Origin of the sequence: Aeromonas salmonicida subsp. salmonicida, from assembly GCF_001643305.1 — a bacterium.
In the GTDB taxonomy this organism is placed as follows: domain Bacteria; phylum Pseudomonadota; class Gammaproteobacteria; order Enterobacterales; family Aeromonadaceae; genus Aeromonas; species Aeromonas salmonicida.
The window spans coordinates 1-56,313 of record NZ_LSGW01000100.1 but is presented as its reverse complement, the minus strand read 5'-3'; the positions used below and the strand labels follow the sequence as shown (position 1 = coordinate 56,313).

General features: G+C 59.3%; 44 protein-coding genes, 2 tRNA genes and 1 pseudogene. 20 read left to right on the top strand and 27 right to left on the bottom strand.

Annotation, left to right across the window (positions count from 1 at the left end):
- Window positions 1-172: 172 nt before the first annotated feature.
- Window positions 173-249: transfer RNA gene (locus AXW79_RS19005), tRNA-Met, on the top strand.
- Window positions 250-257: 8 nt separating this feature from the next.
- Window positions 258-342, top strand: a tRNA-Leu gene (locus AXW79_RS19000).
- Window positions 343-535: 193 nt separating this feature from the next.
- On the opposite strand, the gene AXW79_RS18995 is transcribed toward AXW79_RS19000, so the two are convergent.
- Window positions 536-2,368: an SLC13 family permease gene (locus tag AXW79_RS18995; protein ID WP_005317037.1), complete on the bottom strand. Its 1,833-nt coding sequence runs from the start codon at window positions 2,366-2,368 to the stop codon at window positions 536-538.
- Window positions 2,369-2,663: 295 nt separating this feature from the next.
- Here AXW79_RS18995 and pnuC point away from each other — a divergent pair, with 295 nt between their 5' ends.
- From pnuC to AXW79_RS18960, 7 genes are all read left to right on the top strand, one after another.
- Entirely contained in the window at window positions 2,664-3,386 is a 723-nt protein-coding gene (gene pnuC, locus AXW79_RS18990) for a nicotinamide riboside transporter PnuC (protein WP_005317039.1), read from the top strand.
- Window positions 3,383-4,108 (top strand): nucleoside phosphorylase, encoded by a 726-nt coding sequence (locus AXW79_RS18985; RefSeq protein WP_005317041.1) that lies wholly within the window; start codon window positions 3,383-3,385, stop codon window positions 4,106-4,108. Before pnuC ends, AXW79_RS18985 begins: the two co-directional genes overlap by 4 nt.
- A gap of 147 nt (window positions 4,109-4,255) precedes the next feature.
- Window positions 4,256-4,927: a Crp/Fnr family transcriptional regulator gene (locus AXW79_RS18980; protein WP_005317044.1), complete on the top strand. Its 672-nt coding sequence runs from the start codon at window positions 4,256-4,258 to the stop codon at window positions 4,925-4,927.
- Between the two features lie 34 nt (window positions 4,928-4,961).
- Window positions 4,962-5,288, top strand: coding sequence for a N(4)-acetylcytidine aminohydrolase (gene yqfB / locus AXW79_RS18975; protein ID WP_005317046.1), 327 nt, complete (start codon window positions 4,962-4,964; stop codon window positions 5,286-5,288).
- Window positions 5,289-5,375: 87 nt separating this feature from the next.
- Window positions 5,376-6,296 carry an alpha/beta hydrolase gene (locus AXW79_RS18970; RefSeq protein WP_005317048.1) on the top strand — a complete coding sequence of 307 codons (921 nt, stop codon included), beginning with the start codon at window positions 5,376-5,378 and terminating at the stop codon, window positions 6,294-6,296.
- A gap of 453 nt (window positions 6,297-6,749) precedes the next feature.
- Window positions 6,750-7,109 (top strand): DUF1266 domain-containing protein, encoded by a 360-nt coding sequence (locus tag AXW79_RS23885; RefSeq protein WP_005317060.1) that lies wholly within the window; start codon window positions 6,750-6,752, stop codon window positions 7,107-7,109.
- A gap of 2 nt (window positions 7,110-7,111) precedes the next feature.
- Window positions 7,112-9,871 carry a J domain-containing protein gene (locus tag AXW79_RS18960; RefSeq protein ID WP_005317062.1) on the top strand — a complete coding sequence of 920 codons (2,760 nt, stop codon included), beginning with the start codon at window positions 7,112-7,114 and terminating at the stop codon, window positions 9,869-9,871.
- On the opposite strand, the gene AXW79_RS18955 is transcribed toward AXW79_RS18960, so the two are convergent.
- Window positions 9,868-11,538, bottom strand: a complete 1,671-nt coding sequence (locus AXW79_RS18955; protein ID WP_005317064.1) for an Hsp70 family protein — start codon at window positions 11,536-11,538, stop codon at window positions 9,868-9,870. The two genes, AXW79_RS18960 and AXW79_RS18955, sit on opposite strands and share 4 nt — an antisense overlap.
- A gap of 236 nt (window positions 11,539-11,774) precedes the next feature.
- On the opposite strand from AXW79_RS18955, the gene AXW79_RS18950 reads away from it, so the two are divergent.
- From AXW79_RS18950 to nifJ, 6 genes are all read left to right on the top strand, one after another.
- The gene (locus AXW79_RS18950) at window positions 11,775-12,116 is read left to right on the top strand and encodes a DUF1622 domain-containing protein (protein ID WP_005317065.1); all 342 of its coding nucleotides are present in this window, start codon (window positions 11,775-11,777) and stop codon (window positions 12,114-12,116) included.
- A 193-nt stretch (window positions 12,117-12,309) separates the two neighbouring features.
- Window positions 12,310-13,917, top strand: coding sequence for a glycoside hydrolase family 13 protein (locus AXW79_RS18945; RefSeq protein ID WP_005317067.1), 1,608 nt, complete (start codon window positions 12,310-12,312; stop codon window positions 13,915-13,917).
- 483 nt (window positions 13,918-14,400) lie between these two features.
- The gene (locus AXW79_RS18940) at window positions 14,401-16,191 is read left to right on the top strand and encodes a hypothetical protein (protein ID WP_005317072.1); all 1,791 of its coding nucleotides are present in this window, start codon (window positions 14,401-14,403) and stop codon (window positions 16,189-16,191) included.
- Window positions 16,192-16,571: 380 nt separating this feature from the next.
- Entirely contained in the window at window positions 16,572-18,131 is a 1,560-nt protein-coding gene (locus AXW79_RS18930) for an ABC-F family ATP-binding cassette domain-containing protein (RefSeq protein ID WP_005317078.1), read from the top strand.
- 10 nt (window positions 18,132-18,141) lie between these two features.
- On the top strand, window positions 18,142-19,296 hold the full coding sequence (locus AXW79_RS18925) for an MFS transporter (protein ID WP_005317081.1): 1,155 nt from the start codon (window positions 18,142-18,144) through the stop codon (window positions 19,294-19,296).
- 383 nt (window positions 19,297-19,679) lie between these two features.
- A complete protein-coding gene (gene nifJ, locus AXW79_RS18920) occupies window positions 19,680-23,213 on the top strand; it encodes a pyruvate:ferredoxin (flavodoxin) oxidoreductase (protein ID WP_005317083.1) in 3,534 nt (1,177 codons plus the stop codon).
- Window positions 23,214-23,294: 81 nt separating this feature from the next.
- On the opposite strand, the gene AXW79_RS18915 is transcribed toward nifJ, so the two are convergent.
- Entirely contained in the window at window positions 23,295-24,659 is a 1,365-nt protein-coding gene (locus AXW79_RS18915; RefSeq protein ID WP_005317086.1) for an MDR family MFS transporter, read from the bottom strand.
- 186 nt (window positions 24,660-24,845) lie between these two features.
- On the opposite strand from AXW79_RS18915, the gene AXW79_RS18910 reads away from it, so the two are divergent.
- Entirely contained in the window at window positions 24,846-25,442 is a 597-nt protein-coding gene (locus tag AXW79_RS18910; protein WP_005317090.1) for an HAD family hydrolase, read from the top strand.
- Between the two features lie 177 nt (window positions 25,443-25,619).
- On the opposite strand, the gene AXW79_RS18905 is transcribed toward AXW79_RS18910, so the two are convergent.
- From AXW79_RS18905 to tapM, 18 genes are all read right to left on the bottom strand, one after another.
- Window positions 25,620-26,417, bottom strand: a complete 798-nt coding sequence (locus AXW79_RS18905) for a DUF1338 domain-containing protein (RefSeq protein WP_005317093.1) — start codon at window positions 26,415-26,417, stop codon at window positions 25,620-25,622.
- A 130-nt stretch (window positions 26,418-26,547) separates the two neighbouring features.
- Window positions 26,548-28,017: a succinylglutamate-semialdehyde dehydrogenase gene (gene astD / locus AXW79_RS18900; protein ID WP_005317097.1), complete on the bottom strand. Its 1,470-nt coding sequence runs from the start codon at window positions 28,015-28,017 to the stop codon at window positions 26,548-26,550.
- Window positions 28,018-28,101: 84 nt separating this feature from the next.
- Window positions 28,102-29,121 (bottom strand): arginine N-succinyltransferase, encoded by a 1,020-nt coding sequence (astA, locus tag AXW79_RS18895; RefSeq protein ID WP_005317100.1) that lies wholly within the window; start codon window positions 29,119-29,121, stop codon window positions 28,102-28,104.
- A gap of 75 nt (window positions 29,122-29,196) precedes the next feature.
- Window positions 29,197-30,414, bottom strand: a complete 1,218-nt coding sequence (locus AXW79_RS18890; protein ID WP_005317101.1) for an aspartate aminotransferase family protein — start codon at window positions 30,412-30,414, stop codon at window positions 29,197-29,199.
- Between the two features lie 277 nt (window positions 30,415-30,691).
- Entirely contained in the window at window positions 30,692-31,273 is a 582-nt protein-coding gene (locus AXW79_RS18885) for an aminodeoxychorismate synthase component II (protein WP_005317102.1), read from the bottom strand.
- Between the two features lie 21 nt (window positions 31,274-31,294).
- Window positions 31,295-31,510, bottom strand: coding sequence for a hypothetical protein (locus AXW79_RS18880; protein WP_005317103.1), 216 nt, complete (start codon window positions 31,508-31,510; stop codon window positions 31,295-31,297).
- A 123-nt stretch (window positions 31,511-31,633) separates the two neighbouring features.
- A complete protein-coding gene (trpS, locus tag AXW79_RS18875) occupies window positions 31,634-32,638 on the bottom strand; it encodes a tryptophan--tRNA ligase (RefSeq protein ID WP_005317104.1) in 1,005 nt (334 codons plus the stop codon).
- 38 nt (window positions 32,639-32,676) lie between these two features.
- Entirely contained in the window at window positions 32,677-33,345 is a 669-nt protein-coding gene (locus AXW79_RS18870; RefSeq protein ID WP_005317106.1) for a phosphoglycolate phosphatase, read from the bottom strand.
- Window positions 33,332-34,006: a ribulose-phosphate 3-epimerase gene (gene rpe, locus AXW79_RS18865; RefSeq protein ID WP_005317108.1), complete on the bottom strand. Its 675-nt coding sequence runs from the start codon at window positions 34,004-34,006 to the stop codon at window positions 33,332-33,334. The genes AXW79_RS18870 and rpe overlap by 14 nt, the downstream gene beginning before the upstream one ends.
- A gap of 316 nt (window positions 34,007-34,322) precedes the next feature.
- The gene (locus AXW79_RS18860) at window positions 34,323-35,195 is read right to left on the bottom strand and encodes a Dam family site-specific DNA-(adenine-N6)-methyltransferase (protein WP_005317110.1); all 873 of its coding nucleotides are present in this window, start codon (window positions 35,193-35,195) and stop codon (window positions 34,323-34,325) included.
- A 70-nt stretch (window positions 35,196-35,265) separates the two neighbouring features.
- On the bottom strand, window positions 35,266-36,861 hold the full coding sequence (locus AXW79_RS18855) for an SPOR domain-containing protein (RefSeq protein ID WP_005317112.1): 1,596 nt from the start codon (window positions 36,859-36,861) through the stop codon (window positions 35,266-35,268).
- Complete coding sequence (aroB, locus tag AXW79_RS18850; RefSeq protein ID WP_011898456.1) at window positions 36,854-37,933, bottom strand: 3-dehydroquinate synthase; 1,080 nt, start codon at window positions 37,931-37,933, stop codon at window positions 36,854-36,856. Before aroB ends, AXW79_RS18855 begins: the two co-directional genes overlap by 8 nt.
- 14 nt (window positions 37,934-37,947) lie before the next feature.
- A complete protein-coding gene (aroK, locus tag AXW79_RS18845; protein ID WP_005317117.1) occupies window positions 37,948-38,466 on the bottom strand; it encodes a shikimate kinase AroK in 519 nt (172 codons plus the stop codon).
- Window positions 38,467-38,657: 191 nt separating this feature from the next.
- A complete protein-coding gene (locus tag AXW79_RS18840) occupies window positions 38,658-40,850 on the bottom strand; it encodes a type IV pilus secretin PilQ (RefSeq protein ID WP_043144717.1) in 2,193 nt (730 codons plus the stop codon).
- A gap of 16 nt (window positions 40,851-40,866) precedes the next feature.
- The gene (locus AXW79_RS18835; RefSeq protein WP_011898454.1) at window positions 40,867-41,397 is read right to left on the bottom strand and encodes a pilus assembly protein PilP; all 531 of its coding nucleotides are present in this window, start codon (window positions 41,395-41,397) and stop codon (window positions 40,867-40,869) included.
- The gene (gene tapO / locus AXW79_RS18830; protein ID WP_005317126.1) at window positions 41,394-41,993 is read right to left on the bottom strand and encodes a PilO family type IV pilus biogenesis protein TapO; all 600 of its coding nucleotides are present in this window, start codon (window positions 41,991-41,993) and stop codon (window positions 41,394-41,396) included. Before tapO ends, AXW79_RS18835 begins: the two co-directional genes overlap by 4 nt.
- Entirely contained in the window at window positions 41,990-42,568 is a 579-nt protein-coding gene (gene tapN, locus AXW79_RS18825) for a PilN family type IV pilus biogenesis protein TapN (protein ID WP_005317129.1), read from the bottom strand. Before tapN ends, tapO begins: the two co-directional genes overlap by 4 nt.
- Entirely contained in the window at window positions 42,556-43,629 is a 1,074-nt protein-coding gene (gene tapM / locus AXW79_RS18820) for a PilM family type IVa pilus assembly protein TapM (protein ID WP_085941426.1), read from the bottom strand. Before tapM ends, tapN begins: the two co-directional genes overlap by 13 nt.
- 285 nt (window positions 43,630-43,914) lie before the next feature.
- Here tapM and AXW79_RS18815 point away from each other — a divergent pair, with 285 nt between their 5' ends.
- Window positions 43,915-46,401: a penicillin-binding protein 1A gene (locus AXW79_RS18815; protein ID WP_005317134.1), complete on the top strand. Its 2,487-nt coding sequence runs from the start codon at window positions 43,915-43,917 to the stop codon at window positions 46,399-46,401.
- A gap of 61 nt (window positions 46,402-46,462) precedes the next feature.
- On the opposite strand, the gene oxyR is transcribed toward AXW79_RS18815, so the two are convergent.
- The 4 genes and pseudogenes from oxyR to AXW79_RS18795 all read right to left on the bottom strand — a co-directional run bounded on the left by oxyR (window position 46,463) and on the right by AXW79_RS18795 (window position 50,966).
- Window positions 46,463-47,359 carry a DNA-binding transcriptional regulator OxyR gene (oxyR, locus tag AXW79_RS18810; protein ID WP_005317136.1) on the bottom strand — a complete coding sequence of 299 codons (897 nt, stop codon included), beginning with the start codon at window positions 47,357-47,359 and terminating at the stop codon, window positions 46,463-46,465.
- A 161-nt stretch (window positions 47,360-47,520) separates the two neighbouring features.
- A pseudogene (locus AXW79_RS18805) lies at window positions 47,521-49,162 on the bottom strand (methyl-accepting chemotaxis protein).
- 225 nt (window positions 49,163-49,387) lie between these two features.
- Window positions 49,388-50,023: a DsbA family protein gene (locus AXW79_RS18800; protein WP_005317138.1), complete on the bottom strand. Its 636-nt coding sequence runs from the start codon at window positions 50,021-50,023 to the stop codon at window positions 49,388-49,390.
- Window positions 50,024-50,105: 82 nt separating this feature from the next.
- Entirely contained in the window at window positions 50,106-50,966 is an 861-nt protein-coding gene (locus AXW79_RS18795; RefSeq protein ID WP_005317139.1) for a Vmh family MBL fold metallo-hydrolase, read from the bottom strand.
- 128 nt (window positions 50,967-51,094) lie between these two features.
- Here AXW79_RS18795 and AXW79_RS18790 point away from each other — a divergent pair, with 128 nt between their 5' ends.
- A complete protein-coding gene (locus AXW79_RS18790; RefSeq protein WP_005317141.1) occupies window positions 51,095-51,994 on the top strand; it encodes a LysR family transcriptional regulator in 900 nt (299 codons plus the stop codon).
- Between the two features lie 67 nt (window positions 51,995-52,061).
- Here AXW79_RS18790 and AXW79_RS18785 read toward each other — a convergent pair whose 3' ends face one another.
- Window positions 52,062-52,838, bottom strand: a complete 777-nt coding sequence (locus AXW79_RS18785; RefSeq protein ID WP_005317143.1) for a BPSS1780 family membrane protein — start codon at window positions 52,836-52,838, stop codon at window positions 52,062-52,064.
- Between the two features lie 176 nt (window positions 52,839-53,014).
- On the opposite strand from AXW79_RS18785, the gene AXW79_RS18780 reads away from it, so the two are divergent.
- Together AXW79_RS18780 and AXW79_RS18775 are read left to right on the top strand one after the other, a co-directional pair.
- Entirely contained in the window at window positions 53,015-53,869 is an 855-nt protein-coding gene (locus tag AXW79_RS18780) for a hypothetical protein (RefSeq protein ID WP_005317152.1), read from the top strand.
- 47 nt (window positions 53,870-53,916) lie between these two features.
- Window positions 53,917-54,741, top strand: coding sequence for a peptidoglycan DD-metalloendopeptidase family protein (locus AXW79_RS18775; protein WP_011898452.1), 825 nt, complete (start codon window positions 53,917-53,919; stop codon window positions 54,739-54,741).
- Window positions 54,742-54,837: 96 nt separating this feature from the next.
- Here the strand turns inward: AXW79_RS18775 and AXW79_RS18770 are convergent, their stop codons facing one another.
- Window positions 54,838-56,175: an MATE family efflux transporter gene (locus AXW79_RS18770; RefSeq protein ID WP_005317156.1), complete on the bottom strand. Its 1,338-nt coding sequence runs from the start codon at window positions 56,173-56,175 to the stop codon at window positions 54,838-54,840.
- Between the last annotated feature and the right edge of the window lie 138 nt (window positions 56,176-56,313).

The window sequence follows — 56,313 nt, the reverse complement described above, 5'->3', positions numbered from 1 at the left end:
TAGTACCCCAGCCATTTTTACCCGTCATCGACCTGTCGATGATGTGCTGTGGTAAGCGTGAGAGACTTTGATCTCGTCAACGTGCCTAGGTCCAAACCCTAGTACCCAGCCATTTTTACTTGTATTTGACTCGCGTCTTTTACTTGTATTTGACTCGCGTCGAGCACAAGACGGCTATGTAGCTCAGTTGGTTAGAGCATCGCACTCATAATGCGAGGGTCACAGGTTCGAATCCCGTCATAGCCACCATTAATACTGCGGAAGTGGCGAAATTGGTAGACGCACCAGATTTAGGTTCTGGCGCCGCAAGGTGTGAGAGTTCGAGTCTCTCCTTCCGCACCATTAATAGCAGTACCAAACAAACCAGCTCACGCTGGTTTTTTTGTACCTGTTTTTCACCAGACAGCCTCTTGTCATCCCTTGCCCAGCTCACACCGCAGCCCTGCTCGACCGCGGTTGCCCCTTCCTGTACTCGCGACAGCCCAATAAAAAGCGGCTCGCAAGCCGCTTGTCTCTTTGCCCTGATAACCACAGGTCAGAACGGGAAGAACCAGGGGATGGCGATGACGCTCACCACCATCACCAGCAGGGTGAAGGGCACGCCAATGCGCACGAAATCCATGAACTTGTAATTGCCAGGCCCGAGCACCAGGGTATTGACCGGCGACGAGACTGGCGTCATGAAGGCCGCCGAGGCCGCGATGGCAATAGTCATGGCAAATGGATAGGGTGACACGCCCATCTGCTGGGCCGTGCCGAGCGCTATGGGCGCCATCAGTACTGCCGTGGCAGTGTTGGAAATAAACAGCCCAATCAGGGCGCACAGGGCAAACAGGCTGGCCAGCATCACCCTTGGGCCCATCTCCCCCACTGCAGCTATCAGTCCGCCGACAATCAAGTCCACCCCGCCGGTCTTCTGCAGTGCCAGGGCAAAGGGCAGCATGCCAACGATGAGGATCAGGGTTGGCCAGTGGATGGCCTTGTAGGCGCTCTCCATGTCGATGCAGCGAAATTGTCCCATCAGCAGGCAGGCAATCAAGGCCGCTACGACGTTGGGAACAGGGTCGGTCACCATCAACACCACCATGAGCCCGAGGCAGATCAGTGCAGGGATGGCCTGACTGCGGGCTGGCGCCATCTCGTCCACCTCGGCGGGCAGCCCAAGCAGTAGGAAGTCACGGTTGTGGGTGTGCAGCAAGCGGATCAGGCTCCAGTTCCCCACCACCAGCAGACTGTCCCCCATCAGCAGGGGATCGTCCACCAGCTTGCCGGTCAGCGCCTCGCCGTTGCGGCGGATCCCGACCACGCTCAGGCCATAGTGGGAGCGAAACGCCACCTCACGAATGCTTTTGCCCAGCAGGCGGGAACCGGGAATGAGCGACACCTCGGCCATGCCGACCTCCCGCGCCTGATCGGAGAAATACTCACCGCGCAGTATCATGGGTTCGAGCCGAGCCTCGCTACAAAACTCGCGAATATCCACCTCGGGATCGGACATGTCGATCAGCAGCACATCCCTGGCCTGGAACTCGGTAACGCCGGAGACGGTGACCATTACCCGCCGGAACTTGCGCCAGCGCTCCACCCCTATGACGTTGGCACCGTAACGGGCGCGCAGTTGCAACTCGTCCAGCGTGTGGCCAATCAGGGGGGAATCCGGGCGCAATGCCAGGCGGCGAGCCCGCCCGGTCAGGCGGTAATCACGGATGAGCTCCCGCATGGTACTGCGTCCTGCCGGCTTGCCTTTGCCCTCCTCCCCTTCACACACCAGGGAGCCCCGCATCAGCAGCATGTAGAGGATCCCCATCGCCAGCACTATGACCCCCATGGGAGAGAAGTCGAAGAAGCCGAAACCGGGCATGTCGTGGCGCATCAGCTCACTGTTGACCACCATGTTGGGCGGGGTCGCCACCAGCGTCATCATGCCGCTTATGAGGCCGGCAAAGGCGAGTGGCATCATCAACCTGCCCGCCGGTATCCCCATGCGGTTCGCCACGCTCAGCACCACCGGGATGAAGATGGCCACCACCCCTGTGCTGCTCATCACGGCCCCCAGCAGGGAGACTGCCACCATCAGCAATACCAGCATGCGGATCTCGCTGCTGCCCGCCACCTTCACCAGCATATCCCCCACCTGGTAGGCAATGCCGGTACGGACCAGCCCCTCCCCCACCACGAACAGGGCGGCGATCAGAATGACGTTGGGATCGCTGAATCCCGCCAGCGCCTCCGGCAGGGTCAGGGTGCCGCTCAGCACAAACAGTATGATGATCAACAGGGCAACCACATCCATGCGTACCTTGTTGGTCATAAACAGATAGATGGCCCCCACCAGCATGCAGAGGACCCAGATCAGTTCGGCATTCACACTCGCTCCTTTCGTTCATCTCCGCCATTGCACCAGGGTGCAACCACGGACTCCATCAGACCACAGCTTATTCTGCCCCGATTTGTTACATATCAATAAAGGGGAGGAGCATCATCGCATATCCCGCCCCCCACGCGATTCGTAAAAGGGCGCGCCGTCGTCACACTTCTTTGACCCATTCTTTGATGTGGCTCAGGCCGGGGCGGACAAAAGTCCTGCGGCCGACCCTGCGCAGCCCCTAGAATAGGCCCGTTCCGATCACCTCCCTTTTTTCAAATTTTCAAAGGAAACGAAAATGAGCATATTCGAGTGGTTCAGCATCAATCACACCCTGGTGACCATACCGCTGGGCGGCGGTTACGCCATGTCGTGGATTGAAGCCATCGGCACCCTGTTTGGCCTGGCCTGCATCTGGTTTGCCAGTCAGGAGAAGACCATCAACTACCTGTTCGGCCTTATCAACGTCAGTCTGTTTGCCATCATCTTCTTCCAGATCCAGCTCTACGGCCTGCTGATGCTGCAGCTCTTTTTCTTCTGCGCCAACCTCTACGGCTGGTACGCCTGGACTCGCCCCGCCAACGATCAGGGGGACACACTGCAAGTCCGCTGGCTGAGCAAGTCCAAGCTGATGGTGACCGCTGCCCTGAGCGTGCTGGCCATTGCCCTGCTGACCCGCTATATCGACCCTGTGTTCGCCGCGCTGGCACGCACTTCTGTCTCCCTGCTCAACCTGCTGGGCGCGGGTCTCGCAACCCCTGAGCCCTCCCCCGATGCCTTCCCGTTCTGGGATGCCAGCATGACGGTGCTCTCCGTGGTCGCCCAGATCCTGATGACCCGAAAATACGTGGAGAACTGGATCCTCTGGGTGGTCATCAACATCATCAGCATCGGCGTCTATGCCGCCCAGGGCGTCTATGCCATGTCGCTGGAGTACCTGATCCTGCTGTTTATTGCCGCCAACGGTACCCGCCTCTGGATGCTTGCGGCTAAACGCCAACGGCAGGAAGTGATCGCATGAGCCTGCTGCCCCACCTGCAATGCCGCCCGGATCAGATTGCCGAGCGGGTGGTTTTGTGCGGCGACCCGGCCCGGGTCGATCGCATCGCAAACCAGCTGGCGTCGTGTGACGTACTGGGCCAGCACCGGGAGTTTCGCCTGATCAACGGCCGTTATCAGGGACTGCCCATCACAGTCTGCAGCACAGGCATAGGCGGCGCGTCGGCCATCATAGCGCTGGAGGAGCTGGTGCAAGCCGGCGCCCGAGCACTGGTCAGGGTCGGCTCGGCGGGTGCCTTGCAACATGAGATAGCACTGGGAGATCTCATCGTGGTGGAAGGGGCCGTACGCCACGATGGCGCCTCACAAGCCTATCTGCCCCCCGAGTACCCTGCCTGCGCCGACATTCGCCTGCAGGCAGCCCTGCTCGAGCACATCGCCGCCAGCGGCCTGCCCCATTGGCACGGTCTGGTGCGATCCCACGACAGCTTCTACCGGGATGACGAGCTGGCGGTGTGCCGCTACTGGCACGAGCGCGGCCTGCTGGGGGCCGACATGGAGACAGCCTCCCTGCTCACAGTGGGTCGCCTGCGCAAGGTGCGGGTCGCCGCCGTGCTCTGCAACGTGGTGGCATTCGAGCAGGACGTGCAGCAGGGCGTGGGTGACTACGCCAGCGCCGAGCAGGCTATGATGACCGGCGAGCGACTGGCCATCGCCGCCGCGCTCCATGCCCTGGTGCAGTAAGCCAGGCTCATTCTGACCCCTTCAGGGGCTGGTACCGCAGCGGCCCCTGACAAAACGTTAAGCCCGGCACATTCAATGGCACAGGCGCTGGTATCCGGCCCGCGCTCTTGCTAGCCTCATGGCCCTCGTTTCCCCCGCGGGCTTCTCATGCAGCAACAACCCTATCCTCTCGGCCGCTTTCACGCCGAACTCAGCCAGCAAGAACCCGAATTTGCCAAGGCGCTCGAGGAGTGCAGCCTGTTCCTGCGCCGCTACCTGCCGGGCGAACCCATCATGCGGCAGGGGGAGCAGAGCGAGTGCCTCTATCTGGTGGAGACGGGCCGAGTCTCCCTCAACAGCACTGTGCACTCGGGGCGCATCTTTCAGCTCGGCGAAATAGCCTGCCACAACCAGATCTTCGGCGAGATGGAGTTCTTCAGTGCCACCCCGGTGCAGTGGAGCGTGGTGGCCGAGACCGAGCTGGATGCCAGCGTCATCTGTGCGCACAAGCTGGCCCAGCGGCTGCTGGCAGAACCCGGCCTGGTACTCTTCTTCGCCGCGGCCCTGGCCAGTGATTATCTCGATACCCTGGACATCACCACCAGCCGCTTGCTGCATCCCATCGCCTACAACATTGCTTATGAGCTATGGCGCGAGCGCCAGCGCACTCCCATGCTGGGTTCACGCAAGCGGGCTCATGAAGCGGCGCGCTTTGGCACCACGGAGCGGGTCTATCGCCGAGCCCTCAAAGAGCTGGTCGAGCAGGGAATCGTGTGCGAAGGCGCTGATGGCCTCGCCATCGCCGATCTCGCCAAACTGCGCGCCTACCTCAACCTTTAATCTCGATTTACTCTTCACCCCTATCGGAGCATCCATGTCTACCCATACCTATCCCGAGTTCACCTTCTTCAGCCGCTTCGTGACCGATATTCAGGCGGGCCGCAAGACCATCACCATTCGCGACGAGAGCGAAGCCCCGTGGCAACCGGGCCAGCGACTGGCACTCTTTACCAACCCCGAGCACCAGCCGTTCGGCACCATTGAGGTACTGTCGGTCACGTCGGTCGCCTTCGATGCCCTCAACGACGAACACGCCCGCCAGGAGAACATGACCCTGGCGGAGCTAAAACAGGTGATCCGGGATATCTACCCTGAACTCCCGCCACTCTATGTCATTGAATTCCAGCTGATTGAAACCTGATTTTGTGAGCTGCCTCAGCTAACGCAACTTGCGCGCTCTGGCTAAAAGCACAAAATAACTGTTTTTATACACAGTCACTGGTGCGTTATGGATACACAACTTGAACCGGCCATTGCAGCCATGGTGGCGGATTTCATTGCAGCAGGCCGCCCCAAAGCGAGCAGCCTGAGCTGGCAGGTGCGACGCGAAGGCTATCTTGCTTCGGCCGTATTGGGCGGTGAACGGGAACAGGTTGGCGCAGTCGAAGAGTGGCAAAACAGCCATTATTCCGTTCACCTCTATCAACCAACACCAACCTCCAGTGCAAGCCGTCCGGTCGTGATCTACTGTCATGGCGACCGTTTTGTCAGCGGCGAGTTCGACACCCACGACAGCCAAATGCGGATGCTGTGCAATCGCGCCGAGACACTAGTGTTTGCGGTACATACCCGCCTTGCCCCTGAACACACCGATCCTGCAGCTCACGACGATGCACTGGCAGCCACGCTCGCCATCATGGCCGATGTGGAGAAATGGCATGGCGATCCGGCGCGTATTGTCCTTGCTGGCGACAGTGCCGGCGGCCACTTCGCCCTCATCACCACCTTGCGACTCAAGGAGCAAGGTGCGCCCTTGCCAGCCGCCCAGCTGCTCATCTATCCAATGCTCGATGCTGTGAGCGAAAGTGACAGCTATTGCCTGCTGGGGGATGACTACCTAATCACCCGCGACATGCTGCTAAGCGGATTTCACGCCTATATGGGCGAGCTCCCCGCCACTCACCCCGAAGCCAGCCCGCTCCACCATCCCGCCCTGTCAGGATTGCCGCCGACCCATATCGTAACGGCAGAATATGATCCGCTGCGAGATGAGGGGGAAGCCCTCTATCGCAAACTGCTGCAAGCCGGTGTCACGGCTATCTGTCAGCGGCAACAGGGGGTTATACACGGCTTCTTCCAACTGGCCGGAGTCAGCCAAACGGCACGTCAGCTCATTGACCAACTATCCGGCTGGTTGCGCAACCAGTAACAGAGGATCAATTGCATCCATTTTCGCACACCTTTATAGTTACCAGCTGACTCAAATGCCCCCCGGTGAAACCCATGTTAGATAGTACCAATCTTGCCCCATACGAACGATGGTGGCTGACCCTAACCTCGCCGCAAATCGCCTTCCAGACCGAGTGGCGCGAGTATCTCAAACCCACCTCACTGCGGGATGGCCTGGATGATAGGAGTACCCTCGCCGACGACTGGGGAATAGAGAACCGCGTCGATCTGCACATGCAGGTACGTGAGCTGGCCTTCGGCCAATGCCATGGCCACCTCATGCTTGAGGACTACGGCGCCTTTCACTGCCTGCCACCGAGCCAGTGGCAAGCCATGTGTGAGCGTGCAACCTCGCCGAGTCACCGCGCCTCTCTCGATTTTGTGGCTCGCACCGCCCCCTATATCGGCCCCCATGGTGTGCAGGCATGGGACTATGGGCGCCACCCGGGAGGGGCTGCGCTTTGGCTGGGTCAGCGAGGAGGAGTTCTGCTTCATCCACAACCATCTCGCCCACCAGGCTCGTCGGCGTTACCACTCTTGGGAACAGTACACCCAGGCCTGGTATGCCGGTCGCTGCCTCTGGAAGTTCAGCCATGAAGAGGGAGATCCGGAGCAGGCCGCTCATGCGTTGCTGCACGGCTGGATCGCTAAGCTGATGCGATCTATGTTGACGGACGCCCTCAAAGACCCCGACAACCCGATCCACGGGCAGAGCTGGTATGAGGTGCCACTGCCTGACGTCGCACAACCGCAAAGCCTCATCGACCTCTTCAACAGTGAGCAGCAGGAATAAACATGGATATCTGGCAACGACTCGGGATCCAAGAAACCGACGATCTGGTCGCCATCAAGCGCGCCTACCACCTCAAGCTGCGTGACTGCCACCCGGAGGATGACCCGGAGGGATTTCGCCTGTTGCGTGAGGCTTATGAGGCCGCCAGCCGGCCACGCCCCGCCATGCGTGATGCCGCAGAGCAAGCGGGTGGCTTGGCCCGCCCGGCCGAGGCCCCAGAACTGGCCGCACTGCTGGCACTGCTCGGGGACGCCAAACGGCGCTTTGTCGCCAGCGAGTGGGATCTCTGGCAAGCATCATTGCAACCGCTCTCGCTGGTGCAGCAGAGCCAACTCTCGGACGAAGTACTTAAGCGCATCTTCGCGTGGCACTGGCTGCCGGGGCCACTCATCGAGCGCCTGTGGCAGGCACTCGACTGGGCCGCGCTGCTGCGCCGTAGTGGCGATCTGCAACGGCAAGGGGAATATCTCGACAGTTGGCGCCAGGCGCCGCTGGCGTGGCTCGCGACCCTGGATCATGCGCGCCAGCGCGCCGTGCTCTCCTTCTATCAGCCCCTGCTCCTATCGCTCGAGGCCGGCGATCGCAACAACGTGTTGGGGCTGCTCTATCACTACCCCCAGCACATGGTCGGCGATCACCCTGATCTGCTGCGCCTGCAACTGCGAGCCCTGCGCGCCGCCGGTAACGACGGCAATACCAGTTATCGCCTCTCACTCGCGCTCACCCTGCTGGAGCAGGAGTCACTGAGTGAAGACGACTGGCACCTACTCTCCGACGCAGCCCTGCTCTGTGGCAAGGAGCAGTTGGTGATGCAGATCGCCGAGGCGCTGGCAGAGCGGGAATACGAGGCGCTGCTCGCCAACCACCTTATCCAGTGGCATCTGGGCAGCGATCAGACGCTGGCCCGCTGGTTACAGGCCTTTGCCATCGCCAGCGACTGGTCCACCGCACGCAGTGCCTTTTGGGAGCCCCAGTGGCTGATGCTGCCCTGGCAGCAGCCCGACCCCATGGAGGAGTGGTTGCATGATCTGATGCTGAAACTGGACCAGGCCCCCCAGACAATACTGGTACTCGAGTCTATTCCTGGGCTTAGGGGCGCACTGGCCCGACTCTGGTGGCACAGCGAATATGGCACCTGGCAGGCACTGGAGGCGGCTCTGACACAGCCCGAGCTGTCCGAGGCCGAGGGTGGCTGGCGGTATCTCACACGCCTGCTACAACACCACGCTCGCCGCAAACTGGCCGAACGGCCAGAACTACCCCAGCTTGACGCACTGCTTGACAGCTATGGCAGCGATGACTGGCTGAGTATCGCGCCTCCCAGTGCCGAGCAGATTGCCTGCGCCACGCCGCAACAGTGGCTCGAGTGCCTGCGCCGCTATCCGCTGATACCGGACGCCTGGTTCCAGGCCATCGCTCAGCGTGCCGACGAGGAAGAGTGGCAAGACGACATGGTTAAGGGAACACATCTGGGAGCTTATCTCTCACACCATCGTCTTTACAACGACACACGCCTTGGCGATGCCTGGCACGGCGAAAGCTGGCCCGGTTGTTTCCGCTGGGCACAGTTTTATTACGCCTACGCCTGGACACCGACACAGCATCTCGCTGCACTGCGCAACGCCATGGGCGTGCTCCCCCCCAGCCAGGATGACACCCCGCTCACCACCGTACTGCGTCTCTCGGCACAGCCCACTATCTATCAGGCGGCCATCACCACGGCATGCGCCCGCTGGCCAGAACAATACGTGCTGTCAGTGACCCTGAGCAATCAGACCGCTCTGCTGCGCAATTCGGAGGTGAGCGATCAGTCGCTGCTAGACAGAGCCAGAGCCCATGAATTGCCTGCGCTCGCAGCCCTGATTGGCCGGCGCCTCGATAACGAGCCGGATCTCGCCAGTAACATAGTGCTGTGGAACCTGCTGCTCTGCCACCCGGAGAGCAACGCGGCCTATAGCTACCTGCTGAGCCCGCTACGCAGAAGAATGGAGGCCATCAGAAAGGAGTGGAATCTGGATTTGACAAACTATCCGTATAACAAGGAGTCCCTCATATACGGATACCTGATTCAGGACACCGACACGATAACCGCGCCCACGATTCTGGAGCAGCATCTTCCTTGTGAGAATGCCGCCACCTTTGTCCATCCCAGTTGCTATTGCATCGGGCTATTGACCCATGATGTGAATCAAAGCGGTTTTAACAGCCGACTCATCCAGCCGCTGCTAAGGGATCAGGAATTGCTCACCCCCCACCAGCGAGAGGCGGCGAGCATCACGCTCGGTTACCTCGAAGACAAGCTCAATCAACAGCTTGCACATGACAGAGCTCATGACCGCTCACGCTTTAAACAGCTGGGTAAGGGCGCACTCTTGTTCACCATGCTCATCGGCTTGCTGCAACTCTTCATGGTCTTCCCGTTGAGCGACCACCCCTTCTCCATACTGGGTGATCCCTACATGGCCTGGAAGACGGAGCGTGGCAGTCTGCTCTCCCTCTGTAGCGTCTTATTCTTGAACGTCTATCTCATCTATCAGGTAACGCGAGGCACCAAACGGCGGCCCGTGTTACAGCTCTATTGGCTATGGAGCGCAATGTGGTTTTCGATTCTGTTTCTCTCCAATTCGGCGTTTTGGGGACTGCCCATCTGGTTGGGGCATCTACTTGCCATATCAGGCGTCAAAGCGGGAGAGCTGCGCCACGGGTGGCCCAAGGCATTCTATGCCAAGGGCCGCATGTCGCTTGAGGAGATTATTGGCTAGTGCCACTGCTTGAGCAGGGCGTTCATCTCTTCGCGAAATGAGCGGATCAGCTGCGGGTCCTGGCCAGCCAGGACCCGTTCAAATTGCAGCAGCCACTGCTCTATCTGACGCCGCTCATTTCCTGTACTCTCTTCATAAAGCTGCTCCAGTCGCTCGCTCAGGGTCAGATTGGGCAGCGCATCGCGCGGATGGTGCTTGAGACGGGCCAGACGCTCGCGGCTCTCGCGCTTTCTCTCTTCAGTCACACCTGCCGGGCTTCTATCGATCACCTTCTGAAACAGCTCGCCGGTGCTTACCAGCGTCACGTCCACCTCCAGCATGCCATTGATGTCGTAGCTAAAGCGCACATCTACCTCCTGAATGCCCTTGCCGGTCGGCAGCGGGATCTCGAGGTTATCAACATGCAAGTTGTCCCGTACCCAGAAGCGCTCTCCCTGATAGATGCTGATAGACACAGCCTTCTGCTGTTCGTGACCACTGCGGTAACGCTCTACGCGTGAAGCCGGCACCACGGTATTGCGCTCCAGGATGGGGCTGAAGATACCGTGCTGATCTCCTTGGCTGACCTCGATGCCCAGCGTAAAAGGACAGACGTCTGTCATGATAAGCTCTTCCACCGCGCTATCGCGTAGGCGGCAGGCGGCCTGGATGGCTGCCCCTATAGCCACCACCCTATCAGGATCCAGATCGTGACGGCCAAAACGGCCGAGCAAGCGCACTGCCGTTTGCTGAACCTCGCTCTGGCGGCTCGCCCCGCCGACGAAGATCAGCTCATCAACCTCCTCGGGGTGCAGGCGCGCATCGGAGAGCGCCTGGCTCAGCGGTTTGCGCAGCCGGTTGAGGGTCTCGCGCCAGATGCCAGCCAGCTCAATTTCGGAAAAACGCAGTGTGCGGTTCCACTCGCCACCAAGCTCGACCTCCAAGCAGCTACCACTGCGATGGCGCTTTGCCCGCTCGCTGGCCAAATAAACCAGCCCAAGCTGCGAGAGTGGCATATCGCTGCGATCTGTGCCGAGTTGATCGAGCACAGCGTCGACCAGATCCTGAGTGAAGTCCTCGCCGCCAAGCCGGTTGTCACCTGCCGAGGCTCGCACCTCCATGATACCGTCCTGGTACTCCACCACGGTCACATCGAAGGTGCCACCGCCCAGATCGAACACGAGAAAGCGGCGGCTATGCTGCTCGTGCAGACTGTAGGCCATAGCGGCTGCCGTCGGTTCGTTGATGAGACGCACCGCATCGAGCCCCGCCAAATCGGCCGCTAGGCGCACCTGCTTGCGCTGCTGATCGCCAAAGTAGGCAGGTACCGAGATCACCACCTCATACACCTCGTGGCCAAGCCACACCTCGGCATCAGCCTTCAGGCTACCCAACACCAGTGCGCAGAGTTCAGTCGGGGTATACTGCTCCTTGCCAAGCCTGTAACGCCGCTCACTGCCAAGAAAACGCTTGAAGTGGGAGGCGGTATTGGATGGATCCGTCAGCAGGCGGGTGGCAGCGGCCTGACCCACCAACAAGGTATTGTCATCACCAATGCAGACTATCGATGGTGTCAGATCCTGGCCATGCGCATTGGGAATGAGATAGGCCTTACCATCCTGCCATACGGCAATCGCACTGTTGGTGGTCCCCAGATCGATACCAATAGCTGGCCTAAGCGTCTCCATTATGAGAATGCCTCTTAACTGTTTAAGTCCATGAAAGAGCAAGAATTGTGCGTCCCATACAAAAAGTGGTCAAGTGGAACCAAGCATCCTCTTGCCCATCCATCCAGATAGTATGCGGCTATCACTATGGTTTGGCCTTTACGAATCAATATGTTAATAACATTTTTCTAATAATTACCGACTAAGGAGTACGCCTTGTGATGGCTTGGTTAGACATTTCAATATGGAGAGAAGGCATGATGCACGGGGTCGAGCTGTTCCAGCTGCTGCTGGAGATCATCTCCATCGCCTGCGTGGTCATTGGCCTTGGCAAGACCCTCTGGCTGGCGGCGCGGGTACGGGATCACCAGCCCGGCTTTCCGCGGATCCGGCTCTGTTTTGGCAGCTGGCTTATTCTGGCGCTGGAGTTCCAGCTCGCCGCCGACATACTGGCCACCACTGTCGCGCCGAGCAAGGAGGAGCTGATCCGTCTCGCCATCATTGCGGTGATCCGCACCTTCCTCAACTACTTCCTCGGCAAGGAGCTGGAGGCACAGGCTGAGCGCCAGCAGGCTGAACAGGTCACGGCCAACCGATAACCCTTTCCCATCACAGCTATTGAAGACGCCACCATTCCTGCCACATATGTGGCAAGGGAGGGCCGCGCTGTGACCCTCCCCTCATTTTTGACAATCAGTCAACTATGGAACCCTTTTCAGACGTTCCCACACCCTGCCCCACGCATCTGCAAACACCTAGAATGAGGTCATCTCTCTGTGCCCGGCCTGACCCATGACCCCTCTCGATAACTGTGTGATTTACCAGATCTACCCCATGAGCTTTCAGGACAGTAACGGCGATGGCATGGGGGATATCAATGGCATTTGCCAGCGCCTCGACTATCTGGCCGAGCTTGGGGTCGACATGCTCTGGCTTACCCCTGTCTATTGCTCCCCCAAACGGGACAACGGCTATGACGTGGCTGATTATCGCCACATAGACCCGGCGTTCGGCACCCTGGCCGACATGGATCAGCTGATTGCGAAGGCTGCCGAACGCGGCATGGGCATCATGATGGACATAGTCGCCAACCATACTTCCACCGAACATGAGTGGTTTGTACGGGCGCTGGCCGGGGACGCCCGCTATCAGGCCTATTACGTTTTTCGGGATAAAGCCTTCGTCGATACCCATCCGGTGCAATCCATCTTCGGCGGTAGCGGCTGGCAATACGTGCCGCAACTCGATCGCTACTACCTGCACAACTTCGATGTGAGCCAGGCCGATCTCGACTGGGACAACCCGGCGGTGCGCGCCGAGATGGCTGAAGTGATCAACTTCTGGCTGGCCAAGGGCATAAAGGGGTTCCGCTTCGATGTGATCGACATGGTGAGCAAGGAGTGGTCGCCCCTTGCCATGAGCAACGGCCCCCGCCTGCACGACTATATCCGCGAGCTCAACGGCGCCAGCTTCGGCAACAAGGGGATCATCACGGTCGGGGAAACCTGGGGGGCGGATCTCGCTCATATGCAGCACTATTCGAACCCGAATGGCAGCGAGTTCAGCATGGTGTTCAACTTCGAGCATCTGGGTCTGGGGCAGGACAAGTGGTCGTCGCATTTTGACCCCCTCACCTTCAAGCGGGCCATGGCCCGCCACCAGCAGGGGCTGCACGGCCGGGGCTGGAACAGCCTGTTTCTCGGCAATCACGACCTGCCCCGCGCCGTCTCCCGCTTTGGCGACGACAGGCCCGAGTGGCGCGAGCTGAGTGGCAAGCTGTGGGCCCTGGTGCTGCACATGATGCAGGGCACCCCCTTCATCTATCAGGGGGAGGAGCTGGGCATGACCAACCGCCACTGGCAAACCGATGAGTTGCGCGATGTGGAGGCCATCCACTACTGTGCCAGCCAGGCGGAGCTGGATCCCGCCGAGCTGAGCCGCCGTATCGATGCGATTGGCCGCGACAACGCCCGCACCCCGATGCAGTGGGATGCGAGCCGACATGCGGGCTTCAGCACGGCCGCCCCCTGGATCGCGGTCAACGAGAACCACGTAGAGATCAATGCCGCCGGGCAACTGGCCCGCCCCGACTCCCTGTTTCACCACTATCGCCAGCTGATAGCATTGCGCAAGGCCCACCCCGTCATTCGCCACGGCGACTTCGAGCTGCTCGATGGTGACGATCCACAGCGCATCAGCTACCGCCGTCGCTGGCGGGATCCTGCCACCGGCGAGACCCACACCCTGTTGCTGCTCGCCAATCTCACCGCTGGCACCTTGCCCATGCCCCATCTTGACATGGTGGAGAGGGGGGCCACCCTGCTGATGGGCAACTACCCGGACGCGCCCACGACTCACTTTGCTCCCTATCAGGCCACCGTCTGGCTGATGCAGGCATAAGCGGGTGAGTAACAGGCGGCGCTTCGGGGCCGGCACATGGCCTCCCCGCTTGTGCTGGCTCCCAATATCCGTCTCGTTTATCGCCGCCAATACATGACCAGATCCTGACCCTGTTATTTCCCTGTATGGTTCTCCTCCCTATTGGCCTGCACCATTTATCTTTAATCACTTAAAAACTTCGTATTTTCAGGCGTGTGGCGACCAGCCAGAAATATAACAACAGATCTCTTTATAGATAATAGAGACACCACAATGCATTGTTTCTAATGAAGTAATAACGAATTAAAGTCTATTGAATAGTTATTTACAGGATATATTTTGTGCTGTTTAGCCAGGGTTAAAAGTCAATTCAAATCTGCGGCCTTGTTATTCCAAGCCTGAACCTTATGGTTTCCATCCGGCGCGAGGAGATCCTCGCTCGGCGCCAACATGCAGTTCAGGCTCGCGGGATACTTATCCCGCCATAACAAAAAGGTAATCACCATGCGTAAAACCGGAGTGGCACTCGCCATCTCGACCCTCTTCTGGCTCAATTCAGCAACGGCAACCCCCATCATATTCCCGGACGACCCGCTGGCCAGCCATGGACCAGAGACGCCCGCCCTCGCTCGCACCTTCCTGCTGGCGCAGGACGATCTGGGCAACCGGATACACCAGCTTCATCTGCCAATTCAGACCGAACCCGAGCTGGTGGCGGAGCTGGAGCAGATCGGCAGGCAGCAGGGATTCTCGGTCAACACCCATGGCGACATGTACACCTGGACCGAGGACAACATGTGGCTGTCACGGGATGGCACCCTCGTCTTCCGCCCCCGGGCACCGCTGGCCGACAAGGACAGATACCACGCCTTCGTCACCGCCTTGACCACAGAGAGCCCGCAGGCCGAGCAGGAGGGGCACCACAGCCTGGGCAGCCGGGACTCCCAGGGGCTGACAGATGGCATGCTGGCCCAGGCCGACACCTTTGCCAACGAGCAGGGACGGGAGCTGATCCCGACCTTCTCCATCATAGATGGCGGCAACATGCTGACCGGTCAGCGCGCCGACGGTAGCCCCTATGCCCTGATCGGTCGCGATGCCCTGCTGCAGACCACTCTGCACCACAGCCGGCTGGATCGGGAGCGCATCGCTACCCGGCAGGAGAGCATGGAGCGTGACGGTGACTTTCGCCTGCAACTGATCGAGCGTGAGTGGCTGGGCAACCCCCATACGGTGCAGAACGGCCACGATCCCGAGATTGACCTCATACTGCTGGAGGCGGCCAACCTGCTGCCCCGCGATCTGAGCCCCGAGCAGCGCCACGCATATGCTAGGGCCGCGCGCGCCAAGGCCGAGCTGGCACAGTACCAAGTGGACTGGGACAGCCGGCAGGCCGCACAGGGGCGGATGTTTCTGAGCCAGCAGCAGGGCGCCCTCATCGCCGAGCGCTATCGCGCGCTCCATGGCCAGGCGCTGCCGGCCTCCTTCAATCTGCTGGCTCAGCTGAAACAGGACTACGCCAGCCTGGTGGTCACCGCCGATCTCCACTCCGACTTTGCTGATGATCAGATAGAGAAGGAGCTGCAAACCCTGCAGGCCGATGCCGCCACCCTGACCCGGCTGGGACGCATGCTGCAAGCCGGCGGCTACCAGCGCCAGGGGCTGGTCGGCGCCGAGCTGGATGAGCAGACCCGCCGTTTCCTAGCCATGATGGCCATCAGCCAGCGCCTGATGGCGCAGGAGCTCAAGGTGGCCGAGCGCGATCTGGTGATCCTGGCCCAACCCGGTTTTCACCTCGACATGGCCATGCGCCCGCTGGCCGATGGCCGCATCCTGTTCAACGACCCTGCAGCCAGCGAGGCGCTGATCCAGCAGGTACTGACCAATGATGGCAGCCTGAGCGACAGCGAACGCCAGGGCCTCACCGAGACCCTCACCAGCCTGAAACAACAGGCCGAACGCTGGCACAAGATCCATGCCCTCATCCGGCAGCAGCTGACCGACGCAGGTCTGACCCCCATCGCCACCCCGGGCGCCTTCAACGTGAACAAGCGAGCGGTGAACTGGATGAACGGCATCATGGGCACGGCGCAGCAACCCTTTTACATCACCAACGCCGCCAGCATAGCCCCCCTGAATCAGGCCTTCAGCGCCTGGTTGAAACGCGAGGTGCCCGAGCTGACCACCTACTTCGTGGGTCAGACAGCAAGCAGCACGCGGGAGGGATTTAACCAGGCGGAGGCTCTGCTCAGGGGCAGCGGCGGCCTGGATTGCATCACCTTGCACCACGAGTAGCGAGTGCTTGATCCAGGCGTTCAACCGACGGTCATTTGACTCGCAAGCGGGTTCTGTGTAATTTGCGACCAGAATTTTTGTTGGACCGCTTTTCCATGTTGTACATCCTGTTCAAATGCTCTGTCAGGAGGCTGTGCTCCGTGCACTAACACGATGAAGTGTTGCCCGGAGCCATCCCTCTTCTGAATCTTCATCAGCTGCGTGCACGCCCTCTCACAGGGAGGCTGCCCCGCATCTGATGAAAACAGGGGACTCAGGCCGGCGAGATGCTTCATCGCCGGCCTTTTTGTTTCTGATATTCAGGACAAAGTTTCAATATTGCTTGAAACGGGGGGCCGGTACGCCAAGTACCGCCCCCCGTTTTTTATGGATGTAGCACCATGAGTTTACTCACCATTCAAAACCTGACTTGTCACATAGGTGACAAGACCCTCTACCAGCAGGCCAGTTTCACCCTCTTCGCCGGTGAGCATATCGGCGTCACGGGCAAAAACGGCGCGGGGAAAAGCACCCTGCTGAAACTGCTGCAGGCGGAGCTGTTGCCCGACGGGGGCGACATCCTCTGGCAGCCTGCCGTGCGCCTCGGTTATCTGGATCAGCATGCCGAGATGGACGCGCAAACAAGAGTGCGCGAATACCTACAAACCGCTTTTGCAGATCTCTACCGGCAGGAGGCCGAGATGATGGCCATCTACGCCTGCCCGGCGAAAAGTGTCCAAGCCCGCCATCTGGCACGGGCCGCCACCCTTCAGGCCAGCCTGGAGAGCCGGTCGTTTTATCAGATCGACAGCCGGATAGATGCGGTGGCGGATGGCCTGGGGATCACTCAGTTGGGTATGCATACCCGGTTGGGGGAATTGAGCGGCGGACAAAGGCACAAGGTCATGCTGGCCCGCCTGCTGTTGCTCGCGCCGGATGTCCTGCTGCTGGACGAGCCGACCAATTATCTGGATACCCTTCACCTTGACTGGCTGGCGAACTACCTGAGCGGCTTCAAGGGAGCTTTTATGGTGGTCTCTCACGACAAGGCGTTTCTAAACCGGATTGCCACGGCCATTTGCGACATAGACCGGCAGCAGATCCGCAAATTCAAGGGTAACGTCGACAAGGCCATGGCCCAGAAAGCCACTGAAGATGCCGCCCATGGGAGGCAGTATCTGGCGCAGCAGCGACATATCGACAAGCTTGAGCACTTCATTGCCAAAAACGGGGCCGGGGTCAATGCCAGCATCGCCAATGGCCGCAAGAAACAGCTGGCCCGCATAGACAGGCTGGCAGCACCGGAGCAGGAAAAGGCCGTCGCCTTCTCGTTTCGTACCGCCCCGCACAATGGCCAGCAGTTGCTTGCCGCTACTGAGCTGGTCATTGGCTATCGACGCCCCCTGTTGGCGCCCATCTCGCTGACCCTTGCTCGGGGCGAAAAAGTGGTGATCGCCGGGTTCAACGGCATCGGCAAATCCACCCTGCTGAAAACCCTGGTGGGCGAGCAGCCCCCGGTATCTGGCCAGCTCACCCTGTCACCGGCCCTCAAACTGGGTTATTTCGAGCAGGCGCTGCGCTGGGCCGACCCGGATGCCACACCGGTGGATCTGGTCAAAGCTGTGTACCCGGGCGTGGATGACAAGATGGCCCGGCAACATCTGGCACGCTTCGGCATAACAGGAAAACTGGCATTGCGGCCGATTGCCTCCCTCAGTGGTGGTGAGCAGACCAAGGTGAAACTGTGCAGGCTGACCCTGCAACCCACCAATCTACTGGTACTGGACGAACCGACCACACACCTGGATGCCACTGTCAAAGCCGCCTTGCATCGAGCCTTGCATGACTACCCGGGCACAGTGGTTGTGGTCTCCCACGAACGGGAGTTCGTCGCCCACTGGCCGGATCGGGTGGTGGATATTCACGCCTTCACTGCCGCTGAACATACGTATTGCGTTTGAGGTCAAAGATATGTTTTTGAAAATATTGCTGTTCTTGATTGCGTTTCTGGTGGGCGCCGATGAGCTGATGCTGGGCCCCATACTGGCACCCATCGGCAAGGATCTGGGAGTTCAACCCGAGCGCATCACCCTGTTTATCACGGCTTACAGTGTGGCGCTGGCGATGGTCGCCCCCTTGCTGGGTAGCCTCTCGGATCGCCTTGGCAGGATAAAGGTGATGCTGCCCGCCGCCCTGTTGTTCGGGGCGGCCTCAGTCGCAACAGGCCTGGTGGAGAACTTTGAATGGGGGCTCGCAAGCCGGGTGCTCACCGGCCTTGCCAGTGCCGGCATGTTGCCCATCGCCTTTGCCATGGCCGCAGACAGCGCAGGGACAGATGCCATGAAACGCATTGCCTGGGTCCAGGCAGGCCTGACCCTGGGCATGATAGCTAGCCCGGCCGTCGGGGCACTGCTGACCCAATGGCTCTCCTGGCGGGCTGCCTTCATCCTGCTTGGCGTGTGCGCCTGGTGTGTGGCGGCGGCGCTGGCCTTGCTGCCCGCTGACCAGGAGCCGGCAGAGACATCAACGGAACATCAGGATGGCATGGCTACCCGCATACTGGCCATCCCGGGTGCTGTGGGTGCCCTGCTCGCCATGTGCCTAGGTCTGGGGGGCGGCATAGGCCTGTTCAATCTCGTCGGTCAGCATTTGCGCGATACCCAGGACTGGTCCATCGGGTCCGTGGGGGGCTTGTACGCTCTGCTTGGCATCATCAGCGTCATCGGCAACCTGCTGATGCCCCGCCTGTCTGGCCGGGTCGAGAGCGGGCGCACCCTGATGCGTATGGCCTTGGTGGTCTGCCTGCTGGTCAGCGTCTGGTTTTACCTCTATCCGGCCGGGCAACCCATGCTGCTGCCCCTGCTGCTGATAGTGCCGCTGCTGCTGTGGGCACTGGCAGGCGGCATAGGATCGCCCGCGCTGCAGGGCTATATTGCGCAGCTCTCTGCGGCTCACAGAGGAATGCTGATGTCGCTGGCGATGACCATGATGCACATTGGCGTGGCGCTCTGGTCCGGTGTCGCCGGATTCGCCTACAGCGCAGGGCCTGTGGCCATGGCGGCCCTGGCCATACTGCTGTTCGGCAGTGCCATCGTGGTCTTGCGGCAGGTCAACGCCACTGCCTGATCCCCGACAGAAAACGGGCGTGAACCAGGCCCGCACCCCAACAGGTCGCCCATCCACCATGAGCGGCGACCTGTTTCCAACTCAGGCTGTCTGTGCAAGCAAACATGACTCTTCCATCTAATTATTTAATTTCATGATTTATTTAATTCAACGTTTTCGGTACCGACTCATCCCTGCAACCATTATTCACGCTGGATCGATAGATATATCCCGACAAATAGACCCGATTATTTTCAAGGGTATAAATGACGAATAGATGATGTATTAATTGATTATTTATCCCGTTTGATGCGATCTCTCCAACCCTCTTACTATGCCTGCGACCTATCCATGACCGGTTGCCTGCAACCGGCCTTCAAACTGGCATAGCAAGTGGACAACTCATGATCACCACAGACGGTAATAACGCAGTCGCCTCAGTGGCGTACCGCACCAGCGAAGTCATCGCCATCTACCCCATCACCCCCAGCTCCACCATGGCGGAGCAGGCGTCGGCCTGGTCGAGCGATCGGGGCAAAAATCTGTGGGGGGATGTACCTCGCGTGGTGGAGATGCAGTCGGAGGGGGGCGCCATCGCCACCGTCCACGGCGCCCTGCAGACAGGCGCGCTGGCAACCTCGTTTACCTCGTCCCAGGGGCTCTTGCTGATGATCCCCAACCTCTACAAGCTGGCGGGTCAGCTCATTCCCTTCGTGCTGCATGTGGCGGCGCGCACAGTGGCGACCCACGCCCTCTCAATTTTTGGCGATCACTCGGACGTGATGGCGGTGCGCCAGACCGGCTGCGCCATGCTCTGTGCCAGCAATGTGCAGGAGGCGCAGGATTTCGCCCTGATTTCCCAGGTGGCCAGCCTCAACAGCCGGCTGCCCTTCATCCACTTCTTCGACGGTTTTCGCACCTCCCACGAGATAGCCAAGATAGTGCCGCTGGCGGATGACACACTGCGTGCCCTGCTGCCCGAGGCGGCGATCCGCGCCCATCGCGATCGGGCGCTCACCCCCGACAAGCCTGTCATTCGCGGCACCGCCGCCAACCCGGACACCTACTTCCAGTGCCGTGAAGCGAGCAACCCCTGGTATGACGAGGGCTATCGCCACGTGAGCGAGGCGATGGCGGCCTTCGGCTCGCTAACCGGCCGTCACTACCAGCCGTTTGAATATGTGGGTCACCCGCAGGCCGAGCGGGTGCTGGTGCTTATGGGGTCCGCCATCGGCACCTGCGAAGAGGTGATCGAACGGCTGCTGGCCAGAGGCGAGAAGGTGGGGCTGGTGAAGGTGCGCCTCTACCGCCCCTTCAGTGCCGAGCATCTGCTGGCGGTGATTCCCGAGAGCGCCTGCAAGATTGCAGTGCTGGATCGCACCAAGGAGCCGGGCGCCCAGGCCGAGCCCCTCTATCTGGATGTGATGACGGCGCTGGCCGAGGCGGTCAGCCGGGGCGATCGGGCCAGCCTGCCACGGGTCATCGGCAGTCGCTACGGCCTCTCCTCCAAGGAGTTCAATCCAGCCTGCGCGCAGGCCATCTTCGACGAGCTGGCGCTGGATAACCCAAGGCCGCGCTTTACCGTCGGCATCTTCGACGACGTCACCGGCCTCTCCCTGCCGCTGCCGGTGCTCGGCTCTTCGCAACACAAGCCGAGCCAGAGCAAGCTGGAGGCGCTGTTCTACGGCCTTGGCAGCGACGGCACCGTCTCGGCGGCCAAGAACAGCATCAAGATCTTCGGCAATCACACCCCGCTCTATCCCCAGGGCTACTTCGTCTACGACTCCAAGAAGGCGGGCGGCCTCACCATCTCCCACCTGAGGGTGAATGAACGGCCGGTGCAATCGGCCTACCTGGTGGACGAGGCGGACTTCATCGGCTGCCACCAGTGGCAGTTTATCGACCTGTACCAGATGGCGGAGCGGCTGAAGTTCGGCGGTATCTTCCTGCTCAACAGCCCGTATGGCCCGACAGAGATCTGGCAGCGATTGCCGCAGGAGGTGCAACAGGCCCTGCGTGCAAAAGAGGCGCGTTTCTACATCATCAACGCCGCCAGGATCGCCCGCGAGTGCCAGCTCGGCAACCGCATCAATACCGTGATGCAGATGGCCTTCTTCCAGCTGACCGCCATCATACCGCCGGCAGAAGCCACCGAGTTGCTCAAGCAGGCCATCGCCAAGAGCTACGGCAACAAGAGCGCCGAGCTGGTCGAGCGCAACTGGCAAGCCCTGGCCGCCACCTGCGAGGCGCTGATCCCGGTGCCGTTGCAAGTGCTCGATCACAGCAGCCATCAGCGCCCCCCCGTGGTATCGGCCAAGGCCCCCGACTTCGTCCAGACGGTCACCGCCGCCATGCTGGCGGGGCTGGGTGACAGCCTGCCGGTCTCCCCGGACGGCACCTGGCCGGTGGGCACCACCCGCTGGGAGAAGCGCAACATCGCCAAGGAGGTGCCCATCTGGCAGGCGGACCTCTGCACCCGGTGCAACTACTGCGTGGCCGCCTGCCCCCACTCCGCCATTCGCGCCAAGGTGGTGGATAAAGCATCGCTGACCGATGCCCCCACGACCCTGGACGCGCTGGATGTGAAGGCCCGCGACATGCGCGGCCAGCAATATGTGCTGCAGGTGGCGCCTGAGGATTGCACCGGCTGCAACCTCTGCGTCGAAGTCTGCCCGGCCAAGGACCGCACCGATCCGAGCCGCAAGGCGATCAACATGGCCTCCCGGCTGGAGCACCTCGATGCCCAGAAGGCGAACTACGACTTCTTCCTCGCGCTGCCAGAGCGCACCGCCGAGCAACTGGAGCGCATCGATATTCGCACCTCCCAGCTCATCTCGCCGCTGTTCGAATACTCGGGCGCCTGCTCCGGCTGTGGCGAGACCCCCTACATCAAGCTGCTGACCCAGCTCTATGGCGACCGGCTGCTCATTGCCAACGCCACCGGCTGCTCCTCCATCTATGGCGGCAACCTGCCCACCACCCCCTACACCACCAACGCCGAGGGGCGTGGGCCGGCCTGGGCCAACTCGCTGTTTGAGGACAACGCCGAATTTGGCTTGGGCTTCAGGCTCACCGTGGATCAGCATCGCGAGCGGATGCAACGCCTGCTGACCAGCCTGGGGGACGCCGTCCCGGCCGAACTGCAACAGGGGCTGCAAGACGCCGCCCTGCCGGTCTCCGAGCAGCGGGCCCATATAGCGCAGCTGCGCAGTCTGCTGCAGGGTCGCTCCGAGCCGGGCGCAGCTGAGCTGGCACGGGATGCGGACTACCTGGTGGACAAGTCGGTCTGGCTCATCGGCGGCGATGGCTGGGCCTACGACATCGGCTACGGCGGGCTCGACCATGTGCTGAGTCTGGGGGAGAACATCAACGTGCTGGTGCTCGACACCCAGTGCTACTCCAACACCGGCGGCCAGCAGTCCAAGGCCACGCCACTCGGTGCCATCACCAAGTTTGGCGAGCAGGGCAAGCGCAAGGGGCGCAAGGATCTCGGTGCCAGCATCATGATGTATGGCCACGTCTATGTGGCGCAGATCTCCCTCGGCGCCCAGATGAACCAGACGGTGAAGGCCATTCAGGAGGCGGAAGCCTACCCGGGGCCGTCGCTCATCATCGCCTACAGCCCCTGCGAGGAGCACGGCTACGATCTGGCCCAGAGCCACGAGCAGATGAAGCAGCTGACCGCCACCGGCTTCTGGCCGCTCTACCGCTTCGATCCTCGCCGCAGCGACGAGGGCAAGCTGCCGCTGGCGCTCGACTCCCGGGCACCGAACGCCTCGCTGGCCGAGACCCTGAGCCAGGAGCCCCGCTTCCAGCGCCTCGAACGTCAGCTGCCGGAGGTCGCCACCCTGCTCTATCGCGAAGCGGAACTGGACGCCAACCGCCGCTTCGCCTGGCTCAGCCAGCTGGCCGGCAAGGATGCCCCCCCGCAGGAGTGATCGGCCTGCCGGCGACCAGTAAAACCGGATAACAAAGAGGGCTCCCGTTGGGAGCCCTCTTCACATCCAGTCTGATCGTCATCAGGCAGGCATGGTAGCCAGCTCGTGCCGCTTCAATGCCAATAGTGTGATGAGCAAGGCGGCACTGGCGATCAGCGCCATGCCGATATAGGTAGCGCTGAACCCCGGAGCCAGCTCGACCGGACTCAGGCTGGCCAGATTGTGGCTGGTACCCGCTGGCAAGGCGGCATGAAACAGCACGGAGCAGATGGCGACCCCGACCGCGCCTCCCAGCTCACGGCCGAAGTTGAACAGGGACATACCGATGCCGCGATCCGCTGCCGGCAATGCATTTTGCACCACAACCGCGAGGGCCGGCAGCACCAGCCCCAGACCCAGACCGGCAAAGCCCAGCCCCAGACTGGCCCAGACATCGAAATGAATTTGCCACAAAGCCAGCGCAGACAGGGCGAAGCCCACCACCACGAACCGCTTGTAGTAACCGGTGCGACCGATCAGCTTGCCGCCGACGAAAGCACCCGCCGTGATGCAGACCATGAAGATCACCATGTAGAGGCCGCTCTCGCTGGCCCCCATTCCCTTCTGCCACTGCATCTGCAACGGCAGATAGACCAGCACGGCGAACATCAGCAGTTGCGAAACCAGTGCCAGCAGCACACTCACCAGATAGCCGGGCAACCGCACCAGATGGACAGGCAGGATAGGGTCATGGGCACGTCGCTCCACCAGGATCAGCAGCAGCAAGGCAACCGCCAAACCCGCCGCCAGCCAGATGGAGGGCAACGCAGTCTCGGGTGATAACAGCAACAGGGTCAGCGTGGTCACTGTGATGAGCAGTGCCGCCCCCTTCCAGTCGAAACGGCTGTGACGACGCACATTGAGGTGCTTGAGGTTGCGGTTCACCAACCAGATGGCGAGCGCCCCGAGAGGCAGGTTGATCCAGAAGATCCAGCGCCAGCTCAACTGCTCGGTAAAGTAGCCGCCGAGCAGAGGCCCGGCGATGCTGGAGACCGCATACACGGCCGAGATGTAACCCTGATACTTGCCCACCTCCCGTGGCGGTATGCAGTCGGCAATCACGGTAAAGGCAAGTGCAATAAGGCCGCCGCCCCCCAGCCCTTGCAGCACGCGAGCCGCCAGCAGGGTCGGCAGATCCTGCGCCAGAGCGCAGGCCACGGATCCCGCCAGAAAAAGACCAATACCGATATTGAGCATGCGTACCCGACCGAACAGATCGCTCAACTTGCCATACACGGGCAGGGCGGCGGTGGCTGCCAACAGATAGGCGGTCACCACCCAGGTGAGGGCTGCGCCTGCGTTCAGCTCAGCGCCAATGATGGGCAAGGGGGTGGTGACTATGCTCTTTTCCAGTGAACCCAGGGCGATCACCAGGGCCACGCTTGAGAAGATGGTTTTTGGGGACATATAACCGGCTCGCTAATGTGAAATGCCAAAATCTGCGGCAAATAACTTATTATTGTCTCATAAATCATTATCCGATGGCTAAAACCACTGCCATCCAGCGGCCAGTCCCTTGACCATGACGGCCGTCGCGGCATCCGAACGCCGGATCTGGTAGTGTGGTCTTTTGGCCCAAGAGGAAGCAGACCCATGTCCGAGCAGTTCCGGTTTGATCAATACGACGCACTGATTTTCGATATGGATGGCACCCTGGTGGACTCCATGCCCCTGCATCTGGATGCCTGGGAGGCAACCAGCGCAGAGTTCGGTCTGCCGTTCAATCGCGAGCAACTCAATGAATATGGCGGCATTCCCACCCGCAAGATAGTGAGCATGCTGGCCGAGCAGCACGGACTGGATATCGATGTGGATGCCTTCACTCGCCGCAAGGTAGCCCTCTATCTGGCGCATATCGACAAGGTCAGCGTCTTCCCCTCCATGTGGGAGCTGGTCAGGGGCTGCCACGGCAAGGTGCCGATGGGCATAGGCACTGGGTCATCGCGGGATCATGCCGAGCGTATTTTGAAAAACACCGGCCTGGATGCCTATATCTCCGTGCTGGTCAGTGCCGACGACATCCACAACCACAAACCCCATCCGGATACCTTCCTGAAGGTGGCCGAGCTGCTCGGCGCCAATCCCGCCAACTGCCTGGTGTTTGAAGATACCCAGATCGGCATTCAGGCAGGCAAGGCCGGTGGCATGACCACCTTGCTGGCCACCGAAGGCACGCTGCAGCAGGTGTGACAGACGAGTATCCTGGCCCACCCTTGCGGGTGGGCTCGGTCGCTCAACCCCGACTCGGCTGAGATATCGCGCAGCGGCCTGGATGAGAGCATATCAGCGACAAACGGGGGTCTACGGGCCCGGCACAAAACGCCATAAAAAACGCCCCTTTCGGGGCGTTCTTGCCAACCATCGCCGTTACATGGCGTTGGTGGATTCGAAGATCTTGTCGGCCGAGGCTTCGACGAAGCCCGGGTAGAGCACGCCGTCGGCCTGCGGGTAGCGCAGGGCAAACTCGTAGAAGCAGCTCGGAATGGTGCGCACGCCGTCGCTGAAGGGTACATCCGCCTTGTCGGCCATGGTGGAGGATTGCTCCAGCATCACCTGCGGGTCCCCTTTCACCTCGCCACCCACGCCATTGAGCACGAAGCCTGCCGCCTTGAGGGCTGCGTTGACCTGCTGGATAGTATCGAACTGCTTGAGGCGATTGATGTTGACCGTGAAGTGGTTGGCGCGATAGCCCCAGGCCGCCATCCAGGCTGCGTATTCGCTCTCTGCCAGCAGGGTCTGGTAATCGGCCCAGGAAACCTGCCAGGGCGCCCCCGTGTAGAGGAATGCCTGGGTGTCGGTCAGGTGATCAGGCACCTGCTCAGCCAGCTTGTGGATGATGGCCTGGGCCGCCTCGGAGAGCTCCTCCACCTTCAGCTCGCTGATGAACACCTTGGGGGCATCCGGATCCTGATGCTCGAAGTGCTTGGCATAGAGCTTCTTGGCCTTGAACACATATTCACCCTTCTGCTCGTACCCGAGCGCCAGGAAGTGGGCGGCCAGCTTCTCCAGCCCCAGCTTGGGCAGGTTGTAGGTGCGAAACGCCACATGATCATTGACGATGGGCTCACCGCCACCCAGCAGGGTGTGGACCTTGAGGGCACTCGGGGTGACTTGAATGTAGTTATCCCACAAGTGACCGAACAGGGTGTCGATATCCTTTTGCATCTCTCTTTCCTTTGATTGCGGGTACAGACAAGGGCACCTGTTCAGTGCCCCTTTTATTTTTTGTTATCAGCGCTCAGCGCAGGGGAGGACAGTGTCAGCCGTGGCGGCCTTGCTGCCAGCCTCTTCCTTGTTAAAAGGTCAAACCCGGAGACAGCTGATCCGGCATGGCAGCCTTGCTGTCCTCGACGGAAGCAACCGGATAAGCACAGTAGTCTGCGGCGTAGTAGGCGCTCGCCCTGTGGTTGCCGGAGGCACCTATGCCGCCGAACGGCGCGGCGCTGGATGCCCCCGTGATGGGCTTGTTCCAGTTGACGATACCGGCGCGGATCCGCTTGAAGAAATGCTGCCAGTCCGCCTCGTTGTCACCGAGCAGGCCCGCAGATAGGCCGAAGCTGGTGGCATTGCCTTGGTCGATGGCGGCATCGAAGTCGTCGTAGCGAATGAGCTGCAGCAGCGGGCCGAAATACTCTTCGTCCGGCAGTGCACCGATTGCGGTCACGTCTATGATGCCGGGCGAAACGAAGCCGGTGCCCGCTTCCAGGTGCTTGAGGGTGAGCAGACTCTCGCCACCCAGTTGTTGCAGATTGGCTTGCGCAGCTACCATGCCGAGTGCCGCTTTCTCGCTGATCATGGCGCCCATGAAAGGTTGATCGGCGGCATCATAGAGACCGACCTTGATCTGACCGACCACCTCCACCAATCGCTTGACCAGGGCATCGCCCCGGGCACCGCGCTCGACAAACAGACGGCGTGAGCAGGTACAGCGCTGGCCGGAAGTGATGAAGGCTGACTGGACTATGGCATGGACGGCGCCATCCACATCGCTCACATCCTTGACGATCAGCGGGTTGTTACCCCCCATCTCCAGCGCCAGGATCTTGCCAGGCTGACCGGCAAACTGCTGATGGAGGAAATGGCCAGTACGGGACGAGCCGGTAAAGAAGAGGCCGTCGATATCCGGATTGCCCGCCAACGCCTTGCCGGTCTCCACCTCGCCCTGCACCAGGTTGAGGACACCCTTGGGCAGACCCGCCTCCTGCCAGATTTTCAGCATGGCTTCAGCCACCATGGGGGTCAGCTCGGAGGGCTTGAACACCACTGTATTGCCCGCGATCAGCGCCGGTACTATGTGACCGTTGGGCAGATGACCAGGGAAATTGTAGGGGCCGAACACGGCGACCACGCCGTGGGGCTTGTGGCGCACGAATGCCTTGGCACCCGGCATGGGGTTCTCGACAGTGCCGGTGCGCTCGTCATGAGCGCGAATGGAGATGGCAATCTTGCCCTGCATGGCGGCCACTTCGGTGCGGGTTTCCCACAGGGGCTTGCCGGTTTCCCGGGCAATGGTGAGCGCCAGCGCCTCCTTGTGCTCGCCGAGCAGATCGGCGTAGCGGCGCACTATGGCCAGACGATCCTCGAGGGCCAGATCGGACCAATGGTAGAAGGCAGCGCGGGCTGCCTTGACGGCTGCATCCACCTGACTGGCACTGGCGGCGCCCCCTTGCCAGATAACCTCGTTCTTCGCCGGATCCATTGACTCGAACGGCTTGCCTTCACCCGCCAGCCACTGGCCGTCGATAAGTTGTACTAAATGGCTCATCAATTCACTCCCTGTGTTTCACAAGCAGCCTTGGCTGCCTGTTTCATATGCGGTTCTGCTGCCTTCAACACCAGACAAGGCGGCTCAGTCGAGATCGACGACACGCACCATGTCGCCATCCTGCACCTTGAGTGCCGCCGCCATCTTGGGCGGAATGATGGCTTCGTGCTTGTCCAGATCGACCCGGATATTGCCGTGGCAGGCGCGATACTGTTCGTAGCGGGTGTTGCAGATCAGATGGGTCTTGCCACCTATGGGCTCGCCGATCAGCACCCGCAGCTTCTGGCTGCGGCGCACGCTGCGAATGTTCTTTACGTCGCACTCGACGGTGGGGCCGGCATCGAAGATGTCAACGTAGCCACGGTTCACGAACCCCTCATCCTGCAGCATCTTGATGGCCGGGCGGGTCTTCTCGTGGGTCTGGCCGATGACGGCGCGCGCCTCGTTGCTCAGCAGGTTGACGTAGATGGGGTACTTGGGCATCAACTCGGCGATGAAGCGCTTCTTGCCGATGCCGGTGAGATAGTCGACGGTAGGAAAATCCATCGAGAAGAAATGCTTTTGCAACCACTCATAGAAGGGGCTGTGACCTTTTTCATCGGAGACGCCACGCATCTCGGCAAAGACGGTCTTGTCAAACAGCTCGGGGTGCTCGGCCATGAACAGGAAACGGTGCTTGGAGAGCAGGCGGCCATTGAGCCCCTCGCGGGCGCATTCGCGCAAAAACAGGGTGCACAGCTCGGAATTGCCGGTGTAGTCATTCGACAGAGTGAGCGTCTCGACCACGTTGTAGATGCCGAGCTTGGGGGAAGAGTGCACCACCTTGCCGATGTGATAGTTGTAGAACGGCTGGGACAGGCCCACGGCCGCATCGATGGCGCAGGTACCGACCATTTCGCCGGTCTCCAGATCCTCAGCCACGAAGAAGTAGAGGCAATCACCCTTACCTGCCGGTTTGTCCGAGAAGGTCTGGGTCGAGGCATCTATCTTGCGTTGCAGCAGTTCATCGTTGACAGGCAATGATGTCATGCCGGTGCCGGATTCAATGGCACAGGTCTTGAGACCAGCAAAATCTTTTTGCTCGATAGGACGGATAACCAACATAAATGACAACTCCCTTTCATTGACGACAGGTGGGGTCCCGGCTACTGCCGGGAGGGCTCCCCACCTCAATTAGGATCAGGCGTTAACCACCTGGGCAACCGCTTTCTCGAACCGTGCCAACCCTTCCTTGATATCCGCTTCCGGAATAACCAGTGACGGTGCGAAGCGCACCACGTTAGTGCCTGCTACCAGTGCCATCAGCCCCTGGTCGATGGAGGCCAGCAAGAAATCACGGGAGCGGCCCTTGTAGTCATCGTTCAGCACGGCGCCGAGCAGCAGGCCCTTGCCACGCACTTCACTGAAGCAGTGGTACTTGGCATTGATGGCGTCGAGACCGGCGCGGAACAGCTGTTCACGCTGCTTGATGCCGTTGAGCACTTCCGGGGTATTGACCACGTCGATCACCGCCTCGGCCACCGCGCACGCCAGCGGGTTGCCGCCGTAGGTGGAGCCGTGAGTGCCCACTTTCAGGTGAGCCGCGATTTCATTGGTGGTCAGCATGGCGCCGATGGGGAAGCCGCCGCCGAGCGCCTTGGCGCTGGTGAGGATGTCAGGCGTGACGCCAAGACCCATGTAGGCAAACAGATCACCGGTACGGCCAACACCGGATTGCACTTCGTCATAGACCAGCAGGGCATTGTGCTTGGTACAGAGTTCACGCACCCCTTTGGCAAACTCGTCGGTCGGACGAATGATGCCACCCTCCCCTTGCAGCGGCTCCATCACCACGGCGCAGGTATTGTCGGAGATGACGGCAGCCAGCTCCGCCAGATTGTTGTAAGTCACATGGGTGATATCAGCCGGCTTGGGACCGAAACCATCCGAGTAGGCAGCCTGGCCACCCACGCTGACGGTAAAGAAGGTACGACCGTGGAAACCCTGATGGAAAGCGATGATCTGGGTCTTGTGCTCACCGAATTTCTCGATGGCATAACGACGGGCCAGCTTGAGGGCCGCTTCGTTGGCTTCGGCGCCCGAGTTGCAGAAATAGACCTTGTCGGCGAAGGTGGCGGCAACCAGCTTCCTGGCCAGACGCAGAGCCGGCTCGTTGGTCATCACGTTGGAGAGGTGCCACAGCTTCTCGCCCTGAGTTTTCAGGGCTTCGACCAGCTTGGGATGGCAATGACCCAGGCCATTGACGGCGATCCCGCCGGCAAAGTCGACATACTCACGGCCTTCCTGATCCCAGACACGTGACCCTTCACCACGCACCGGGATGATCTTGGCGGGCGCATAGTTGGGAACCATCACTTCATCAAACACTTCACGTGTCACTGCCAACAACTCTGACATATTGCTCTCCTTCGATCTGGCGACAGAATAATCCACCGCCCAAAAGTTAAATCCATGTAAACACATCGGCATTGTCACAGAAAAAAAGCTAAAAGTCTGCAACAAAGCAAGTTACAGGGAACAATGTTCGATTGCCTGTGAGATTTTAGGCAACCGCATTGCATAACGGCTCAGGGGGTGTTGGCAAGAGATAATTTGGACAGGGAGGGGGGTGAATAAAGTGTCAGGGAAAATATTTTTGGCCTCATCTCGATTCTGTGAGGCCAATCACAACCATTCAGGAACTGGTTAGAAAATTGGCCAGCAATTGGTGGCCCTGCTCGCTCAAAATGCTCTCCGGATGGAACTGAACCCCCTCTATATTCAACTGCTTATGGCGCAGACCCATGATCTCGTCAAAAGAGCCATCGGCGTGTTCGCTCCAGGCGGTAACCTCGAAGCAGTCGGGCAGGGTTTCCCGTTCCACGATGAGCGAATGGTAGCGGGTGACCCGCAGCGGGTTGTTGAGCGCCTTGAATACTCCCCCGCCCTGATGGCGAATAAGGGAAGTCTTGCCGTGCATCACCTGACGTGCGCGCACCACTCTGGCACCGAAAGCCTGGGCCAGGGATTGGTGACCGAGACAGACGCCAAGGATGGGGAGCTGACCCGCAAAGCGGTTGATGGCCGACAGGGAGATGCCCGCCTCATTGGGCGTGCAAGGGCCGGGAGAGATCACCAGATAACGGGGAGCTAGCTGCGCTATGGTATCCAGCGTCAGCTCGTCATTGCGCTTTACCACCACCTCTTGCCCCAGAGCGCCAAAATACTGCACCAGGTTCCAGGTAAAGGAGTCGTAGTTATCGATCAACAACAGCATGGGGCAACCAGAGGCAGAGAATCAACGGTCCAGATAGCGGCCCTGCTCCATTTCGCGCTCGCGCTGGCACTCTGCCAGATAGATGGCGGCGGCAATGGCGGGGGTGTTGTGGTATTTGTCGATGGCGTTGGAGACCATCAGTTGCAGGGTATTGAGGTTCTTGGCCTTGCGGAATTTACGCAGCCAGTGACCCTTGTCACCCAACTCTTCAATCGTGGTGTTTAATTCGACAGACATGCTCACTCTTGGGGCAGAAGCCCGCGTTTGAAATTGGAAGATGAATTAACGAATAGCAGGTCGGGTAAAACAAAGAAAGCCAGGCAAAGACCCAGCTCTCTTCTACTACACCTTCCCAGTATGTCAGGCTCGAGGAACGAAGCCGACTACATCATATACGCTGGTCAGTGTTTTTTCAGCCCTTTCACGCGCCTTTTGTGCGCCTGCCGCCAAAATTGTTTGCAGATGAGCCTCATCCTGACGCAACTCGCGGAAGCGCGCCTGAATGGGCTCCAGCAAGGCAACGACCGCCTCGGCAGTCTCGGTCTTGAGGTGACCATACATCTTGCCTTCGAAGTGCTGCTCCAATTCGGGGATGGAACGGCCCGTCACCCCGGACATCAGGGTCAGCAGGTTGGACACACCCGGCTTGTTCTCGGGATCAAAACGCACTACTGCCGGCTCGTCGGAGTCGGTCACGGCACGCTTGATCTTCTTGACGATCTGCTTGGGATCTTCCAGCAGGCCGATGAAGTTGGCCTCGTTGTCGTCAGATTTGGACATCTTCTTGGTCGGATCCTGCAGGCTCATCACCCGCGCCCCGTCGGTCGGAATGAAGGGTTCCGGCAGGGTGAACACTTCGCCGTACAGGTTGTTGAAACGGGTGCAGATGTCGCGTGTCAGCTCCAGATGCTGTTTCTGATCGTTGCCGACCGGCACCTGGTTGGCCTGATAGAGCAGGATATCTGCGGCCATCAGTACCGGATAACCGAACAGGCCAACGTTGACGTTGTTCTCGAAACGGGCGGACTTGTCCTTGAACTGGGTCATGCGCGACAGCTCGCCCATCTGGGTATAGCAGTTCAGGATCCAGCCCAGTTCGGCGTGCTGCGGCACGTGGGACTGGATGAAGACAGTGCTCTTGGCCGGATCGATCCCCACCGCCAGATAGAGGGCGGCGGCATCGAGACACGCCTTGCGCAGGGCGGCTGGCTCCTGACGGGTGGTGATGGCATGCAGATCGACGATGCAGTAGAGGCAGTCGAAGTCATCCTGCATGTTGACCCACTGACGCAGGGCGCCCATATAGTTGCCTATGGTCAGCTGACCCGACGGCTGGGCCCCGCTCAGTACGATTGGTTTAGTCATGAGAGTGTTAATCCTTGTTATTCGGCCAACCCGACACCTTACTCGGCTAACAGGGCATCGAGCTGGGCAAACTGCTCATATACCCAGTCCGGGCGGGAATCTGCAATGGGACGACCATAGTTGTAGCCGTAGGTGAGCCCCACTACTTTCATGCTGGCGGCCTGGGCGGCCAGCACGTCATTTTCGGAGTCGCCCACCATCAGGGTGCGGGACGGACTGACGCCCAGCTCATGGCAGGCATGCAGCAGGGGCTCGGGGCTCGGCTTCTTGACCGGCACACAGTTGCCACCCAGCCAGAGCGCGAAACAGTCGCTGATGCCAAGGGCATCCAGGATTGGCTGCACGAAGTGACTCGGCTTGTTGGTCACCACGGCCTGTTTGTAACCCAGCTTTTGTAGGCGGCGCAGACTCTGTTCCACACCGTCATACATTTCAAGCCCTTCCAGCAAACAGGCCTGATAGTGCTGATCGAACAGGGGGCGGGCCCTGGCAAACAGTTCAGGAGCCTCACGATAATCCAGCGCGCGCTGGATCAGCTTGTCGGCGCCATTGCCGACCCAGGTACGCACCACGGCTTCATCAGCCTCGGCCAGACCCAGTTCAGTGAGGGTACGGTTGACCGCCAGCGCCAGCTGGGGGGCACTGTCGATCAGGGTGCCATCCAGATCGAACAGCACCAGATCAAAATCACGCTCAGCGCTGGACATGGCTCAGCTCCGCACGCATCTGGTCAATCACCGCCTTGTAGTCAGGCTGGCTGAAGATGGCAGAGCCCGCCACGAACATGTCGGCACCCGCTTCGGCGATGGCGCGGATATTGTCTACCTTGACGCCGCCGTCGATCTCGAGGCGAATGTCACGGCCACTCTCGTCAATCAGGCGACGCACCTGACGCAGCTTGTCGAGTGTACCGGGGATGAAGCTCTGGCCACCGAAGCCAGGGTTGACCGACATCAGCAGGATCACGTCCAGCTTGTCCATCACGTACTCCAGACAGGAGAGCGAGGTCGCCGGATTCAGCACCAGACCGGCCTGACAGCCCTGCTCCTTGATGAGACCCAGGGTACGATCCACGTGATCGGATGCTTCCGGGTGGAAGGTGATCAGGTTGGCCCCCGCCTTGGCAAAGTCCGGAACGATGCGATCTACCGGCTTGACCATCAGGTGCACATCGATGAGCGCCTTGATGCCATAGTCACGCAGGGCCTGACATACCATGGGGCCTATGGTCAGGTTGGGAACATAGTGGTTGTCCATCACATCGAAATGCACCACGTCGGCACCGGCGGTCAGCACCCTGGCAACATCGTCACCCAGACGAGCGAAATCGGCGGAGAGGATTGAGGGGGCAATCAGAAAGTCTTTCATCAGCGTCATCCATTGGCAGCGTGGCAGAAAAAGCGGCGCAATTTTACCGCAAATATCAGATGAAAACGACCCGAACACAGGCAGGAAAAAGCGGGCCACCCGATTTATCGCCCATATCCGGTGAAAACGAACCCTAGCGCAGACAGGAAAAAGCGGGTCACCCGATTTACCGCCCATATCCGACGAAAACGAACCCTAGCGCAGACAGGAAAAAGCGGGTCACCCGATTTATCGCCCATATCCGGTGAAAACGAGGCGAACACCAGGATGGCGACAGGCAGAAACAGCAGCGGCACCCGAAAGTGCCGCCAGAGGATCAGCCGAGCGAAACAAGTTCGCCGTCGCTTGGGTAGTAGCCCTGTTCCGGCTCTATACCGGGCGGATAAAGCGCCAGCAGCTCGGCTACCTTGTTGCGACTGCCGCCGTTGCGACTGATGGTGCGCTTGACCAGAATCTCGTCCAGTCGAGCGCCACGATAGAGCTCACGGGTCAGCGCTATGTCGTGGTTGCTGATTAGCACCGGCACCCCCTTGCGGGCAGCGGTATGACGTGCCAGCCGCGCCAGTATGGCCTGATCGTCCAGGGTGAAGCCGCCGGCTGAATAAGTGGTGAAGCTCGCCGTGTTGGAGAGTGGCGCATAGGGGGGATCGCAGTAGATCACCCAGTCTTCCTCGGCACGCTTGATGGCATCGGCGTAGCTTTCACAGATGAAGGTCGCCTTCTGCGCCTTCTCGGCAAAGGCCCACAGCTCTTTTTCAGGGAAGTAGGGCTTCTTGTAGGAACCGAACGGCACGTTGAAGCCGCCCTTCTTGTTGTAACGGCACAAGCCATTGAAACCGTGGCGGTTGAGAAACAGGAACAGCATCGCCCGCTCGAAGGTGGTTTCAGTCTGGTTGAACTGGGTGCGCAACCGATAGTAGGCCGCCTTGTGATTGTGCTCCGCTACGAACAGCTTGCGTGCTTCGGTGATGAAATTATCCGGCATCACCTTGAGATGGTTGTACAGGCAGATCAGATCCGGATTGATATCGTTGAGCACATAGGCATCGTAGTCGGTGTTGAGAAAGACAGACCCGGCCCCGACGAAGGGCTCCAACAACACACGCCCGGCAGGCAAACGCTCGGCAATCTCTTCAACCAGGGAGTATTTTCCCCCGGCCCATTTTAAAAAAGCGCGTGTTTTTTTCATGGAAATCCGGTGTTAAGAAGGCATAGACCCAAAAAGGGGGACGATTCTACCCCCTTCTCAGGCCGAATGGCTATTGCTTCAACTCTTTTTGTACCTGAGCAAACGACTTGGGCCAGGGCTGCCCCTTGAGCAGGGCGGGCGAGAGCTTGCGAATGGCGGCCTTGGCCTGAGTGGTGTTGGCGTAATCCCCTTGCAGCACCACATACCAGGGGCTGCCACGGAACTGGGTTTTGTAGACCCAGACATTGCCAGTCAGACCATGTTCGGCCACAAACTTGTCAACCGCTGCTGTGTTGCTCGCCCCCATCAGCTGGACGCTGTAGTGATTTCTGGGCTTCTTGTTCAGGGTCGCCGTCGGCGTCAGGGCGACCTTGGGCGCAGGTGCAGCCGCCGGTTCGACAACGGCTGGCTTGGCGACCGGTTTGGTAACGGGGGCCGTGTTCCGGGCCTTGGGCTCAGTGGCCGATTGGGGAGCTTGCGCTGTCAGTCCCTGGGTCGATGGGTTCTCGGTCGAAGCAGCCCGGGAACTGACACCGGTCAGCTCATCCACCACACCAGTGGGCAAGGCACCGCTGACATTGGGTTGTTTCATCAACTTCTGGACCACCTCGTCGGAGATCACCACACGGCGCCCCTCATAGTTGGTCGATTCAGTAGTCAGTGTTTCGCTCTCGACGGCTTTGGGCAATACCTTGGCATCAGGCTGCCAATCACGCACCACACCGCCCGGGTTATCACCGCTGGCATTCGGGCTGCTTTGACCGCCATTCTGACTGTCATTGCTGCTACCGCCTGCGGTCAGTGGATCTCCGCCTGAGACGGGAATGGGCAAGGCAGTGGTTTGTGAGGGGGCGAGCCCGGTGCTCTTGCTTTCGTCGCTGAACAGGGCTGGCAGCAGATAGCTCAGGGCCAGCAGACCGCCGGCAACCAGCGCCAGCACTATGGCAATCTTTTTAACGGGCAACTCGGCCTGACGTTTCTTGGGCCTTCTGTCGGTCATGATATCCTCCAGTAACTGCATGATGGTGGACGGATGTCCATTCGCCACGTTCAGGATCTCTTCCACTTTCAGCTTGGGCAAGAGGGCTGTCGGGATCTTGAGCTCTTTGGCTTTCTCATACAAGAAGATACGTTGCTCCGGTGCGCTCAGTGGCGCGACCTCCAGCTCCAGAGCCGGCATGGCCCGCCCTTTTAGCAGGCTTTTCTGAGTGCGACACCAGACGTCACTCCCGGAGAGCACGATCGCCAGCTGGTGTGGCATGGGCAGGGTATCGTTATGACGACAGAGACTCCACAGCTCGCCGACCAGCTCGGCAGGCAGCTCGTCAGCACGCTCGATCAGCAGCAACAGGGTGGAGGGCTTGCCCTCCAGCATGCGAAAGAAACTTTCTGCCAGCGCATCCTGCGGATTGAACAGCGGCCTTGCCACCACCTGGGGCAGCAGCAGCTGGCGAACGTCCGCCATCTTCATGGCTGTACTGCCAATCAGGCTCACTACCCGCACTTTTTCGGGCAAGTTGCCGAGCAGGGATTCACACAGGGTGCCGCGGCCACTGCCGGGTTTGCCGGAGAGAAAAATAAAAGGGTGATTGAATTCAATCAGATGCAGCAGCCGATCAACCAGCTGCCGCTGGGAAGGAAATTTAAGCAGTTTATTGTTACTCACGACCAGACTCAATCACCGCCAGCAATTCATCATCGGAGACATCGGCTACGACCTGCGCGTGACCGATACCGACCGGCAGCACCAGTCGCAACTTGCCTTCCAATACCTTCTTGTCTCGGCGCATATGGCGAATGAAGGCAGAGAAATCCATATCGGCAGGTGCCTGAATGGGCAGATTGGCCGCCAGCAGCAGATCGCGAATGCGAGCAAGCTGCCTTGCATCCAGATCGCCCCGGGCCTCGGCCGTGGAGGCAGCCATCATCATGCCCGCGGCGACCGCTTCACCGTGCAGCCAGTTGCCATACCCTTTTTCAGCCTCGATGGCGTGACCAAAGGTGTGACCGAGATTGAGCAGAGCGCGAACCCCGTGCTCCGTCTCATCCTGCGTCACCACATCGGCCTTGATTTCGCAGCAACGGCGGATGGCATACGCCAGGGCCGCTGGTTCCAGCGCCTGCAGACGGGACATGTTGGTTTCGAGCCAGGAGAAAAATTCGGCGTCCCAGATAATGCCGTACTTGATGACCTCGGCCATGCCGGCGGCAAATTCGCGGGCAGGCAGGGTCTTGAGGCACTCGGTATCAATGACCACATGCTTGGGCTGATAGAAGGCTCCAATCATGTTCTTGCCGAGGGGATGGTTGACGGCGGTCTTGCCGCCGACGGAGGAATCAACCTGGGAGAGCAGTGTGGTAGGCACTTGAATAAAAGGAATGCCACGTTGATAGCTTGCCGCAGCAAAGCCGACAACATCTCCTATCACACCGCCCCCCAGGGCGATCAGTGTCGTGTCCCGACCATGATTGGTTTCCAGCAGAGCAGACATGATCCGCTCGAAGGTTGCCAGGGTCTTGTAAGCCTCACCGTCCGGCAGGATCAGGTGTTCAACCTGAAAACCGGACAGCAACTGGATAATCCTCTCAAGATACAAGGGAGCGACAACGGTATTGGTCACTATCATGACCCGTTTTCCCTTGATGGTTTGTGTCAGCACTTCTGCATGCTGCAACAGACCCGCCGCTATCTCGATGGGATAACTGCGTTCACCCAGTTCGACCTTCAACCTTTCCATGTACGTCCTCTAGATTACATGCCGATCAACTTAACAATTTGATTGGCAACGATTTTAGCGCTCTGATCATCAGTCTGGATGACAAAGTCAGCCACTTCTTCATACAGCGCATTGCGCTCTTGTGCCAGACGCTCGAGCACTTCGCGCGGCGGCTCTTCGGTTTGCAGCAGTGGGCGACGCTTGTCTCTTTGTGTGCGCGCCAGCTGCTTCTCAATCGTTGTTTCGAGGTATACCACGATACCGCGAGCAGAGAGCTTGTTCCGTGTTTCTCGGCTCTTGATGGCACCGCCACCCGTCGCCAGCACGATACCCTGCTGTTCTGAAAGGTCGCCTATGACCTTCTCTTCGCGGATCCGGAAACCCTCTTCGCCTTCAACATCGAACACCCAGCCGATATCGGCACCACTGCGGCGCTCAATCTCATGATCTGAGTCGAAAAACTCCATATGCAGTTGTTCTGCCAGATGTCTACCTATGGTGCTCTTGCCCGCACCCATGGGACCTATCAGGAAAATATTGCGTTTCTCAGCCATGTCTTTTCGTTAGTAATTACAAACTGTACGACCCCGACAAACACTCGATCGGGGTACCTATGAACCTTATCTTGCGATGGATCAGGAGGGGGATTATCTCAATAGAAATCAGGACTGGCAACCGCAGCCCTTACGCCCCAGCATCATTGGGGCGTAAGGTTATATGTGTTTTACCCTCACATGTAAAGCATTCAGAAGGCGTCGGTAACTATCTTGGGTGTCACGAAAATCAGCAATTCCCGCTTTTTATTCTCGCTGGTTGTCTTGCGAAACAACACGCCAAGGCCCGGGATATCACCAAGCAGAGGCACCTTGCTGACGTCGCTCTTGATGGTTTGCTGATAGATGCCGCCGAGCACCAGGGTCTCGCCATTGTTGACCAGCACCTGGGTCGTGATGGACTGGGCGTTGATGGAAACCGCATCGCCGGTACCGGTCGGTACCGTTTCACCCTTGGTATCCTGGGTCACGGTCAAGTCCAGAATAACCCGGTTGTCCGGTGTGATCTGGGGGGTAACCTTGAGGCTGAGGACAGCCTTCTTGAAGGTAACCGAGGTAGCACCACTGGAGGAGGACTCCACATAGGGGATCTCGGTCCCTTGCTCGATCAATGCGGGTTTCTGGTTGGCCGTAGTGACTCTTGGACTCGCGATAATCTCTGCCTTGCTCTCCTTTTCCAGCGCCGACAGTTCAAGATCCAGCAGAGTGCCATCCGCCAGACGAGCAACCTGGAATGCCAGGGTGCCAGCGGCGTTGGTGACCGGCAGGTTGACGTTCATCCTGTCTTCTACCCCGGGTCGAGTGATGGCAGAACCACCGTTGTTGTTGCCTGATCCATCGTTGCCCTCGATGCTGCCTGAGGTACTGTTACCGTGCCCGTCGTTCTTGGTCACCCCCCAGCGCACCCCGAGTGCCTCGTCAAAACCATCATCTATGGTGACCATGCGCGCTTCGATCACCACCTGCTTGACCGGAATGTCGAGGATATCCAGCATCGGCTTGATGTTGCTGATCACATCAGCAGTGTCCTTGACCACCAGCACGTTGGTCCGCTCATCCACGCTCACCGCCCCTCTGGCAGAGAGCAGCTTGGTGTTCTCGGAGGAGAGCAGGGAGGCTACCTCGGTCGCCTTGGCATAGTTGATCTGCAGGTATTCGGTGTAGAGAGGGGCCAACTCGGCCACCTGGTTGCGACTCTCTAGTTGCTGCTTCTCACGCAGCGCAATCTCTTCGGCAGGCGCTACCAGCAAGATATTGTTATCCAGCCGTTTATCCAGCCCTCTCACCTTGAGGATGATGTCCAGCGCCTGCTCCCAGGGCACGCCATCGAGTCGCAAGGTAATGTTGCCTGCCACTGAGTCCGTGGTGACCAGATTGAGGTTGTTGAAATCAGCGATGAGCTGCAACACGGTTCGCACCGGGATATCCTGGAAGTTGAGCGAGATAGGCTTGCCCTGATACTGTTTTCCAGCCGTTGCCGCTATGCGTTTCTTCACCTCTACGATGAACATTTTGTCAGCCTGATCGTAACGGTAATCAAACTGGCCGTTGACGGAGAGCTCGAACAGGGTGTCATTGCCCTGACGGAACACTTCCACCTGGGAGACGGGTGTGGCGAAGTCCTGCACATTGATCAGGTTGAGCAGCTCATCCGGTATCCGGGTGCCATGAAATTTGGCCAGCACTGTCTGCCCGCGGCTGCTGGCATCCACCGCTGCAGAGCTGTTGTCCAGCATCACCAGAAACTCCCCCTGCCCATCCTTGCCCCGTCTGAAGTCCACGCCCTTGACGGAATTGAAATAGGCGCCGCTCGCCTCGGTGCGGGATACGGGCAAAACCGGTTTGCTGGCAACAGGGGCGGCAGCCTGGGCTGACTGGGCAACTATCTGGGTATTAATCAAGGCTGACTGAGTGACGGCTTGTGTATTGACAGGCGCAGACTGTGCTGACGATACCATGCCGGATGACTGGGACGAGGCAGGAGGTGGCATGCTTACCTTGTCTCCCAGCGCCACCAGCAGCTTGTTGCCCTGCTGATGCACTTGATAAGGGGTCAATTGGTCGAGGGCAATCTTGATGTCGAGACCCGTCCCTTTACCCTCTACCTTGAGGTTGTCGACCCCCTGTTGCTTGATGGACAGAGGATTGACATTGAGCGCCCCCACGGCCCCAGGCACATGCAACAGCAGCTGATTAGGCTGGTAGGAGAGGCGGTCGGTAAATCCGCTGACGGGTTCACTGAAGCTCAATTCCAGCAACAGCTGATCGGCCATCAGCGGATTGACCCTGACCTCTTGCAATGTGGCCACGGCCCAGGCCTGGCCACATACTCCGGCGCAAAACAGCAGGACTACTCTGGTGACACTACCTATTGTTGCTCTCATCGCAGTTCATCCCTGATTATCGTTTTGCTTCAAGATTGGCCATGCTCAACTGGGTTTCTCTGGTGACCCAACATCCTTTGCCATCCGGTACAGTCTCAATCAAATCCACGCTAGTGTCAGTGATCCTGATCACCCGCCCCTGATCCAATCCCATGTGCTGATTGAGACCAACCCGTATGGATTGACCATCCGGCGTCCGGACCAGAGCCCACAGCTGCCCTTGCTGGCCAAGGGAGCCCTGCATGATGAGGTTGGCCAGAGAGTACCTCTCCAGTACCTCCTTCTCCCGGTTGGCCACTATCTGGGCACAATCAGGCTTTACCTTGGCATCGACCTTGGCACTGCTGGTCTCCGGCTGGGGAGTAATAAAGGGGCTACGCTGCTCACTGAGCCGATAAGCCATGGGAGAAAAGGGTTTGATTTCAGGCAATGGCTCAATGGGGACCGGCTTCCTGGCCTTGGTCTGAGCCACATAATTATCCATGTCATCCTGGCCACTGCAGGCGGTCAGCAAACACACCGGCAACAGCACGCAGATCATTCTCATTTTTTCTGCCCCACTGACTTGCCGTTGTACTTGTAGGTCTTGGCCAGCATCGACATGGCGATCAGCTCACCTTCTCCCTTGCTCTGACCAAGGTTGAACGACTCAAGGATGACAATACGCGGCAAAGCCGCCATGTCTGCCGTGAACTTGCCAATCTGATTGTAGGTGCCCACTACTTCGATACGCATGGGCAGTTCGGTGGAAAACTCGTGCTTGATCTCTGGCTCCCAATTGATGCGATTCAATTTGAGGCCATTGTCGGTCGCGATGAAACTGATATCGTCCAGCAAACCCGCCACCTCATGGGTGTTGGGTAACTGCTTGAGCTGGGCATCCACCAGTTGTTCAAGCTGCACCATTTGCGCCTTGTATGCGCCCAGATTGGCTGCAAGCATCGCCTTGCTCTCAAACTGCCCCTTCAGCTCCGCTTCTTTATTTGTCTCCTGAGTCAGCAAGGTCAACGAATTTGCTATCACGTAGTAATAGATGGCCCCCCCCAGCAGCGCACAGAAAAACAGGATGAAAATCCCTTTGGCCAGCTTGGGCCAACTGGCAATGCTGTTGAGATCCAGTTCATTGAGTTGTTGCAGGTTCATTGTTGCCCCTTAGTCACATCGACGGTGACGCCGGCTGTCGTCGCGACCAGAAACATCATGGAGAACTGACTCAGCGACACAGGTGCGACGTCTGCCGCAAAAATCGTGCTGATCTGTGACTGGCTCAGCCAGCCGGAACCATCGATGCGCCGCATCATGCTGGCGACCCTGCCATAGGCTTCGGTCTTGCCGTTGACGTCGATCCGGTTGCTTTGCAAAGCAAGCGTATTCAGATAAACACCATTGGGCACCAGCGAAGGCAGCTGATTGAACAGACGAACCGGCAGATTGCGACGCATCTGCAGCTGTTCAATCAACTGCATGCGATCGATCAGCTCCTTGCGTCGCTCTTTGAGCAGGCGGATCTCGCCAAGTTGCGCATCGAGTATGGTCATCTCTTGCAACAAACGCTGATTGCGTTGCTGCTGATGGCTGATCTGCTGCTTCACCAGCCAGTCGGCGGCAAAGCCGAGAGAAGCGGTGATCGCCAGGAAAATTCCGAGCATGACCCCGAACTGTTTCTTCTGGCGCAGGGCGCGGGCTTCGCGCCAGGGGAGCAGGTTTATATTTGACATGGTGTGAAGCTCCTCAATGCCAGTCCCAGCGCCGTCATGTACTTGGCACCATGGACCACACCGCCCTCCCCTTTAGGCTTGCCAAACAAGCTGAAAGGATCCGGATGCGACACCTCACAATTGAGTTCATCTTGCAGTTGGCTGACAAGTCCGGGCAGCAGGCTCCCGCCTCCGGTCAGGACAAGCTTTGACAACTCCCGATAGCCAGAGGAGCTGCAAAACAGCTGAACGTTGCGCCTGACTTGCTGCAACAGGGCATTGATATGGGGTAACAGCACATCCAGCTCATGGTCAGCGGGCAGAGTGCCTTTGATCTTGGCCTGCTCGGCTTCCTCCAGGCTCATGCTGTAAAAAGAGGAGAGTGCCTGACTGTATTGATCCCCGCCAAAATTCTGCAGTCTGGAATAAATCGTCTGGCCTTTGACCAAGGCCGCAAACGTCATGGCACTGGCTCCGATATCGATCACACCAACCGGTTTTTCCCAGGCAAGCAGCTCGGGCTGGCAGGCGAGGACGGCGCGCCCAAGGGCATGAGCTCCCACATCCACCACCTTGGTGGTCATGCCCGCCTCTGCCAGGGCGCTGACCCGCCCGTTCACGCTTTCGGTACGGGCCGCACTCAGCAACACTTCCTGCCGGTCCTGATCACTGGCCAGGCTCAGGATCTCAAAATCCAGGCTCACTTCATCGAGGGGGAAAGGGATGATCTGCTCGGCTTCCAGCTGCACCTGATTTTCCAGTTCATTTTCGCTGAGGCGAGCATCGACCTGGATCACCTTGGTAATGACATTGGAGCCGGTAACGGCAGTGGCCGCATACTGGCTGTTGCCATTGATAAGGCGCTTGAGTGTCTTGAGAGACTGGCTGACCCGTTCGATATCCTGCAACTGGTAATCGACCGGGGTGCCCTTGGGGGTGACGACTTCCGCCACCGATTCGAGATGCAGTTTGCCGGGGCGACCAGTGATGGTCACGGCCTTGATGGTCTGGCTCCCAAAATCAATGCCTGCCAAGGGAAGCAAGGAACCTTTATTGAATAGCCCAAACATATACACATCCATGCGTTATTGGGTTTTAGGATTGATTGTAGGACAGCTCACAGCAAGGTGATGGCTTAACTCATCCTAAATGCTCTATCTATCAATGTCATAAAGTTTGTACCGAAAAGTGATGCATCTCGCTTTCTGGCTGCGCCCGCCTCCCCTTGGTTATTGAGCCACAGAATGCTAACCTCCCGCCTCTTGTCGAGGACCCTGACTACGAACAGGAAAACCTCGAATTTACGGAGGCAAAAGGGCTATACTCTGCGCCCGTTGGCTAATTTTAAGACGATTGGTAGTTCTTCCATGCTGAAATGGCTCGTACGCCTGTTTATTGTCATGATACTGGGTGCAGTGCTGGGTGTTGCCAGCCTCATCGGTATCTACTTCTACATCAAGCCCCAATTGCCGGATGTGACCGCTCTGCGCGACGTCAAGCTGGCCACCCCGATGAAGGTGTACAGCCGGGATGGGGAGTTGATCTCCCAATTTGGCGAAATTCGTCGCATCCCTCTGCATCTGAACGAAATTCCCCAACCCATGATCGATGCCGTGCTCGCGACCGAGGATGCCCGCTTCTATGAGCATCCGGGTATCGACCCGATCGGTATCGTTCGGGCGGCCACTGTCTGGGCTGTTTCCGGCCAGGCTCGCCAGGGTGCCAGTACCATCACCCAGCAGGTCGCCCGCAACTTCTTCCTGAGCAACGAAAAAACCATAGTGCGCAAGGTCAAGGAAGTGTTTCTGGCCTGGCGCATCGAGCATAATCTCTCCAAAGACGAAATTCTGCAGCTCTATCTGAACAAGATCCCCCTCGGTTACCGTGCCTTCGGGGTCGGCGCAGCCGCTCAGGTCTACTTCGGCAAAGAGGTCAAGGATTTGACCCTGGACGAGATCGCCATCATAGCCGGCTTGCCCAAGGCACCGTCCATGCTGAACCCGATCCGTTCGCCGGAACGTGCCTTTGCCCGCCGCAACGTGGTGCTGGGTCGTATGCTGGAAACCGGCAAGATCACCCAGGCCCAGTATGACGAGGCGTCCAAGATGCCCATCAAGGCCCGTTATCACGGTGCCGAGATCACCCTCAATGCTCCCTATCTGGGGGAGATGGTGCGCCAGAAAATGGTGCAGCAGTTTGGTGAAGATGCCTACACCATGGGCCTGCACGTCTATACCACTGTCAGTGCCAAGCGCCAGCGCGCCGCCCGTCAGGCCTTGCTGGATGGGGTGTTCGACTATGACACTCGTCACGGTTACCGTGGCGTGACAGCACTGCTGTGGAAATCAGGCGAAGCCGATTGGGATTACGAGCAGATAATGGCCCATCTGGCCAAGCAACCCACTTATGAACCCCTGATGGCGGCCGTGGTCACCAAGCTGGATGACAAGGGGGCGACCCTGGTGCTGAAAAATGGCAAGCAGGCTGAGCTTGGCTGGAACGGCATCAAGTGGGCTCGCGCCTTCATCACAGACGATCGCCAGGGCTACGCCCCCCGTTCCGCCCGTGATGTGCTGAAAGTTGGCGCCCAAATCTGGGTCCGAGAGAAGGGCGAAGCCTTGCTGCTCTCCCAGATCCCCGAGGTCAATGCGGCTCTGGTGGCCATGAATCCGCAGGATGGTGCCATAGAGGGACTGGTTGGCGGTTTCAGCTTCGAGCTGTCCAAATTCAACCGGGTCGATCAGGCACGCCGCCAGATAGGTTCCAACATCAAGCCTTTCCTCTATGCCACTGCGCTTGAGCAGGGCTATACCCTGGCCTCCCTCATCAACGATGCCCCAATAAACCAGTGGGATCCCTCCAAGGGCCCCATGTGGCAGCCCAAGAACTCCCCGGCCATCTACGAAGGCCCCACCTCGCTGCGTCTCGGCCTTGCCAAGTCCAAGAACGTGATGTCGGTGCGACTGATGCGTGCCATCGGTCTGGACACCTATATCGACGGTCTGACCCGCTTCGGATTCGCGCGCGATACCATCTCCGCCAACGAATCGCTGGCACTGGGCGCCGCCGAGTTCACCCCTCTGGAAGTAGTGCGCGGCTATTCAGTCCTCGCCAATGGCGGCTTCCAGGTGACCCCCTACTTCATCACGGAAGTAGTCGACAGCTTTGGCGTCCCCGTTTATCAGGCCAATCCGGCTGCAGCCTGCCGTGATTGCGGCGTACTGGCAGCGGCAGGCCTTGACAGTGCCGATGCCTATGCCAATACAGCTCCTGACTGGAAGGCCCAGTGCCCGATCGATCCTGTCGTGCCCAACAACATGGCGCCGCAGACCATCAGTGCCCAGAGCGCCTTCCTGGTCACAGATACCTTGACCACCGCCATCTGGGGTGGCAATGGCTGGCGTGGTACCGGCTGGCGCGCGGCGCGGGATCTCAAGCGCCACGATATTTCCGGCAAGACGGGTACCACCAACGAATCCCGTGATGCCTGGTTCTCCGGCTATACCCCGAATCTGGTCGCCACCTCCTGGATAGGTTTTGACAACCACCAGCGTGGTTTGGGCCGGGCCGAGTTTGGCGGTGGTGCTGCACAGCCCATCTGGATCGACTTCATGAAGACGGCACTTAAGCAGGTGCCCGAGCGCAAGATACCGGTACCGGAGGGGATCATCACGGTGCGGATCGACCGTGAAACCGGTCTGCTGACCAACCGCGCAGACGGCAGCACTGAGGAGTTCTTCAAGGAAGGCACGGAGCCGACCCGCTTTGCGACCCAGAGCTCGGACGGCAATCAGGTGTATGGCGGCGATGGCTCGCCCACTGACGGACCCGTCTCCACCGACGATATCTTCTAAGCAACACCAGATGACAAAACCGGCGCCAAGGCGCCGGTTTTCTTTTTCTACACCTGCAATGTCAGCCAAGCAGGCTCTTCATCAGGGTGGAAATGCGGGAGGCCAGCTCGTTGAAGCAGGGCCTGCGTACCGAGTAGTGACGATAGAGCAGTGAGATGGTGCGCCCCGGCACTGGGTCGACCACAGGCCGATAGCTGACGCCGCCTTCCTCGGCATTGGCAGGCACGGCAAGCCTGGGCACCAGGGTCATGCCACTGCCGGCAGCGACCATGTTGCGCAGCGTCTCCAGACTGGTGCCCTTGAAGCGTTGATCCTCACCGATGCCGGCGGCAAAACAGAATCCCATCGCCTGATCCCGCAAGCAGTGACCATCGGCCAGCATCAGCAACTTCTTGCCCTTGAGATTGCTGAGCGGCACAGCCCTGGCCTTGGCTTCCGGGTGGTGCTGCGGTACCGCCAGCCACATGGGCTCCTGATAGAGGGGGATGGAGCCAAACCCTTCCATGCCGTCCAGCTCGGCGAGGATGAGGCAATCCAGCTCTCCCTCCTCCAGCCGTTTGAGCAGCAACTGGGTCTGTTCCTCATAGAGGTAGAACTCCAGCTTGGGAAAATGCTCGCGCAGATCCTGAATGATGTGGGGCAACAGATAGGGACCAACGGTGGGAATGAAGCCGATATGGATCTCGCCCGACATGGGCTCGGCAAAGTGCTGGCCTATGTTCTTGAGTTCACGCACCTCTTTTAGCACCTTGCGCGCCTGATGGGCCATGGCATCACCGGCCGGGGTAAACAGCACCTTGCGGGAGGTACGCTCAATCAGGATCACCCCCAGCTCATCCTCCAGCTTGCGCAGCTGACCGCTCAGGGTAGGCTGGCTGACAAAGCAGCGCTCCGCCGCCTTGCGAAAGTGTTTCTCCTCTTCCAGTGCCACCAAATACTCGAGATCGCGAAGGTTCATACATCCAGAATCCTGCCAACCAATTGGGCCATTAGCATGCCCAAGAAAGACAGGAGGGACAAGGGATGGTGACTGAATGGAAAAAGAGGGGGGGATGGAAAAACAAAACGGGCCCGGATCCAGGATCCGGGCCCGCTCAAGCGGTGAATGTCAAACCGTCATTACACCCGGAAGCGGCGCACCATCTCCTGCAATTGGGTCGCCAAATGGTTGAGGTCGTTGCAGGCTTGCGCCATCTGGGTCGCGCCGGCCGCCACCTCTTCCGAGGCGTGGCTGATGTTGACCACGTTGCGGTTGAGCTCTTCGCTCACCGCCCCCTGCTCTTCGGTTGCGGTGGCAATCTGGATGTTCATGTGGGAGATGCTCTCCACAGAGCCGCTGATCTCGGAGATGGACGCTCCTGCCTCTCGTGCCGTACTCACGGTGGAGTTCATCATCTCCTGGCTCTGCTGCATGGTAGTGCCGGCCTGTTCGGCCCGCTGCTGCGGCTCGGCGATGATGGTGTTGATCTGGGAAGTAGAGTCCTGAGTGCGTTTGGCCAGGGTGCGTACTTCATCGGCCACCACGGCAAAACCACGGCCCTGCTCACCGGCCCGTGCAGCTTCGATGGCGGCGTTCAATGCCAGCAGGTTGGTCTGTTCGGCTATGCCACGAATGACCTCCAGCACCATGCCGATATTGCGGCTATCATCGCCGAGCTGGCGGATCACCACGGCAGTGCTCTCGATGGCACCGGCCACCTGCTCAATGCGCTTGATGGAGTCGTTGACGGTACGAGCCCCAAGCTCGGCGGTACTGCTGGCCTGAGTCGCGGCACTGGCGGCGTCACTGGTATTGCGGGAGACCTCCTGCACTGTGGCCTGCATCTCGTTCATGGCGGTGGCCAGCTGGTTCAGCTCATGCTGCTGATTGTTCATATTGCTGGCGGATTGACGGGCGACGGCACTTATCTCCTCTGACGCCGAGCTGAGTTGCACTACCGAGCCAGACACCTCGCTGACCAGATTGCGCAAATTGCCCTGCATCTCGCCAAACCCCTTGGCCAACTGCCCCAGTTCGTCGTTGTTAAACTGTCTCAAGTCAAGCTGAGTAGCCAAATCACCGGCAGAGACCTTGCGAGTCTGCTCCAGCAGGGCCATGACAGGATTACGGATCTGGCCGGTCAACAACCAGGCCACGACCACGACGAACGCCAGTGTCACCACTCCCACCAGGATGCTCATGTTGCGCGAGTTGCTGTAAAGCTCAGCAACCGATTTGACCATGCCGTCGGCGATCTCGTTGTTGATCTCGCGCAGACGATAGGATTTGGAACCTACCTCCTCCAAGGCAACACGGGTCTCGTTTTTACGCAGGCTTTTGACCCGTTCGAGATCGCCATTGGAAAATGGCTGTCACCAGCTCATCATGCACGGAGAAATACTTAGCACCCGCAGCGAGCAGTTGTGCATAAGTCTGCTTTTCTTCATCCGTGCTGAATGATAAGGCACCATATTTTTGTGCTGCTGCATCAAATTCCTGCTTCGCCTTGTTAAAAGTGGCGGTACGTTCGCTAACCTCTTGACTGTCCTTATTCAAACCTCCAATTACCATCGCCAGCTCGGAGCGACGGGCATCGAGAATGGCCACATGCATCTGGCTGGCATAGCGGGTAGATGGCAACAAGTTCCCGGAGATGGTTTCAGTATCACCGTAAAGGCGTGACAGCTGAGCGATGGAAAACCACGCCAACCCCAGAACCAGCACGGCTAATACGGCAAAGCCGGCACTCAACTTCTGACCTATAGACATATTTTTGAACATGATTGGTATCCTTGGCGGCTGGACGCAAACCCGTGGAGCCACACTCCCGAGCCATCACCCATAGAGCATAGCGCGATGAGCGCAAGCGGATGATTTTCAAACTATCCGCTAGTCAATATATCGTCATGTCCGTGGATAGCATGAGGGCGACGCTGGTAGGAAGAGTCGGCCTCCCTCAGCCAAGGTTCACTTTTCATTCAATGCCTCAACCGCAGGAAAACGAATTCAACGCCCCATCAGCTCCTGGATCTTGCGAGCAAATGCATCCGGTTCCCCTAGGAAGGACGAAGCCGACACCGGCATCACCTTGTCACCCAGCACCAGACCCAGTGTGGGATAGCCCTGACCGCCGAGGCGGCGCATCCAGCTCTGGCTGTCCGCCAGATGAGTGGTCAGATCCACGTTCTGATAGGCATCTGCAAATGCAGCTGAGTCAATGTCCTGCTCTGCCGCCAGGCTGCTCAGGTGTGCGAGGGAGCCGACCCAGATGCCATCGCGATAATGGGACTGCTGGATGCGATGAAGCAGGGCCAGACCATTGCCACCCAACGCCGTGATCGCCAGGATGGCACGGATGGGCTGCTCCGAATCGAGCAAGAGGCCATCACTGAGCAGCAAGTCGTTGAAGTAGCGCTCGCCGAAGGGCTGGCCGGTCAGGGCCTGGATCCGCTCGTCATGAGGGCGAACGTAATCGCGCAGGGCCAAGCCCATGGGCTGGCGACGCTCGCCAAGCCAGAGGCCACCGGCATGGAGCTCAATGCGAAGGCCCGCTATCCCGGCAGCCGCTTGCAGCAAGGGGACTGCGCCATAGCACCAGCCGCAGAGGGGGTCATATACGTAATGCAGGCTTGTCTCTTTCATGTGATTCACTCTCGATTGTCTGGCTAAAAAAAACCGGGCCCCAGGGCCCGGCAAAAAACACAGGGAAAGCAGGCTCAGTGGCTTACCACTTCATTTCGCCGGTGTTGACCTTGGCACCGATGGCCAGGCCGTCATCGACCGGCAGGGACGGGAAGGCTTTCTTCATGCTTTCAATCAACTCGCCAGAATTCTTGGATTTGGCCAGCTCCTGCTCGAAACGCTGTACGTAGTCACGGGTAAAGGTCACGGCTTCGGTTCCCTTGGGCTCAGTGCCCAGGAAGTGGCCCGGTACGACGCGCTCGGGCTTCATCGCCTGCAATTCGTTGAGGGTCTTCACCCAGTGAGCACGGGCTTCCTTGGTCTGGCTGTCCGCCATCCACACGTGAACACCGTGATAAACCGGTACACCACCGAATGCGGTCTTGATGGACGGCGCCCAGAGGTAAGCGGTCGGAGTGTTCATCTCTTTGATTTCAATCTTTTCCCCTTCCAGGGTCAGGTGGTTGGCCGTCAGTACCTGAGGTACTGTCAGGCTCTTGGGTGAGCCGTCGCCCAAAATAGGTCCCCAATAGGTCAGCTTGTCATCTTTGGTCTTGTTGATGTGGTCGATCACATGCTGGTCTGCCAGCACTTTGACGCCAGGGAATGCAGCCAGGATGGGCTCCAGACCAAAGTAGAAATCGGGGTCGCCCGCGCTGATATAAACGGTGGTCAACTGCTTGCCGCTTTTCTTGATCATGTCGACCAGGGCCTGACCGTTTTTCACATCAAACTGGGCGTCGATCAGAATGGCCTCTTTGTCGCCAGCCACCAGGGAGGAAGAGACCGGGAAGATCGCCTTCTCACCCGGGTTGTAGACAGTCACGGTCAGGGGGCCTGCCAGGGCAGCGCCACTCAACAGGGTGGTAGCCAGGGTCAGATTGCGGATCAGGGTATTGTTCATCGGGTATTCCTTATCAAGTCATCGGGTGGTTCATCAGATGGACACAGTTTATTGGATCATTAACGGTACAAATACAGCATAATAAGCGCATCACTGTTGCATTAATCGAACATATAGAGGACCTGCACATGGATCGACTGACCGCATTACGGGTCTTTGTCAGCGTAGTCGAACAGGGCAGCCTGAGTGGTGCCGGGGAGAAGCTGGAGATGTCGCGCGCCATGGTGACGCGCTATCTGGCGGAACTGGAACAGTGGATGGGGGCTCGTCTGCTGCATCGCACCACACGCAGACTGAGCCTGACCGGCCCGGGGGAAGAGGCACTGAACCGGGCCAGAGCCATGCTGGCGCTGGGGGAAGAGATGGAGCAGATCGCCATCCGGGGCGATGAGGCGCCCAAGGGACAATTGCGTATCACCAGCAGCTACTCCCTATCGGAGGCCCTGCTGGTGGGAGCTGCCAATGACTACCTGGCCCAGTATGCGGGTACCGCCATCGATATACTGCTGCTGGACCGCACCGTCAATCTGGTGGAGGAGCGGATCGACTTGGCCATTCGCATCACCAATGATCTGGATCCCAACCTGGTGGCCCGCAGGCTCGGCACCTGCCACTCAGTGGTCTGTGCCAGCCCGGCTTATCTGGCAAGGCACCCGACTCCACAGAAAGTGCAGGATCTCGCCCTGCACAATTGCCTCACCTACACCTATTTTGGCAAGAGCCTGTGGGAGTTTCAGGGGCCGGCCGGACCGGAATCCGTGCCAGTCAGCGGCAATCTCAGCGCCAACATCTCCAACCTGCTGCTGGAGGCCACCCTGGGCGGGGCAGGCATCAGCATGCAGCCCCGTTACTCGGCGCAACCTCATCTGGAAAGCGGTGCTCTGGTGCCCCTGCTAAGCCAGTGGCAACCCAAGCGGCTCGGCGTCTACGGTGTATATGGGACCCGCAAACAGATGTCTCCCCTGCTGCGCAGCTTCCTCGATTTTCTGGTGGTCAGAATGGGGGCCGACCCCATGTGGCAGGAGTAAAGCGACGCCATGCAAAAGGGGCCCGCAGGCCCCTTTTCACTGTATATCCCGGTCAGTTGTAGCCGGATCAGGCTTCAAAACCGGTCAATGGCGCCTCGGACTGAGCCTCCTGAGCAACATCCAGATAGATGTCCCGATATGCCACATAGATGGAGTAGTTGAGGGCCGGTATCACCACCAGCAGGCCAATCAACATCAGGGCGGCGCCAAACAGCATCAGACCAGCCGTGATCAGGCCCCACCAGAGGAAAGGCCACATGTTGGTGAGACAGCCCCTGAAACTCAATCTGGCTGCCTGCAATATGCCCATATCGTGGAAATAGATGAGGGCGGGTGCGAAGGTGATGGCCATCAATACAGGGATCAGCAGTGCCAGTCCCAGCAACAGACAGAACAACAGCCCTTGCGCCTGAGCCACGCTTACCACCATGGATTCGGGATCCTGGGTCAGCAGGGAGGTCAGCCCCCACATGGAGAGCAGCCCCAGGCAAATGAGGCCGATCAGGGTGAACAGGGCCAGCACCAGCAGGCCCCCCAGCATCAGCGGGGTCAGCTTGTTGCGAAACCCGGCGAAGAAGTCGGCAAATTTGAGCTCATTTCCCTCATAGCCCCGATGGGCCACGACCACCCAGCCAGCACCCCACACCATATAAAGCAACTGGGAGATGAGGCCGCCCGCAGGCAGGCGATCCAGCAGCAGACCGACCGCGAACCAGATCAGGACCATGGCGACGCTGACACCCATGCCCTTGTTGAAAATATCGAAACCGGATCGCACCCAGACCCAGCCACACCCGATGGGGTGACGGGCGGGTTCGGCTCGCAGGGGGGACAATCCATTCATAACGTTTCCTCAGATGATAACGGGCTGGCTGCCGATTCTAGAGCCATGGGCCGACTGACTCAATGGCGGTGACCATAGGCGAGCACTTCGCATGTCATGGCTGCTTGTATCAGGCGTTACAGTTATCATAAGAGACCCCCGCACCAGGGGCATTCACTTATTCAAGAGAATCCAAGATGCGTAAACTTCATCTGGCACTGATCCTGCTGGCCTCACTGCTGCTCAACCTCTGGCAATGGCAGGCCCAGCCTGCTACATCAGGCCATTCCCAACCCGAGCCTGATGCAGCCCTCCGAACGGCGCAGTGCGATGGGGCTGCAAACCCGAACGCCAGCCAGAGCACGGGCCAGAACCTGATGGCCAAGCTGCCGGGCAAAAGCGCTCAGGGGGAGCCAGCCACCGCTCAGGAAGCCATACCCCCCAATCCGGAGCTGGAGGCCGCCATCAGCCAGTGGAGCCAGTCCAGCGACGGCTCTGTACTGATCGAGCGCCTCTACGATGCAGAGCAGGGCCGCCATCTCACCACGGTATTCGACCGGCTGGACGTAGTGGAAGATGTGCGCGGTCAGGTGCAGGAGCTGTTGCGCGAACTCTACCGCCTCGGCTTCGATCACCCCGATGCCTATGAGCAGGAGAGCCAGCGGATCTGGAGCAATATCAGCAACCTGCTGGGTGAGGATACCCGCACCCGGCTGGAGCAGGATCTCTACTCGGGTGACATCAATCGGCTGCTGGAGATCCAGGGCCGGCTGGCGGAACGCGGCGAGCTGCTTGCCCCGACCCAGCGCCAATCCTTGACGCGTCTGCTGAGCGATGCCAACCAGCAGCTGTCCCAGCAGGAGAGTGGCGATGCCAGTACCTATCTGGAAAACCAGAAGGCCTATACCCAACGCGTGCTGGAGAGCAGCCGTACCTTCCTGAACCCGAGCCAGCTGAAAGTGCTGCAAGAGATGCTGGAGCTGGATCTGGTGCGCCAGGAGGTCTCGGTCCAGATGGAGGCCATCTATCAGCACTTCCAGCCAGCCTCCTGATGCCCTTAACCTTGTTCGTTTGACCCAACCCATAGCGTGGAACTGTCATGAGAGTCGTTTGTTGTCTGTTGTTGCTATTGGCCAGCCAGTCCACCCTCGCCGAGGGATTTATCAGCCGTCTGCTCAATCACCCTGTGCCCGGCGGTGTGGCCGTGGTACCGCTCGGGAATGGGCTGCAGGCCCCCACAGTCCGCTATCAGGACAAGCCTGTGCTGGTAGTGCGAGAGGATGGCCAACGCTGGATTGCCATCGTCGGCATTCCCCTCAAAACCCCGCAGGGACCCCAGCAGCTGTCGGTCAATGATGGCCGCGCCCTCAGCTTCACAGTCACGTCCAAGCACTATCGCGAGCAGCACATCAAGCTCAAGAACAGCCGTCAGGTCAATCCGCTGGCCGAAGACATTGTGCGCATCAACCGCGAACTGGCCGAGCAGACCCGGGCCTATCAGACCTTCAGCCCCACCCAGCCCAGCAATTTGCTGTTCGACAAACCGGTCAAGGGGCCCCTCTCCAGCCCGTTTGGTCTGCGCCGCTTCTTCAATGGCGAGGAGCGCAATCCCCACTCAGGACTCGACTTCGCGGTCGGTGCCGGTACCCCAATCAAAGCGCCGGCCGCCGGCAAGGTGATCCTGATTGGCAACTACTTCTTCAATGGCAACACCGTCTTTGTCGACCACGGTCAGGGGCTCATCAGCATGTTCTGCCACATGTCGAAGATCGATGTGAAACTCGGCCAGAGCCTGCCCCGCGGCGGCATAGTCGGTCGAGTCGGCGCAACCGGCCGTGCCACCGGCCCCCATATGCACTGGAACGTCAGCCTCAACGATGCCAGGGTCGATCCCGCCATCTTTATCGGGGCCTTCAAGCCCTGACTCGAGACAACCAATCCAGCGCATCAGCCGTGATGAGCAGACCGGATAAAATAGAAAAGGCAGCCAAGGCTGCCTTTTCTGTTTTGGGGACACCGCTCAATGGGCGGGAACGTGCAATCCCGCTTCTTTGCGCATGGCGCGCCACATCACCAGCACCAGCACAGTGCTGCAAGTCGGCAACGCCAGCCAGACACCTGATACCCCCCACAGGGAGGAGAAGCCCCACAGGAAGCCACCGATCAGCACCAGCTTGCCGCCGGTGAGCAGGGAGGCGATGCGCGCCCGGTTGATGGCCTGGAAGTAGGTTGCCCCCACCAGCAGCAATCCCTCCATCGGCAGGCCCCAGAAGTAAAGCCAGATGCCGAGGCTCGCCACCGGCAAGAGGGCCGCATTGTCGCCGGCAAACAGGTAGACGACCCCCTCAGGCCACAGATAGAGCGGGAGCATGCCACACAGTGCCACCAACAGGGTGACCCCCAGCGCCAGGTTGCGCACCCGCAACACTCGTTGCCAGTTGCCCGCCCCCGCGTTGAAGCTGGCGATGGGCTGTATGCCCATGGCGATCCCCTCGAAGATGAGATAGAAGAAGGCTTCGCTATAGCTGATGACGCCATAGGCTGCCACGTGCAGCGAGGTGCCCACCGCCAGCAGCGCCTTGTTGTGCATCGCCAGCACCACCGAAAGGTAGAGATACATCAAAAAGCTCGATATCCCGAGGCGCAGGGTCTCTCCCATCAGCCGCCAGTTCGGCGTCAGGGTATCCCAGCGAATACGCAACTGGCTGCGGGGGGTGAAAAAGTGCCACAGACAGAGTCCGCCGGTCACGGCTTGAGAGAGCATGGTCGCAATGGCCGCCCCCGCCAGTCCCCAGGGAATGACTGCCATCAGCAGATAGTCGAGCAGCACGTTGAGCACGCCACCGCCGACCAGGATCCAGGTGGTGAGACCCGGTCGCCCGTCGTTGCGCAGCAAGGCGGTAAATGCCATGGAGAGCACGGCAAATACCCCGAGCAAGGCATACCAGCGCAGATAGGCCAGGCCGGCGTTGAAGATCTCCCCCTCGGCTCCCATCCAGGAGAGCATGGCCTCACCATAGCGAATGCCGATAAAGGTGAGCACGGCCGAGGCCATCAGCACCATCACCAGCGCATTGCCGACGATGTGACGCGCAGTTGCCTGCTCCCCCTTGCCGAGGTAGAAGGAGGCGAGCGACGAGGAGCCCATGCCGATCAGTGCCCCCACCGCATAGAGCACGGCGCAGATGGGATACGCCAGCATCATGCCCGCCAGTCCGTCCTGACCCAGGATATGGCCGACGAAGATGCCGTCTATGGTGACATAGATGCCGGTGACCAGCATGGCGGCCACGGTCGGTGTGACGTAGCGCAAAAACAGGCGAGAGAGTGGGGCCGTGCCCAGATCGACTGCAGACATAAGATGCTCAAAGGAGGGAGAAACGGCCAGAATAATAGCCAAACAAGGCCAGGATCGCCCGTTATTTATGTTACAAATCATTAATATGGAAAACTTTACCCGCTCCGGCCCCTGCTTTAGGCTAAATAACTGATCCTA

Bases quoted from the DNA above. Each gene is read 5' to 3' on its own strand.
- pnuC (WP_005317039.1), top strand. From the start codon at position 2,664: ATGAGCATATTCGAGTGGTTCAGCATCAATCACACCCTGGTGACCATA.
- AXW79_RS18985 (WP_005317041.1), top strand. From the start codon at position 3,383: ATGAGCCTGCTGCCCCACCTGCAATGCCGCCCGGATCAGATTGCCGAG.
- AXW79_RS18980 (WP_005317044.1), top strand. From the start codon at position 4,256: ATGCAGCAACAACCCTATCCTCTCGGCCGCTTTCACGCCGAACTCAGC.
- yqfB (WP_005317046.1), top strand. From the start codon at position 4,962: ATGTCTACCCATACCTATCCCGAGTTCACCTTCTTCAGCCGCTTCGTG.
- AXW79_RS18970 (WP_005317048.1), top strand. From the start codon at position 5,376: ATGGATACACAACTTGAACCGGCCATTGCAGCCATGGTGGCGGATTTC.
- AXW79_RS23885 (WP_005317060.1), top strand. From the start codon at position 6,750: ATGGGCGCCACCCGGGAGGGGCTGCGCTTTGGCTGGGTCAGCGAGGAG.
- AXW79_RS18960 (WP_005317062.1), top strand. From the start codon at position 7,112: ATGGATATCTGGCAACGACTCGGGATCCAAGAAACCGACGATCTGGTC.
- AXW79_RS18955 (WP_005317064.1), bottom strand. From the start codon at position 11,538: ATGGAGACGCTTAGGCCAGCTATTGGTATCGATCTGGGGACCACCAAC.
- AXW79_RS18950 (WP_005317065.1), top strand. From the start codon at position 11,775: ATGATGCACGGGGTCGAGCTGTTCCAGCTGCTGCTGGAGATCATCTCC.
- AXW79_RS18945 (WP_005317067.1), top strand. From the start codon at position 12,310: ATGACCCCTCTCGATAACTGTGTGATTTACCAGATCTACCCCATGAGC.
- AXW79_RS18940 (WP_005317072.1), top strand. From the start codon at position 14,401: ATGCGTAAAACCGGAGTGGCACTCGCCATCTCGACCCTCTTCTGGCTC.
- AXW79_RS18930 (WP_005317078.1), top strand. From the start codon at position 16,572: ATGAGTTTACTCACCATTCAAAACCTGACTTGTCACATAGGTGACAAG.
- AXW79_RS18925 (WP_005317081.1), top strand. From the start codon at position 18,142: ATGTTTTTGAAAATATTGCTGTTCTTGATTGCGTTTCTGGTGGGCGCC.
- nifJ (WP_005317083.1), top strand. From the start codon at position 19,680: ATGATCACCACAGACGGTAATAACGCAGTCGCCTCAGTGGCGTACCGC.
- AXW79_RS18915 (WP_005317086.1), bottom strand. From the start codon at position 24,659: ATGTCCCCAAAAACCATCTTCTCAAGCGTGGCCCTGGTGATCGCCCTG.
- AXW79_RS18910 (WP_005317090.1), top strand. From the start codon at position 24,846: ATGTCCGAGCAGTTCCGGTTTGATCAATACGACGCACTGATTTTCGAT.
- AXW79_RS18905 (WP_005317093.1), bottom strand. From the start codon at position 26,417: ATGCAAAAGGATATCGACACCCTGTTCGGTCACTTGTGGGATAACTAC.
- astD (WP_005317097.1), bottom strand. From the start codon at position 28,017: ATGAGCCATTTAGTACAACTTATCGACGGCCAGTGGCTGGCGGGTGAA.
- astA (WP_005317100.1), bottom strand. From the start codon at position 29,121: ATGTTGGTTATCCGTCCTATCGAGCAAAAAGATTTTGCTGGTCTCAAG.
- AXW79_RS18890 (WP_005317101.1), bottom strand. From the start codon at position 30,414: ATGTCAGAGTTGTTGGCAGTGACACGTGAAGTGTTTGATGAAGTGATG.
- AXW79_RS18885 (WP_005317102.1), bottom strand. From the start codon at position 31,273: ATGCTGTTGTTGATCGATAACTACGACTCCTTTACCTGGAACCTGGTG.
- AXW79_RS18880 (WP_005317103.1), bottom strand. From the start codon at position 31,510: ATGTCTGTCGAATTAAACACCACGATTGAAGAGTTGGGTGACAAGGGT.
- trpS (WP_005317104.1), bottom strand. From the start codon at position 32,638: ATGACTAAACCAATCGTACTGAGCGGGGCCCAGCCGTCGGGTCAGCTG.
- AXW79_RS18870 (WP_005317106.1), bottom strand. From the start codon at position 33,345: ATGTCCAGCGCTGAGCGTGATTTTGATCTGGTGCTGTTCGATCTGGAT.
- rpe (WP_005317108.1), bottom strand. From the start codon at position 34,006: ATGAAAGACTTTCTGATTGCCCCCTCAATCCTCTCCGCCGATTTCGCT.
- AXW79_RS18860 (WP_005317110.1), bottom strand. From the start codon at position 35,195: ATGAAAAAAACACGCGCTTTTTTAAAATGGGCCGGGGGAAAATACTCC.
- aroB (WP_011898456.1), bottom strand. From the start codon at position 37,933: ATGGAAAGGTTGAAGGTCGAACTGGGTGAACGCAGTTATCCCATCGAG.
- aroK (WP_005317117.1), bottom strand. From the start codon at position 38,466: ATGGCTGAGAAACGCAATATTTTCCTGATAGGTCCCATGGGTGCGGGC.
- AXW79_RS18840 (WP_043144717.1), bottom strand. From the start codon at position 40,850: ATGAGAGCAACAATAGGTAGTGTCACCAGAGTAGTCCTGCTGTTTTGC.
- AXW79_RS18835 (WP_011898454.1), bottom strand. From the start codon at position 41,397: ATGAGAATGATCTGCGTGCTGTTGCCGGTGTGTTTGCTGACCGCCTGC.
- tapO (WP_005317126.1), bottom strand. From the start codon at position 41,993: ATGAACCTGCAACAACTCAATGAACTGGATCTCAACAGCATTGCCAGT.
- tapN (WP_005317129.1), bottom strand. From the start codon at position 42,568: ATGTCAAATATAAACCTGCTCCCCTGGCGCGAAGCCCGCGCCCTGCGC.
- tapM (WP_085941426.1), bottom strand. From the start codon at position 43,629: ATGGATGTGTATATGTTTGGGCTATTCAATAAAGGTTCCTTGCTTCCC.
- AXW79_RS18815 (WP_005317134.1), top strand. From the start codon at position 43,915: ATGCTGAAATGGCTCGTACGCCTGTTTATTGTCATGATACTGGGTGCA.
- oxyR (WP_005317136.1), bottom strand. From the start codon at position 47,359: ATGAACCTTCGCGATCTCGAGTATTTGGTGGCACTGGAAGAGGAGAAA.
- AXW79_RS18800 (WP_005317138.1), bottom strand. From the start codon at position 50,023: ATGAAAGAGACAAGCCTGCATTACGTATATGACCCCCTCTGCGGCTGG.
- AXW79_RS18795 (WP_005317139.1), bottom strand. From the start codon at position 50,966: ATGAACAATACCCTGATCCGCAATCTGACCCTGGCTACCACCCTGTTG.
- AXW79_RS18790 (WP_005317141.1), top strand. From the start codon at position 51,095: ATGGATCGACTGACCGCATTACGGGTCTTTGTCAGCGTAGTCGAACAG.
- AXW79_RS18785 (WP_005317143.1), bottom strand. From the start codon at position 52,838: ATGAATGGATTGTCCCCCCTGCGAGCCGAACCCGCCCGTCACCCCATC.
- AXW79_RS18780 (WP_005317152.1), top strand. From the start codon at position 53,015: ATGCGTAAACTTCATCTGGCACTGATCCTGCTGGCCTCACTGCTGCTC.
- AXW79_RS18775 (WP_011898452.1), top strand. From the start codon at position 53,917: ATGAGAGTCGTTTGTTGTCTGTTGTTGCTATTGGCCAGCCAGTCCACC.
- AXW79_RS18770 (WP_005317156.1), bottom strand. From the start codon at position 56,175: ATGTCTGCAGTCGATCTGGGCACGGCCCCACTCTCTCGCCTGTTTTTG.